The following is a 50,360-nucleotide window of genomic DNA, read 5'->3' as shown; positions in this document are numbered from 1 at the left end:
AGATCCCGCGATCAAAGCCCCGACCCGATGAAATAGGACCCCATATGGGACAAATGGCGCTCCTGGAATAGAAAAACGCCATGGGCGGAAAAACAGAGGTCCAAAACACGCAATCAAATGCGTTTCCACACAGCCTCGGCCGTTTGACGCCAAAGACATTGCCGCCCTTGTCGGCACAGCCTTCATCGGCGCGGAGGCGTATCTATTGCTGGGTTACGAGACCGAAGACATACCGGTTCGCCGCGCCCTGCGACGTATCGGGAAGATAATTGAGCACTACGAACAATCATTGGATATAAAGGATTGAGTCATGCGCGCCGCCATTCCCCGTATCGAAGGTTTCGTTGAGCGGAATGGCGTAAAAATTCAGTACGCTGTTTACGGCAGCGGGTCAAAGACACTGTTATTTCTTCCGGCATGGCCGATCGTTCACTCGCGCGTTTACAAGGCGCAAATCCCCTACTTCGCCGATCATTTTCGCGTCATCTCGTTCGACCCGCGAGGCAACGGTCTGTCAGACCGCCCGAACAATCCAGACGCTTACGCTCCGTTCGAATTTGTCTGCGATGCTCTGGCCGTTCTTGATGCGACCGGAACGCACAGGGCGATCATGATCGGCTTGTCGCTGGGCGGGCTTTATGCTGCCCTTCTCGCCGCGTATTGTCAGGACAGGGTTGAAGCTCTGATCGGCTGCGGCAGCGTGGTACCCTTTGTGGCCACGCACGCGCACAAAAATGGTGATGTCCTGAAAGCCAAGATCAGCGCACCGAAGGGATGGGACAAGTTCAACGCCGCCTACTGGAAGACAGACTACGCTGACTTTTGCGCCTTTTTCTTCAGCCGGGCCTTCTGCGAGCCGCATTCCACGAAACAAATCGAGGATGCGCTGGAGTATGCCGCGAGCGGCAGCGGCGAAACCCTTGCGATGATGGCCAGGGCACGCGAGAATGGACCTTACCCAGTAACAGAAGAAGCCTACACCGCTATTCACTGCCCATCCCTTTGGATTCACGGCGACGCAGATGAGGTGACGCCGCCTGCGATGTCGCACGCCGCAGCACGATTGACAGGGGGCGAACTGCAGATCTGGGCCAACGTCGGCCATCTGGCCAATGCACGTTATCCGGCACGCCTCGACGTGCAAGTTAAAGATTTTCTGGACCGCAAGTTAGATGTCGAAAAACCACGGCTCAAGACGCGCCGCAGGACCACCGCCAAACGCGCCCTCTACCTGTCCTCGCCTATCGGGCTCGGGCACGCTCGACGCGATCTTGCGGTGACCCGCGCATTGCGCGATCTTCAGCCGGACCTTGAGGTAAGCTGGCTGGCACAGGATCCAGTCACCCGATTTTTGGCGGCGAACAAGGAGATACTGCACCCGGCAAGCGCCAAGCTTGCCAATGAATCTGCACATATCGAAGCGGAATCCGGAGAGCATGACCTCAACGCCTTTCAAGCGATCCGCAATATGGACGAGATACTTATCAAAAACTTCATGGTTTTTCAGGAAGTCGTGGAGCAGACCAGCTATGATCTGGTGATCGCTGACGAGGCGTGGGATGTCGATCGCTTCTGGCATGAACATCCCGAACTGAAGAAAGCCCCGATCGCGTGGTTCACCGATTTCGTCGGCTGGGTGCCGATGCCCGAAAACGGGAAGCGAGAGGCCTATCTGACCACCGACTACAATGCAGAAATGATCAGCCATGTAGAAGACCATCCGCATGTCCGCGATAGGGCAATTTTCGTCGGAAACCCTGAAGATATCATTCCCCACAGCTTCGGCGAAGGCCTGCCGCTGATGCGCGACTGGGTACCGCAGCATTACGAATTCTCGGGCTATATCATCGGGGAGCATCCGTCGAATTTCGGCAGTCGCGCGGACCTGCGGGAACGGTTCGGTTATCACGAAGAAGAGAAAACTTGTATTGTTACCGTCGGCGGCTCTGGCGTCGGTGCCAGCCTGATTCGGCGGATACTTGCTGCCTACCCGCTTGCTAAAGAGGTCATACCCGAGCTGCGCATGATCCTCGTAACCGGCCCGCGGCTTGACCCTTCGGCGTTCAACCTGCCCCATGGGGTCGAGGCCCGCGCCTTTGTCCCCGATCTCGACCGCCACTTGGCTGCCTGCGATCTGGCGCTGGTACAGGGCGGGCTGACGACGACGATGGAGCTTGCAGCGGCGGGCACGCCGTGTCTCTATTTCCCGCTAAAGAACCATTTTGAACAAAACTTCCACGTGGCCCAACGGCTTGACCGCTACAACGCAGGTCGCCGAATGTTCTATGACCAATCAAGCCCCGAGCGCATAGCTCAGGCGATGGTCGAGGAATTGACCCACAAGAAAACAGTGTGGCCCGTGGAGGCACATGGTGCCCAGGCCGCCGCGCGGATGCTCGCCGAATTGATCTGAACCGAACGACCAAGAAGAGGACAATTTTTACTGCAATTTGAATGGGAGAAGACCAATGACACCCTGGGAGATACGCGGCGTTGAATTAACCAATTGTAACTGCGCCTACGGTTGCCCCTGTCAATTTAATGCCCCCACCAACATATGGGACATGCGAGGCAGCACTCAGCTTTCACGTCGACAACGGACACTACGGCGATATTACGCTCGACGGCCTGAACGCGGCTTTTGTAGTCAAATGGCCGGGCCCGATCCACAAAGGTGATGGGCACATGCAGATCGTGATCGACGAACGCGCCAGTCCCGAGCAGCGCAAGGCACTGGAAAAGATCGTACGTGGCGAAGACACCGACGACATGGCGACGATGTGGTGGGTCTTCTCAATGATGTCACCGAACAAAGAGCCGACGCTTTACAAGAAGTTTTCGTTCAAGGCCGACATCGAGGCCCGGACTGGCAAGGTTCATGTCGCGGACGTCTTTGACCTTGAAGCGGAGCCGATCCTCAACCCGGTTACCGGCAATCCGCATCGCGTACGGATCGATATGGTCGGCGGGTTCGGCTATAAGGTCGCAGAGATCGGCAGTGGTACGACAGAAACCCACGGAAGGATCGATCTGCCGAACAATTCGGGTACGCGTGGCGTCTGAGTTGGGCAGCCTTGCGGGCCGCGAAGGGACAGCCTTCGCCGTCAAGTGGGTCGCCTCCGTCACCGAGATTCTTGGCTATGCCGGCACTGCCTTCGGCTGGACGCCGTGGCACCTCTACCTCTTCGTGGTCGGGGTTCTCGGCTGGTTGATCGTCGGGGTGCTCTGGAACGACCGGGCGATCATGTTGATCCATTTTGTCGCTCTCGGCGCGATGTTTGCAGGAATGGCGCGAACCTGACGGAAGGCGAAGTCATGCCGCGCTGTTCATCCTCAGTCCGTGCCCCAGCCGCTTCGCGCTGGTCACAGCAGTATCGCGATGCAGCGACCAAGCCTGCGTGAGACCCTCCAGGATCAACAATAGGTCGATTTCGCGGCCGTCGAGCCCGGTGGCTGCGGCGGCGCGGCGGGCCACTTCTGCCTTGTGCCGCGCCAGCAGCGCGCGCAGCCCTTCGCTGCCAGGGTCTGCGGCGACTGCTCCGTGGAACAGGCAGCCGTGCGAGGTCTCGATCGCCATCCAAGCCCCGACTCGCTCGAATAACACGTCGAGCACCGCCTCCTGCGCCTTGGGAAGATCATTGAAGAGGTGCGAAAGATAGCGCCCATGGCGATGCTCCAGCGCTGCTAACACCATGTCCGCGCGCGAAGGCGTGTATTTGTATAGCGTGCGCAGGCTGACACCCGCTGCATCGCGCAGATCCTCAACACTGGGTTCTGCAAAGCCCCGGGCAGCAAAGGCCTGTTCCAACCCGGCAGCGATCTTGGTTTTGGTATCGGTCATGGTTGACGATGTAGAGTGATCCCTCTACCTACGCAAGTAGAGCAATCATTCTACCAGATGGAGAGACATAATGACCCTTCCCGATACGATGAAGGCGATGATTCTGACAGGCCATGGCGGTCTCGACAAACTGGAGTGGCGAGAGGACGTGCGCGTGCCGCGCCCCGCAGCGGGGGAGGTCCTGATCCGCGTGGGCGCCTCGGCGGTCAACAACACCGACGTGAACACCCGCACCGGCTGGTATTCGAAAGCGGTGCGCGGGGATACGAACTCCGCGGCGGCCACAAGTTATGAGGGTGCCTCGGACGCCGACGGCGCATGGTCTGGCGCGCTGAGTTTCCCGCGCATTCAGGGCGCTGATTGCTGCGGCGAGATTGCCGCGGTCGGCGACGGGGTCGATATTACGCGCATCGGCGAGCGGGTGCTGGTGCGCCCCATGCATCGCCCCGCCGGAGGGGACGCGGAGGCGCTCGTCACATTCGGCTCGGAACGCGATGGCGGCTTTGCCGAGTTCACCACTGTCGAGGCGGAACACGCACTCCGCATCGACAGCCCGCTTTCTGACGTGGAGCTGGCCTCCTTCCCCTGCGCCTTCTCGACTGCCGAAGGCATGATCCAGCGCGCGGAATTGGGTGCCGAGCGGGTGTTGATCACCGGTGCCTCGGGCGGCGTCGGCTCTGCGGCCGTGCAGCTCGCCAAGCGACGCGGCGCGCATGTCACCGCGATGACCAGCCCGGCCAAGGTCGCCGACCTGAAAGCGCTCGGTGCCAACGCCATTAACGGACGCGAGGACGCCGTGCCGAAAGACGCTTTCGACGTCGTTCTCGACCTCGTCGGCGGGCCACGCTGGCTAGCGCTGCTCGAGGCGCTGGCGGAGCGTGGTCGCTATGTCACGTCACGGGCCATTGCCGGTCCAATCGTGGAGCTGGACCTGCGCACGCTCTACCTCAAGGACCTGACACTGATCGGCAGCACTCGGCAGCACCCGGCAGGACCCGGAGGTCTTCACCGACCTTATGGGCTATATCGAACAGGGTGAGGTCCGACCGATTCTCCCAGAGACCTACGCGCTGCGCGACCTGCGCGCGGCGCAGGAAGCGTTTCTCAAGAAGTCCCACATGGGCAAGATCGGGATCGAAATTGCAGGCTAACGCCTCACGTAGTGAAGTTCCCAAGGCGGGGTGATGTCCGACCATGACATCGCCCTGCTTCGCCGGATTGACCCGGTGCCTCTCAGGCTTCCTCGCCGTAATACGCGAGGAACATGTCCACGCAATCGGCGATGACAGCCTCCGCGTCCAGATCGGCCTTTTTGCCCAGAAGGAACTCGGGCCACATCAGGAAATGCTTGATCATCGACAGCAGCTGGCCCGCTGCAAAGCCCGGCTCAGCCTGGCGCAGCGCGCCGGCCTGCATCGCCTCGCCGATCAGCGCCTGGATCGGGCCATCCTGCATCGCGGCCTTGGCGAAGAAGGCCTGCGCGAGCTCCTGGTCGCGCAGCAGCTCTGACATCACCAGCCGGTTGAGCCCCATATACTCTTCGCCCGAGAGGTGGTCGATGTAGTGCCGCGCAGCCGCGATTAGCTGTTCTCGCAGTGGGGCCTCGGCGTCGTAACGCAGCTTCGGCGTGGCGGCGATCTGCTCGAGCAGGATGTCGGTGATGGCCTGGAACAGCACTTCCTTGCTCTCGAAATGCTTGTAGAGCGTGCGCTTCGAGACCTCGGCCAATTCGGCGATTCTGTTGACCCGCGCCGCCGGAAACCCCTGTTCGCGGAACTCCTGGATTGCGGCGTCCAGAATATCTTTTCTTTTCTTTTCAGACAGTTTCATCGTTTATACCCCGTTCGGTCGGAAAAGTGTAAACACCGGGGTTTACCAAGTGTGCCCTCCCCTCTATGTAAACACCAGAGTTTACAAACGCAAGCGCCGCGGCGCAGAGGACATCACGATGAAATACAAGCAACTTGGACATTCCGGTCTCCATGTTTCCGAACTGACGCTGGCCACCATGACCTTCGACAATGAAGGCGGCAGCTATGCCGATCTGGTGGGGGCCACCGGTCAGGAACTGGCCACCCGCATGGTCGATCTGGCCATCGAGGCGGGCGTCAACATCTTCGACACCGCCAATGTCTACAGCTCGGGCGTCTCGGAAGAGATGCTGGGCGTGGCGCTGGGGTCGCGTCGTCAGGACAACCTTATCGCCACCAAGCTCTACAACACCATGACCACCGGCGCGAACGATCTGGGCACCAGCCGGCTGGCCATCATGCGCGAGGTCGAGGGCAGCCTGAAGCGGCTGGGCACCGATTACATCGACCTCTATCAGGTGCATAATTTCGACATCACCACGCCGCTGGAGGAGACGCTGCGCGCGCTCGACGACCTCGTGCGGCAGGGCAAGGTGCGCTACATCGGCCTGTCGAACTTTGCCGGCTGGCAGATTGCCAAGGCGGACGGCATGGCGCGGCTTCTGGGCACCGAGCGCTTTGTCTCGGCGCAGTCCTACTACAGCCTCGTCGGCCGCGAGCTTGAGCGCGAGATCATCCCCGCCGTCCGCGACCTCGGTCTCGGCACCTTTATCTGGAGCCCGCTGGCCAGCGGTTTCCTGAGCGGCAAATACACCCGCGAGGCCGAAGGCTCCGGCCGCCGCGCCGCCTTTGATTTCCCGCCAGTCGCCAAGGAGCAGGGGGGCGATATCATCGAGACGCTGGCGCAGATCGCCGAGGAAAAGGATGCCTCGGTCGCGCAGATCGCCCTGGCCTGGCTGCTGCACAGGCCCGGCGTCACCAGCGTGATCGTCGGTGCCCGCAAGGAAGCGCAGCTGGTCGACAACTTGAAAGCCGCAGACATCAGCTTGAACGACACAGAGATGGCGCGGCTCGACGAGGTCAGCGCGCTCAAGCCCGAATACCCCGGCTACCTGCCGGTCTGGCGGCGCGGTGACACGCTGTTCAGCCAGCTTCACGACTGACACAAAGACACGGTGCCCGGAACAGACCCGGGAGCCCCCTCCATAGACGCATACCAAGGATCAGACAGATGGCTGACACGACTTTCGGACACAAGGGCTGGACGCCCGAACGCCTCGGCACCCTCGCCGGCAAGACCTATGTGATCACCGGTGCCAATGCCGGCGCGGGCTTTCAGGCCGCGCGCATCCTGCTCGGCAAGGGCGCGGAAGTGTTGATGCTAAACCGCAGCGCCGAGAAATCCACCGCCGCCGTTAGCGAACTGAAGCAGGAATTCGGCGACGCCGCGCCCGTGCGCTTCATCCGCATGGACCTGGCCGAGCAGGCCTCGGTCCGCGCCGCCGCCGAGGAGGTGCTGAAAACCACACCGCGCATCGACGCACTGATCTGCAACGCCGCCATCGCCCAGGTGCCGACGCGCCAGCTCACCCCTGACGGGTTCGAGAGTCAGCTGGGCACCATCCACTACGGCCACTTCACGCTCTGCGGCATGCTCTTCGACCGGATCGCCGAGACCAAGGGCCGGATCGTCGTCGTCGCCAGCCTCGGCTACAACATGGGGCTGAAGACCATCCGCTTCGAGGACATGAACTGGCAGCAGGGCTATGGTGCCAACACCGCCTATTCGCAGAGCAAGCTGGCGCAGATGATGTTCGCCTACGAGCTTCAGGACAGGCTGGCGGCGGCTGGGCGGACCGATGTCGAGGTCTTCGTCTGCCACCCGGGCTCCTCCGCGACCTCGCTGATCTCGACCAGCGGCAGCCGGACCATGCGCGCCATCTGGTGGCTGATGACCAAGACGCCGATGGTCCAGACCGCCGAACAGGGCGCCTATCCCGAGGTGATGTGCGCCACCGAAGAGGCCCTGACCGAGCAGCGCGCGCTCTATGGCCCGACCGGAACCCGCGAGTTCGTCGGCCCTGTGGGCCGCGGCACGCTGAACGCGCATGCCTACGACAAACCGATCATGGCCCGGCTCTGGGAGCGATCGGAGGCGGACACTGGTTTCACTTGGCAACTGTAACTTGATGCCCGGGTCTGGGCCGAGACATCGAACCCACCCTGGCGTCATCCATTCAATCGAAAGGTAACCCCATGGACATCGTGAAAGCCGCTTCCGACTGGGCACGGTTCGAAATGCTCTCCACCGTTGCGTTCATGACCTTCGGACTGGCCTTCGGGCTGGCAGGTCTGGCCTTCCGGCAGCTTGCCACGACCGACCTGGCAAGGGCCTTCACGGTGCCGATGCTGGTGGCGGGCGGGCTGTTGCTGATCTTCGGCGTGGGCCTGTTCTTCCCAGCGCAGGCCCGGCTCGCCGCTGTCCCGGCGGCCTTCGGCGGGGACGCCGCCGGCTTTATCGCTTCCGAGATCATCCGCGCCGACAAGGTTCTGAACGACTACCGCATCGCGGTCTTCTGGGTCTTCCCGGCGCTCATCGCGCTCTGCGCACTGGCGGTCCCCTTCCTCGACGGGCCTTATTGGCGCGCGAGCCTGATCACCGCCATCGCCTTGTTCACGGTTCTTATCCTCATCGACAGCAACGCCAACGCCCGACTTCAGGATTACAGGCAGCAGCTGTCGATGGCAGAGGGATCGCTGCGAACGCCATGCCGCTTGAGCGTATGTTGCCCGAAACCGACGGACCATTCGGATCGGTTGGCGGCACGTCGATTTCTCTTGGCGGGGGTGGAGCAGTCTATCGCGAGATCGCAGGTTTGAAGAATTGTTCCGCGGTCAAAATTGAACTCGTGATAACCGAGAATTTTCGACGATTGAGCCGTCTTTCTTCCAAGAGACATCTACTTGTAGGTCGACGCGGACCCTGGACCCTCTAATCAGATTCAACGACGAGATAACCGAGCCTGAGGATATGTGAATAGCAGAAAGACATGAGGGAGTTACCTCCGGCGTCGATAGTCAATGCCTGAGGTCACGTGAGCGATGCGGGCATGAGAACGATAAAGCTGCCTTCAGCTTAGATGGCATCACAGGGCAAAATATCGCACGATACCGGCGAGTGGACACGATTTGCTTGCCGAATAGACATCTGAACGGTTCGACTGGTCAAGTTTTGATGGTCGCTTCAAATGTGCCACCAAGCAAAGTTTCCACGTCGGCCCCCTTTTGATCCGTTGAAAATAAGGGGTTTTGGGCACTTACCGAAAGCCTCGGCGGCCGACTTCCACATCTTACGACTTATTGAATGCAGTGTGGCTAACGCTAAAAAAAATGGCCGCCCCAAGGGACGGTCATTTCAGGTATTTGTCTAGACGAAGGTCCTTGTTAAGCGACCTCACTCATTCGGACGGCACGAAGCTACGCCGGAAGATCCTCCAGCCGATAAAGGTCCACGCCAAACTCTTTGGCCGACATGCAGAGGGAACTCGATATCGCCTCAGAACGCGTTCGACAAATTTGCGGGGAACCTCGAGGTAGTTGGCAATGTCACTTGATTTGACATACCGCTCCCTGGACCGCTTAAAGTCGTCAAGATTTACGCGATGGATGACATGCCGACCTATTTGAGGTTGGATTGTGACAGAAGGCAGATCCGCGTATCCTTCCTCCCCCTCGCTGATCAGAGCCCAGACTGTTTCCGTACCCACACGGAGGAACGCACCCTTATTGTGCCGCAAGAGGCCTTTCTGGACCAAATGGGCGAGCTTGCCGTCATCAAAGCTCTCGGCAACGCCGGTGTGGTCTGTGCGCGCAAGGATGTATCCCCAGTCGTGGCGCGCCTGAGGTCGATAGGAGACACCCTGCACAACGACTTCATCATGCATTTCAAACACGTATTTAGGAATCTGCGGGTAGGCTGGATATCGAGCAGCAGTTCTCCTCCGAAATTTTCACTAACAGTTCGACGAAGGCTGCGCTCGCTCATTTTCCTCAAAGGCTTGGTCGAGTTTCCCGCCTTTGACACTGAGACGTCGAATTTCGCGAACAATGACCCAGCGCGGAGGCATCACCAAATATTTCATGTTATATTCGTCGCGGAAGTCGTTTGCCTCAGCAAATGCAACTATGATGATATCACATAGATCTTGCTGCGAAGGCTCTGCGAAACGCTGGATTGCGGATACCATTCTTTCGATCAGATCGCGTTCATCTCGGCCAATCTTGCGCCTCCTCGGCTCTGGGCGACATTCTAGGCACGCCAGCTCCGATAGATTTGGATATTCTGAATTGGCCCATTCCCTTTCGTTTTTTGTATCGCTTGCATCAGGCAAGCGGGTGCATTCGCCGAAAGCGGCGTTAAAAGCATGGTTCAACATGGTTTTCCCTTGTCGTTGGTGTGTCTAATCGAGCAACATGCTGCGACAGGGCGTCTATTTAGACGTCAAGAAGGGTTCTGCCGAATCAGGGATTCCCGCAAAACTGAATTTTTCCTATAACTCCCTGAACTGTATTATTTTTTCCGGGAAACCGAACGGAAAACCAGGCGATTCACTTTCGTTGTGGGGCCATCTGGCTCAGCGCTATGCGGCTACTCGACGAACAAAGGATTGAGCTGTGATTCTTTCCAGCTTCGTGAGTTTCAGCTCCCCCCGCCGCAGAAGACGTCCGACCGCACGGAATCGACGCGCCGCCATGCCGACGTCCTTCACGATCTCACCAACCACACGGCCCCCTTGAACCCCTCGCATGGCGCGCCGCGCGGCAGCGTCTGCCTCAAGATCAAGTTCCTTAATGCTGTCGAGAAACGATGTGTTGTGGAGCTCGACAGGGTTGATGTTGCGCTCAGTCAATACGATGACGCGGTCAGCGAACTCAGGCTTCATTGCCGCTTCCACAGAATCTCTGAGCGCGCAAAACTTCGGGCATGTCAGTTTTTTGCTTGGCTTCACCATCACGGCTACTCGCGACCCATCGACGAGGGTGACCCGGAAATCGAAGAAATGCTTCTTCCACTTGCCGCTCTCGGAAGGCCGCCAATCGAAGCGGACCTGGCACTCCAAGTCTGCCACTTAGGGCCGCATCGATAAGATCAACGCGAGGTTCATCTCGAGGTGGCTTTCAACTTCCAATATCTGGCCCGGTGACACCCCGGGTTGATCACTGCACTTTGCGGCGAGTGAATGGCCCTGGAACCGATGACAACGAGGCTCTCAAGTTCTTGACTTGGCAGTTCCGACAATGCCCTCGCATCGTCGGAAACTGGCTCATTGATTGCATCGAAGAGCTTGGGCGACGGCATCCATTCATCGAGCATCAGGCCAGCTGGGTTTTGGTCTATCAGGGTCTTGGGCGCATCGTTGGTGATGAAGAGGACGAAGAAAGAGCCATGCAATTGCTTTTGTCTTCTTCTGTCGAGGACTGGACATGAAACCGACAAAGCGCTGCCATGGCTTTCATGCTCTCACGCTCGGACACTGCCCCGTCGTATTTGAACAGAACGGACGTCGAAAGGTTGGCACGAAGAGCAATCGCCGACTTTGGACGAAATATTGGTGGGGAATACACCATGTTCCACTACGCACCATTCTTGCTCGCCGGACTTATTAGATGGCACCGTGTGAACCCCATGGCCTTGGTGATTGGCGCTGATGCTTTGGCGGACGACCTATTGAACATAATTGAACGGACCGAGAAGGACCTGAATGAACGTCGAAGAGCGAGCGCGAATTTTCAAAGACGACGCTCCAAATTTTTGCCTATCCTTCAAGACCTGAAATCCGAGTTGGCAGGAGAGGGCTCGAATCCGGATGTGCTGTTGGACATCTACGGTGCGAGCGGAGGATGAGCTAAGCGAAAGGTGAAAATTTTGAAATGGCTGGCCCAGCGATATTACCGGCTCTGCATGCGATAGATCCCAAAGCTGGGCACCCATTAAATCAATATTCTTTTCGCGCGTTCTCCCGCAAAGAAGGGCGGTAAGCCGCTTTCGCTGCGATCTGAACAGAGGTCCATTACGCGGATTTTTTTGGTCCACTCAACCTACGACCCATTTCTCCGCCTGAATAAGTTGAAGCAAATTCATTGTATTGGGCATGCCCATTCCGGCACACACGTCCGGAATGTTTGGTCGCTTCGGATTGCTCGTGGGCCTCTCGTCGGTGACGATCTGTAATCTGTCTACACGCGCCAATGCGATAACGAAAGGGTCGGCGGAAGTGCGTAGCTTCCGCTCGCCGACGAGTCTTGGGTAGGCTGCGAGCACGTTTGCTGCCTCAACCTGAATATCATTCTCCAGCTCTCGAAACATCGTGTCGCGTTGCTTGAGCCAGCCATGCAGCTCGTCAGATCGTTTAGAGGTTTCGTGCAGCACCTCAGAGGGGGCGACAAGCCGGTCGCCGGCAATGAGACTGTCAAACCTTTCCCAGATGCGTGGCAAGTTTTCCGGGGGGTAGCGTTCTTGCCACGCAGCGATGAGCGCGCTGGGGTCAATACAGTATATGAGCATCAATTATCATTTCCCGGCTGGAAAGCAGCCTGTTCCAGCGGAGGAATGTGTTTGAGCTTTGCGCCGAGGTAGCCCGCAACATCGTTTAATGTAATGCGCTGACCATATTAACTTCGCAGCACGAGCCGGGTGCAACCACGCCCGTTCCAGTTCATCAGCATCACAGGCCGCTTGATTGGAACCCGCTTCTTGTCTTTTTTCCGCTCCAAGGCCGCTTGCCGGTATTCTTCTTGATACCTCGCGCGTTCGCCCATGTAGAACGCCCAAGTCGCGCGCTTAATGCCGACGAACCGCAGAAGCAAAGCTTCCCGGCTCACGCCGAGTTGCCGAGCAATAGGATACAGCTCCTCATCGCTCCACTGACGAGGCCCGACGTAGGCAATGTCGCTGAAGTTCATTAGTAGGTCGCGCTGCATGAGAGTCGCTGCAGCAACTGCATCACAGAACCGCTCTATTCGTTGCTCATCGGCCGTGAGGGAAAGATCTTCGCCTGCTCCGTTTGAGATGGCGCTTTCGCCAAGTAAAATGTGGCAGAACTCGTGGAGTAGCGTAAAGGCTTTACCACCTTGGCTGTAGTCCTTGCCATTGATAACGATGGTGGGAAGCTCGGGCTTTGCAATAGCAAAACCCCGCATCTCGCTCAGAGCTACGCTTCGATGCGGACCGCTGACGACGAACACCAGAACGCCATGCTCTTCAAGCCGTTTGCGCCAGAAATCAAACGCCTGCTTCGCCGATTTCTGTTGCGAGTCTTGGTCTACATTGAGCAAGGAGCGGATTGCTTGACCTACTGCCTCTGGGTCATCTTCGACCGCTACGTTAAGAGGGAGGTCGTGGCGCGGCTCACCCAGGTCTTGGATCAACTCAAATGCCAATTCACGGCGCTCGTAAGCGGCGCGGATATGAGAGGCGAGATGGGGCGAGAGGGTCTTTTCAGGCTCGTCAGGCAGACGTCGGAAATCACGTAGCGGGGCAAAATCCAGCGGTGGCTCGGGCAGATAGAACACCGCCAGCGGAAACTTGTATTTTTCTGCGAGGCTCCTGAGCTGGCCAATCGTCGGCTTGTCATCCCCGGATTCCCAGCCTTGAAGCCGCTCGACTGTCACCGCGGCGGCCTTCGCAGCCTCCTCAGGCGAAACCTTGGCGCGGTCGCGCGCCCACAACAGCAAGTCGTGCTTCACTTGGGCCGTTATGATGGCCATGCCCTTGCTCTCGCCTCCGTTAGACCCTGACCTAATGACAATTCCAAAGACTTAGCACAATTGTTGTCATGCTCTGGGACGGTAACGTTCAGCCTTGTTATGTAATGTTTTGGATTTTGCGCAGGTGCCGCGAGGGTTCGCGGGGGTCTACGCTCAAGCCTACTCAGGGAACTCAACAATCCTGTGGTTCGGTAGCTGAGGCGCATTTCTGGCTAAATACAGAAAATCTGTTCCAAATATTTCGCCTTAGGCAAAACGGCCAATCTTCTTATTGTAGCGCCGATGTAAGGCGCGGGGAACTTGACGCTGACCGTTTTGGGTCGGCACCCGCAAGGAGACTTCTTATGCCCCGTGAATTCTGTTTCACGCCTCCCCACACCGCCTTCATCCTCGCCAACGCTGCGGAGATTTGCTCGTCGGCTTCGCTCTTGGGCGGACCAGTCGCCGAAGCGCGCGTCCATCGTCTCATCGACGATGTGAGCCTTGCATCACCGCTCAGCAGCCGGATGGAACGAGAGCTTGATGCTCTGGAAGACCTGCTTGGCCTGGAGAACGTCCATGATATGGACAGCGTAGAAGCGGAGCACTTCGCACGCATCGATCCTTGCGATCCTGTCGTCGAGGAAATCTGTCTGCTTCTCGACGGCTTGCGGCAAGCCCGAGCGCAATCGGCGGATATGGCCACCTGAGCCAATCTGGCGCATGCACGCGCCAGATTGAGGTGTCGGCTTGTTGTCGGCACCAGACAAGGCAAGGAATATGTAGCTCATTTCCACGGCAAACGTAACGAGGATGGTGAACCAAGGGGGCAGACCCGATTGGATGGCAGCGTCGGCTTCGAGACGCGGTTTTCGATGTCCGCGATGATCTGCTCCGCTCGAAGCGCTTCGCCCTGGCTCATTCTTCCGATGCGTCTCCGGAAAAGCCCCTGACACCATCAGGCTTGGAGGAGACCAGAGTGGGATCGTCGCGACCTCGATCCTTGGTTCGAGGGTTGGTAAGGGCCCCATGCTTTGCCATGCGGAAAAAGGTGACCCTATACCATAGGCGGCACCGAACCCGGACGACGGGTCGAAATTTGGCTTTAATGCCTCGACGAGTTCCGCTGCCGGGCGTGGCGCTCCATCGATCTGCTTACGGCGCAAGCGGTGCTCGCAACTCGTCATGTGGTTGCCGCCGCGGAACCATCGGCGTCGTCATCACCTCACTGCGAGACTTAGACGCCGTTTTTTCGAGATAGCCCATGGGCCTGCTAAAGCTGGCACCGAAACCGGAAAGGGCCGCGGATAATCCGCGGCCCTTTTTCGTGTTACTCGGGCTCGGAAGAGGTGACTTGTTCTGATCATGGTCCCGGCCTACATCTGTAAGGTGATGCGGTGCCAGCTCTCCCGGTTTACGCCCTGATCGCCAATGTGCGCCGATAACTTGTACAATGTGCGCGAAATTTCCCGAAAAGTGCAAACTTTGCTTGGCGGCACACAAATATCAAAACCCACGTTAGCCACTGCACTTGCTGTATCCGCAACTGCCGCACGTCATGCATCCTTCGATCATGCGCAAATCGAATTGCCCACAACTGCTGCACGCCTTGCCGCGCGGTGCGTCAATGCCCACGACCTTGGCCTGAGGGTCTGATTTCAACCCCATTCCTTCACCCGCGATGAATCCTGTGGCAATCATGTGTTGTTCGATGACACCTCCAATTGCCGCCAGCATCGATGGAATATATTTGCCTCCCATCCATGCCCCGCCCCGGGGATCAAAGACGGCCTTCAACTCTTCCACAACAAAGGACACGTCGCCGCCGCGCCGGAATACGGCTGAAATCATCCGGGTCAACGCTACCGTCCAGGCGAAGTGTTCCATGTTCTTGGAGTTAATAAACACTTCGAACGGGCGGCGATGGCCACTTATGACCACGTCATTGACGGTAATGTACAGCGCGTGTTCACTGTCAGGCCACTTGATCTTGTAGGTTGATCCCTCCAGCTCTTGCGGGCGATCAAGCGGGTCCGACATATAGACCACTTCCCCGCCCTCCTGAACAAGCGGTTGAGCCGCTGTTTCACCCGGAGCGCTGTCCGTCGCCTCGGATACCGACAGAACCGAACCGGTGACATCGTTGGGTCGGTACGTTGTACAGCCTTTGCACCCTTGATCCCAAGCGGCCATGTATACATCCTTGAACGAGTCAAAACTGATGTCTTCCGGACAGTTGATGGTTTTGGAAATGCTGGAATCCACCCATTTTTGTGCAGCCGCCTGCATCTTCACATGGTCAAGCGGGGCTAGGGTCTGGGCATTCACGAAATAATCCGGCAACGGAGCATCGCCTTTCAGGTCACGCCACAGTTGCACCGCATAGTCCACGACCTCCTCTTCGGTCCTGCTTCCATCCTTCTGCAGCACCTTTCGCGTATAGGCATAGGCAAAGACCGGTTCGATCCCGGAGCTCACGTTACCTGCATAAAGACTTATCGTGCCAGTAGGCGCGATCGAGGTCAGCAAGGCATTGCGGATACCATTGTCCGCGATCGCAGCGCGTACATCCTCATCCATCTGTTGCATCGTACCGGACGCCAGATAGCCATCAGCGTCAAAAAGCGGAAAAGCGCCCTTCTCCTTGGCCAGTTCCACCGAAGCCAGATATGCCGCGCGTGCAATAGCCTTGAGCCAACTTTCGGTCTGCGCCGCAGCTTCGTCTGATCCGTATTTCAACCCAACCATTAACAACGCATCAGCAAGACCGGTGACGCCCAGGCCAATGCGACGTTTCGCCTTGGCCTCAGCCTGTTGCGCTTCCAGCGGGAATTTCGACACGTCTACGACGTTATCCATCATGCGCACCGCAGTGGCGACCAGATGGTTCAACGCGTCGACGTCCAGATGGGCAGCTGCATCGAACGGATCGGCGACCAGACGGGCCATGTTGATTGATCCCAGCAAACAGGCCCCATAGGGTGGCAGGGGCTGCTCTCCGCACGGGTTGGTCGCGGCAATGGTCTCGCAATAGCTCAGGTTGTTGGCAGCATTGATACGATCAATGAAAATAACACCGGGTTCCGCAAATTCATAGGTCGCCTTCATGATGCGGTTCCATAGATCGCGCGCCTGCACCGTACGGTACACCTTACCGCCGAACTGCAAATCCCAAGCACTGTCAGATTTCACGGCATCCATGAAAGGGTCAGTGATCAGGACGGACATATTGAACATGCGCAACCGAGCCGGATCAGACTTCGCGGCAATAAAGTCTTCAACGTCAGGATGGTCACAGCGCATCGTCGCCATCATCGCACCGCGTCGAGATCCCGCAGACATAATCGTGCGACACATGGCGTCCCATACGTCCATGAAGCTCAGCGGCCCGGACGCATCTGCGGATACCCCCAGCACGTCCGCTCCTCGGGGCCGGATTGTCGAGAAATCATACCCGATCCCGCCGCCCTGCTGCATGGTCAACGCGGCCTCTTTGAGCATATCAAAGATCCCGCCCATACTGTCAGGTACCGTGCCCATGACAAAACAGTTGAACAAAGTCACGCGACGAGCCGTACCCGCCCCGGCAGTGATACGACCCGCGGGCAGAAACTTGAAATCTTCCAAGGCTTCGAAAAAGGTTTGCTCCCAAGCCTCGGGGGCTTTTTCCACCTGCGCAAGATCGCGCGCGATCCGCCGCCAACTATCCTCGACAGTCATATCGCGCGGCGTGCCGTCCGCATCTTTAAAGCGATACTTCATATCCCATATCTGTTCGGCAATGGGGGCAGCAAATCGTGACATATTCGATTCCTTGGAGGCTTTGCGGGAAGGTCTCAACCTTAACTCAAAATCAAAGACAAGCACAACAGCTTGAAGCAACTCAGAGATCGACTACCTTATATCGTGCCGAACCGGAGGGATTCTGTGGATAAGTTTATAAATATCATAAAGTTGTCAGTGGGTACTGAAACTGTGGATGATCTGGCCGAATGGCAGAAGAACAAACGGAGCCAAACCTCAGACGGCCTGCCGCGCCACATCACGCGAATGTGGCCCAAGCGCACGGCGGAAATCCTTAATGGCGGGTCGATCTATTGGGTAATCAAAGGCGTAATCCAGTGCCGCCAAAGAATAGTCCGCCTCGATGAAACTTCGGGTCAGGACGGTATTCGCCGCTGTGCCATTGTTCTTGACCCCGGGATGATCCGCGTCCAAGGCAGCTTGAAACGTGCCTTCCAAGGCTGGCGCTACCTCGCTCCCGTGGATGCCCCACGAGATCTGCCGGAAAATCGTGACCACGAAGACCCCTTGCCCGTTGACCTGACCAGAGCCCTTGCGGAAATCGGCGTGCTATAGCCACTGGTTTGACATCCGAGGGTTCGGGATTTGAGTTTATTTTGCAAAATGAAATTGACGACGGGCAGAACCCTCTTTTCATTTTGCCTTTAAACTCCCGCCGGAGGCACCCTTGGAGAAAGATCGCGCGTCAGCGCGGCCTTTTGGTCATGTCAGCCGCTCCAGAAGTGACGTCAGGGTCTCGCGTTGTTTATCATCCAGCTCAGCGGTGCGGCTACGCCACAAGGTAGCCTGGGATTTCAGGATCAACCCGTCTGACAAAATCTTGAGGTGATTGGCGCGCAGGGTTTCTCCGCTCGACGTGATATCGGCAATAGCTTCCGCTGTCTCGTTTTTAACCGTGCCTTCAGTCGCACCCTGGCTGTCGATCAGCGCGTAATCGGCGACACCGGCCACCCGGAGATAGTCTCGTACTAGGCGGTGATACTTGGTGGCAATCCGCAGACGAAAGCCATGGTGCGCCCGAAATGCTGCGGCGGCTGCGTCCAGATCGCCCAGTGTATCTACGTCCACCCAAGCCTGAGGGACCGCGATGATAAGATCGGCTTGCCCGAAGGCCAGTTCCTCGACGGGCGCGACCAACTGGTCCCACCTTGCGAGCTTTTCCTGGATGAGGTCCGTGCCGGTGACGCCAAGATGGATACGGCCGGAGGCCAGTTCGCGCGGGATCTCGCCCGCAGACAACAATATGAGCGAAACGCCGTCGATGCCATCGACGGTGCCGGCATATTCACGCTCGGATCCGGTGCGCTGCAAAGAAACACCGCGCGCACCGAACCAATCAAACGTCTTCTCCATTAGCCTGCCTTTGGATGGCACCCCTAATTTAATGGTCATTCGCACCCTCCAGTTCCAGCATGAGACCAGGGCGCATCACACCGCCCACTGCGGGAATCTCGCCCCCCTCGCCCAGCCTTTTGGTCAAGGCGTCATATCGACCGCCACTGGCTATCATTGGCCAATCGGGACGCGCATCCGCGCGGAACCCGAAAACGAAACCATCGTAATATTCCATGGATACCCGACCAAAGCTTGCTTCGAACATCAGATTTTCGGTATCGACACCGCGTTCGGTCAACGCTTTTTCCCGCAATGCCAGCCGATCGACAGCGTCGGAAATCGCCGGAAGGTCCACCGCGATGTCACGCAGTTGACTTATCGCGTTGTGCATGGTTTCGCGAATATCCAGCAAAGCCTGGATCAATTCGACCTGCCCCGCCCCAAGCGGCGCACAAGCGGCATCTTCGCGGAGCGCCTGGATACGTGATTGAATTTCGGCGGCGCTGCGTAAGCCGATCAGCGGCGCATCAATCTTCCCGTCACCCGCCAGCAGCGCAGAACGAGCGGCAGGGACAGGCGTTTTGCCGCTATACCGGTCCAGCAACGCCCGAAATCGGCGGGGTCGCCAGATATGCCGCATCAGAGCGGACTTGCGAGGCACAGAGGTATCCAGCCCTTTGACCGCAGCCATCAAGATGCCTATGTCGCCTGTAACAGCTGCCACTGGCAGCCCGCTCAGTCCTTGCGAAATTGACGCGAACACCTCTGCATCCGCCGCGGCAGGGTCGGCGTCGTCAAACACTTCGTATCCGACCTGTATGTATTCATTTGCGCGGGTCGGGTCTTTTTCCTGACGGCGGAACACCTCTCCGGCATAGGTATATCGCGCAGGTTTTGCACCATGCGTCATGTGCATTTGTACGACTGGAACCGTATAGTCTGGGCGCAGCATCTGTTCGCCACGCAGCGCATCCGACGTCACATACGCCCGGGCACGAATATCTTCGCCATACAAATCCAGCAGGGTTTCTGCGGGCTGCAAGATCGGCGGGTCGACGACCATCGCGCCTCGCGCCTCAAACAGCGCGCGCAGGGCGCTGGCCTTGGCAAGTATTTCCGAACGTGTGGCCATCAGCGGTTCAACTCCAGTATCTCGCGCACTTTAGAGACAAGATCCCCACGCGCCACTTCGTACTGGCTGGGGCGGTCTTTCCATTCCTCCAGCGTGGCGCTTTCAGCGATTTTCGCGCCAAGGATCAGGTCCTTGATCTGGATCATATCCTTGTCGAATTCATCCCCGCCCGCGATCACCGCCACCGGGCTGGCGCGACGGTCTGCGTATTTCAGCTGGTTGCCAAAGTTCTTGGGGTTGCCCAGATAAACCTCGGCCCGGATGCCTGCCTGACGCAGTTCGGCAACCATCGCCTGATAGTCGGACATGCGCGCCTTATCCATGACGGTCACCACAACGGGCCCTTCGGCCTGCGCCGACATCCGGCCCTTGGCCTGTAGCGCGGCAAGCAGCCGGTCGACGCCGATAGAGACACCCGTTGCAGGGACTTCCTGACCGGTGAAGCGCTTGACCAGATCGTCGTAACGCCCACCCCCTGCGACAGAGCCAAAGTTGCGTGGCCGGCCTTTTTCGTCCTGGATCTCGAAGGTCAGTTCCGCCTCGAACACCGGACCGGTGTAATAGCCAAGACCCCGCACGACAGAGGGGTCGATCTCCACGCGGTCAGCGCCGTAGCCGCCGACCGCCATTAGATCGGCGATGGTTTCCAACTCGTCCACGCCCTGCGCGCCTGTCTCGGAACCGGCGACCAGTTCACGCAGCCGCGCGACGGTTTCCGCACCGCTGTCGCGTTTGGCTTGCATAAAGCCCATGACCACATCGGCCTGAGCATCGCTGAGCCCTGCCCCATCGGTAAAGTCGCCGCTGTCATCCTTGCGGCCCGCGCCCAGCAATGCGCGTACGCCGTCCAGCCCCAGCCGGTCGAGCTTGTCAATCGCACGCAGCACGATGCCGCGCTCGTGGGCGAAATTTTCGGGGTTGGCGGGGTCGAGCACGCCTGCGACCTCCATCACACCGTTAAGCACCTTGCGGTTGTTCACCCGCACGATGTAGTCGCCGCGGTCGATCCCGACTTCTTCCAGACAATCGGCCAGCATCGCGCAGATCTCTGCATCGGCCGCGACCGACGGTGCGCCGACCGTATCGGCATCGCATTGATAGAACTGGCGGAAGCGGCCTGGCCCCGGCTTTTCGTTGCGCCAGACCGGCCCCATCGCATAGCGCCGATAGGGCGTGGGCAGATCATTGCGGTGTTGAGCATAGACGCGTGCCAGCGGTGCGGTCAGGTCATAGCGCAGGGCCAGCCAGTCGCCGGGCTTGTCCGCCTCTGCATCCTCTTGCCACGCGAATACGCCCTCGTTGGGGCGATCCACATCGGGAAGGAACTTGCCCAAAGCCTGCACCGTCTCGACCCCGGAGCTTTCCAGCGCGTCAAAGCCATAGCGATGATAGACCTGCGCAATCTTATGCAGCATCTCGGCGCGCTGTGTTACTTCTGCACCGAAATAGTCACGAAACCCCTTTGGCGTTTCGGCCTTGGGGCGGGGGGTCTTTTTTGGCTTGGCCATTGGATCACATCCTGTGGGCTGAATATCGCGCTTCGCGTCTAGCCCAACCCCCCGCCAAGGGCAAGCGACGCGGCCCCGCTGCGGGACGCATCCCCCCTTATCGAACGCCATACAACCTGTTAGGAGGACGGCAAACGCGCAAGCTGCAAGGTGCCCTCATGGATAAGCTCGAAGAACAAATGGCCCATCTGATCCGTACGGTGGATGACCTGTCCGATGTCGTCGCCCGTCAGGAGACAGAGATCGCGACCCTGACACGGCGGGTTCATATGCTGATGCAGCGCGAGGGCGAACGCGAGGCAGCGGGCGCCGACGGGGTTGTCATCGGTAACGAACGCCCGCCGCACTATTGATCGGATGCCTGGTCCAGGAAGCTGCCGCCGCCCCATTGGGACGCGTCAGATTTCCTCTACCTCCATCACGCCGGTCAGGGACCGGATCGCGCCCTTGATCTTGGGGGTGACAGGGTATTCGACGCAGAGATCGACCTCCACCTCGCCGGGCAGGGTCGGGTCCATCAGGCACAGTTGCACCGGCCCCTTGCCCGCGCTGCGTGCAGCGGATCGGGCACCGGCCAGCACATCGGCGACCGCCTGAATAGCCCCCGCATCATCCACAAAGATCCGCAGCCCCATATTGCCCGCATCCTCGACCACCGTGTCGATCGGCACCACCGACCGGCCCAGCAGTTTCAACTGATCGCTTTCCATCGTCGCCTCGACCATGACCACGACCTTAGACCCTGTTTCAAGGTGGTCGCGCGCCAGTTCCAGCGTGTCCGAAAACAGCGTCACCTCGTAAGCGCCCGTCGGGTCCGACAACTGCGCAAAAGCAAAGCGGTTGCCGCGCGCCGATTTACGTTCCTGCCGACCGGCGACGATCCCTGCCAAACGGGCGTTCATCGCCCCTTTGACCGAGACTTTCTCGGTCAGCTCGCCCAGCGTCAGGAACGGCACACCGCCCGTAGCGGATTTGCGTTTCATCGGCCCCATGTAATCGTCCAGCGGGTGGCCCGACAGATAGAAGCCTACGGCCTTGAACTCTTCGGTCAGGCGCTCGGCGGCCTCCCAATCGTCGCAAGGCACAATGCGCGGCTCTGGCAAGTCATCCCCCGCCTCGCCAAACAGCGACACCTGATTAGAGGCTTTCTGTTCGTGGATCGCGGCGGAATAGCTGACCAACCCGTCCAGCGATTGCCAGACGCGGCGGCGGTTGTTGTCCAGCTGGTCGAACGCACCGGACCGGGCCAGCATTTCCAGCGGACGTTTTCCCACCCGTTTCAGATCAACCCGCCGCGCCAGATCAAAAAGCGTGGCAAAGGGCTTGTCCACACCGTCAACCTTGCGGCCTTCGGTGATCAGCTTCATCGCCTCCACCCCGACGTTTTTCAGCGCGCCCAAGGCATAGACCAACGCGCCCTCGACCACCTTGAACGTCGCATCACTGCGGTTCACGCAAGGCGGCACCCAGGGCAGTTCCAGCCGTTTGCGGACCTCTTCGAAATAGACCGCCAGCTTGTCGGTCAGATGGATATCGCAGTTCATCACGCCGGCCATGAATTCGACCGGATGGTTCGCCTTGAGCCATGCGGTCTGATAGCTGACCACCGCATAGGCGGCGGCGTGGGATTTGTTGAAACCATAGTTGGCGAATTTTTCCAGAAGGTCGAAAACCTCAGACGCCTTTTTCTTGTCGACCCCGTTGGCCATCGCGCCTTTTTCGAACTTGGGGCGTTCCTTGGCCATTTCCTCGGCGATCTTTTTACCCATCGCACGGCGCAGCAGGTCAGCGCCGCCGAGGCTGTAGCCCGCCATGACCTGCGCGATCTGCATAACCTGTTCCTGGTAGACGATGATGCCCTGTGTTTCCTCCAGGATATGGTCAATCGACGGATGCACGGATTCCCGTTCGCGCTGGCCGTTCTTGACCTCGCAATAGACCGGAATATTCTCCATCGGGCCGGGCCGGTACAGCGCGACCAAGGCGACGATGTCTTCGATACAGGTCGGCTTCATCCGCTTGAGCGCATCCATCATGCCGCTGGATTCCACCTGGAACACCGCCACCGTCTTGGCGCTGGCATAAAGTTTGTAAGATGCCTCGTCGTCCAGCGGGATGGTGGCGATATCGTCGATCAGCCCCTCGGGCGGCTCGAACAGCTCTGTCCCGTCGGCGGCCACATGCAGGTGACGGCCCGAGGATTTGATCTGGTCTACCGCGTTCTGGATGACGGTCAGGGTCTTGAGCCCCAGAAAGTCGAACTTGACCAGGCCGGCCTGTTCGACCCATTTCATGTTGAACTGGGTCGCGGGCATATCGGACCGCGGGTCTTGATAAAGCGGCACCAGCGCGTCCAGCGGCCTATCGCCGATCACCACCCCCGCCGCGTGGGTCGATGCGTTGCGCAACAGCCCCTCGACCTGCTGGCCATAGTTCAATAACCGCGCGACGACTTCCTCGTTCTTGGCCTCCTCGCGCAGGCGCGGCTCATCAGCCAGCGCTTTTTCGATGCTAACAGGTTTCACGCCCTCGACAGGGATCATCTTGGATAGACGATCCACCTGCCCGTAGGGCATCTGCAATACCCGTCCGATGTCACGCACCGCCGCCTTGGACAAAAGCGCCCCAAAGGTGATGATCTGCCCCACCTTGTCGCGCCCGTATTTGCGCTGCACATATTGGATCACCTCTTCCCTGCGATCCATGCAAAAGTCGATGTCAAAGTCGGGCATCGATACCCGTTCGGGGTTCAGGAACCGTTCAAACAGCAGTTGATAGCGCAGCGGGTCCAGATCGGTAATCGTCAGCGCATAGGCCACCAGCGATCCCGCTCCCGACCCGCGCCCCGGCCCGACGGGTATGTTCTGATCCTTTGCCCATTTGATGAAATCCGCAACGATCAAGAAATAGCCGGGAAACCCCATGCCTTCGATGATACCCAGTTCGAAATCCAGGCGCTTTTCATATTCGTCTACAGAGGTCGCGTGGGGGATCACCTTGAGCCGGTTTTTCAGCCCCTCATGCGCCTGCCGCTTCAGCTCTTCAATCTCGTCATCCGCGAACTTCGGCAGAATAGGGGCACGGCGATAGGCCATGAATGCGCAGCGCCTTGCAATCTCGACGGTGTTGTCGATCGCTTCGGGAAGGTCGGCGAACAGCGCCAGCATTTCGGTTTGAGACTTGAAATAATGCTGATCCGTCAAGCGGCGACGATCCTGCTGCTGGTCCACATAGGCCCCTTCGGAAATGCATATCAAAGCGTCATGCGCCTCGTACATCGTCGATTTGGGGAAATAGACGTCGTTGGTTGCCACCAGCGGCAACGCCATATCATACGCCATTTCAACAAACCCGCGTTCGGTCAAACGTTCCGCCTCGGGCAGGCCACTCTCGCCGGGATGGCGTTGCAGCTCGATATACAGACGGTCGCCAAAGGCGCTGTGCAGACGTTTCACCAACTCTTCCGCGGCAGTCCTTTGACCAGCCTGCAACAAATGCCCCACCGGGCCATTGGCCCCTCCTGACAGGCAAATCAAGCCACCACTCAATGTCTCGAGCTCGGCCAACGTGACCTGAGGCAGCTCCCCGCCCTTGTCGATATAAAGGCAGGAATTCAGTTTCATCAGGTTTTCATACCCGGCCTCTGATTGAGCCAGCAAAACCACCGGTGCGGGCGCGCGGGGCTTTTCCCCGGGCTGAAGCTCCACATAGGCCAGATCCACCTGACACCCGATGATCGGCTGCACGCCAGCATCAGACATCGCAACAGAAAATTCCAGTGCTGCAAACATGTTGTTGGTATCGGTCAGCGCCAGTGCCGGCATATCCGCGGCCTTGCACAGGTCGGGCAGCTTTTTCAGCCGCAACGCGCCTTCCAACAACGAATATTCCGAATGCGAGCGCAGGTGAATGAATCGGGGTGCTTGTGCCATTGGTCAAGCTTACCCAAGCGCGCTCCCCGCCACCAGACCCGACGTTGCAGCCGATCAGGTTTTCCGCCAAACGGCCGGCTGCTGGTGCTGAGCCCCCATAAAACCCCTTGCCAAGCCCCCCCGCACCCGCCTAGCCTCTTTCGACATCTGCCCGCACCGCGTTCTACGTCGCATCGAACGCAGCGCAGCTCAGGGGCCCTGGTACCGCGGCGGAACGAACCCTATGGACATCACTTTTCTTCTCAACGGAGAAGTCGTGTCGCTGACCGACATCTCTCCTTCCACCACTTTGCTGAACTGGTTGCGCGATACCCAAAGCCTGACTGGCACCAAGGAAGGCTGTAACGAAGGCGACTGCGGGGCGTGCTCCGTGATGGTCAGTGATGCGCAGGGGCACCGCGCCGTTAACGGTTGCATCCTGTTCCTGCCCCAGATCCATGGCAAATCCGTCACCACCGTCGAAGGCGTCAGCGCCCCCGATGGGGCCCTGCACCCCGTGCAACAAACCATGATCGACCATCACGGCAGCCAATGCGGCTTCTGCACACCTGGGTTTGTCGTGACCATGACCGCCGATCACCTGAACGGAAAAACCGATCACGCCACGCAATTGGCCGGCAACCTGTGCCGCTGCACCGGCTACGCCCCTATCATACGCGCCGCCCGGGCCGCCGAGACCGCAACGGTACCGCCCCATCTCAGGGACCTGAAAATTCCAGATGGCAAAATATCCTCGGGGGGGCCGGCGCAGCCGGACGGGGGCAGACAGCCCCCTCGCCCCTGCCAACCCGAAACCACCGACGATCTGGCCCATTGGTACGCTGACAATCCCGATGCGACGTTGGTTGCCGGAGCTACCGACGTGGGCCTCTGGGTGACCAAACAATTCCGGGATCTTGGACCGATGGTTTTTCTGAACCGACTCCAGGACCTGGGCGGTATCAGTGACGAAGGCAGCGCCTGGCGCATCGGCGCAACCACCACCATTGCCGACCTCGAAGCCCACTTTGCCCCCCTCCACCCGAGCCTCGGTGCGATGCTGCGGCGCTACGGCTCGGCGCAGGTGCGCAATGCCGCGACCATCGGTGGCAATATCGCCAATGGCTCTCCTATCGGCGACGGCCCCCCTGCATTGATCGCGATGGGGGCAACCTTACACCTGCGGTACCGTGACACGCGCCGCGCGCTCCCGCTCGAGGATTTCTTTCTCGACTACGGCAAGCAGGACCGGAAGCCGGGCGAATTCGTCGAAGCGATCACGGTACCCAAGCAGCCCGACACCCTGCGGTGTTACAAGCTAAGCAAACGGTTTGATCAAGACATCTCGGCAGTATGCGGCTGCATCAACCTCACGCTCGAAGGCAGCGTCATCACCGATGCCCGTATCGCATACGGAGGCATGGCGGGCATCCCCAAACGTGCGGCGGAGACCGAAGCGGCGCTGATCAATCAATCCTTTGACGAGACCAGCATACGCCGCGCGATGATCGCCCTGCCGATGGACTTCCAACCGCTGACCGACATGCGCGCCTCGGCGCAATACCGGTTGCTGACAGCACAAAACCTGCTGCTGCGCTATCTGTACGAAATGAACGGCGTGCCAACCAACCTACACGAGGTGACCGCATGAGCGTCGCCAAACCCCTGCCCCATGATGCCGCCAGATTGCATGTGACGGGGGCAGCCCGCTATGTCGATGACATCCCGACGCCCGCCAGCGCGCTGCATATTGCCTTTGGCCTCAGCCCGGTCGCCGCGGGTACGATCAACGCGGTAGACCTGCGCGACGTCGCCGCCGCCCCGGGCGTCGTCGCGGTACTTACCGCCGCGGACCTGCCATTTGAAAACGATGTGTCGCCTTCCAACCACGACGAACCGTTGCTGGCCACAGAGGCGGTGCATTATGCGGGCCAACCCATCTTCATGGTGGTGGCCACCAGCCACCTCGCGGCCCGGTATGCTGCACGGCTCGGGCATGTTGAGATTACCGAAACGACCCCTATCCTGACCATCGAAGATGCGCTTGCCGCCAATTCCCGGTTTGAAGATGGGCCGCGCATCTACCGGAAAGGCGACGCCGATGCCGCGCTGAAAACCGCCCCACATATCTTGACCGGAACCATTCATATCGGCGGACAGGAGCACTTTTACCTCGAAGGGCAAGCGGCATTGGCCCAACCCCAGGATAATGGTGACATGGTCGTGCAATCCTCAACCCAGCACCCCACCGAGATCCAGCATAAAGTGGCCGAAGCCTTGGGCAAACCCATGCATGCCGTGCGCGTCGAGACCCGCCGGATGGGGGGCGGCTTCGGTGGCAAGGAAAGTCAGGGCAACGCGCTTGCCGTTGCCTGCGCCGTCGCCGCCGCGCGGACGGGGCGCACCTGCAAAATGCGGTATGACCGCGACGATGACATGATCGTCACGGGCAAACGCCACGACTTTCGCATCGACTACAGCGTCGGCTTCGGCGCAGACGGGGTCATTACGGCGCTGGATGTCACCCACTATACCCGTTGTGGCTGGGCGATGGATCTGTCGCTGCCCGTGGCCGACCGCGCGATGCTGCACGCGGACAACGCCTATCATCTGGACAACATACGTATTACGTCGCACCGTTTGCGCACCAATATGCAAAGCGCGACGGCATTTCGTGGGTTCGGCGGCCCCCAGGGGATCGTCGGGATCGAACGGGTCATGGACCACATCGCGCAGCATTTGGCCATTGATCCGCTGGCGGTGCGCCGGGCTAATTACTACGCCGACGTGATGCAACCTGACAACAGCGGTATCGCGCATGACAATCGCGGCGTGCCTGACCCCTCGGCCGATCTTGCCTCTCGGGGTGCGCCCGCGGTGTCACAGACCGGACCGGTGCAAACCCGAAGCGACGTACAGACCACGCCCTATCACCAACCCGTCCAGGATTGCATTATCAACGCGCTGACGGATCGCCTGGCCGAAACGTCGAATTACACCGCCCGCCGCGCCGCCGTTGCCGAATGGAACGCGGCGCAGCCGATCTTGAAACGCGGTATCGCGCTCACCCCGGTGAAGTTCGGCATCTCCTTCACTCTGACCCATCTTAACCAGGCAGGCGCGTTGGTGCACGTCTATCAGGACGGCTCGATTCACCTGAATCACGGCGGTACCGAAATGGGCCAGGGGCTGTTTCAGAAAGTCGCCCAAATCGCAGCCAGCCGATTTGGCGTCGATATCTCGGCTGTCAGGATTACCGCGACCGACACCGGCAAAGTGCCCAATACGTCGGCGACGGCAGCGTCCTCCGGTACCGATCTGAACGGCATGGCCGTACAGGCTGCCTGTGACACGATCCGTGACCGCATCGCCGCACATCTCGCCGAGCGGCACCAGACCCGGCCCGATGCCGTGCATTTCGCAGATGGCAAGGTCAATGTCGGTGGCGAACAGCTGAGCTTTGCGCAGGCTGCCGCGTCGGCCTATGAAAACCGCGTATCGCTGTCATCGACCGGGTATTACAAGACGCCGGAAATCGAATGGGACCGGATTGCTGGCCGCGGGCGTCCGTTTTTCTACTTTGCCTATGGTGCCGCTGTCACCGAAGTGGTGATCGACACCTTGACCGGAGAAAACCGCATTTTACGCGCTGACATTCTGCATGACGCCGGCACGTCGCTGAACCCGGCGCTCGATATCGGCCAGATCGAAGGTGGCTATGTCCAGGGCGCGGGGTGGCTGACCACCGAAGAGCTGGTCTGGGATGCCAAGGGCGCGCTGCGGACCCATGCGCCATCGACCTACAAGATACCGGCCATCTCGGACACGCCGGATGTGTTCAACGTGGCCCTGTGGGATCAACCCAACCCTGCGCAGACGGTATATCGGTCCAAAGCGGTTGGTGAACCGCCGTTGATGCTGGGGATATCCGCTTTCATGGCGTTATCGGATGCCGTCAGCGCCTGCGGTGACGGGTTCGGAGATCTCCAAGCACCTGCAACCGCCGAGGCCGTGTTGACTGCCATCGGGAAGGTCCGCAATGCCCTTTGACCGCGAAGCCCTTGCGGATGCTGTCGCCGTCCACGGCGTTGTGGCCCGGATTGTGCTGGTCCAGGTGAAAGGGTCGGCCCCCCGCCCCGCCGGTACGTCGATGCTGGTTTGGCGGGACGGCAGCAGTGGCACGATCGGCGGCGGGCAGCTGGAACTACAATCCATGAAGGCCGCAGCCGAGATGCTCATGGGTGGACCAGCGGCCAAGGTATCGCGTCGGGCCTTGGGCCCATCGTTGAACCAATGCTGCGGCGGGGCCGTCACAGTGGTGACCGAGGTTTTCGACCGGCAAACGCTGGAGCAACTGCGCAGCGATTTCACGCGCATCTATCTGCGACAGGTCGACCCCGACGCCCCGGCCCTGCCCGCCGCGCTTGTTGCAAAGCTGCGGCGGGCCGACATCGCCGACACGCCGCTTTCCATCACCCTTCAGAACGGGTGGCTGGCAGAAGCGATGTGGCGTCCGAGCAGACAGGTAGTGATCTATGGTGCGGGTCACGTCGGCAGCGCCTTGGCGCGCGTCCTTGCCCCGCTTCCGCAGTTTCGCACGGTGCTTGCTGACCCGCGTCCCGGGTACCTGGACAGTTGCCCGGTCGGAATCGCCGCCGCCGCTGGCCCCTGGTCCACCGCCATGTCCCAGGCCGAACCTGATGCCGCCCATTTTATCATGACCCCCGCACATGACCAGGACCTCGAGCTTTGCCACCTGTTGCTAAGCCGCGACTTCGCCTTCGGCGGGTTGATCGGGTCTGGTACCAAATGGGCCCGGTTCCGCAGCCGTCTGGCCGCACTGGGCCACCCGACGGAGCGGATAGACAAGATCCTCTGTCCGATCGGCGACCGGACCCTGGGGAAACATCCGCAGGCGATTGCCCTTGGCGTGGCCACGCAACTGTTGCACTTTAGGCCCGTACATAGGAATAACACCGCAGGCATGGACGAAAAGGAACGCAGCGCATGACCGATACGCCCCTTTTGGCGCTTTCCGGCTTGACCAAGGCCTATCCCGGTGTCGTTGCCAATGATGATGTATCGCTGCGCATCGCCCCCGGCGAAGTCCACGCCCTGTTGGGTGAAAATGGTGCCGGAAAATCCACGCTGGTCAAGATGATTTATGGGCTGGTCAAGCCCGATAGCGGCAAGATGGAGATGAACGGCAGCGCCTATACCCCGCAAGAGCCACGCGATGCCCGCGCCGCCGGTGTCGGCATGGTGTTCCAGCACTTTTCGCTTTTCGATGCGCTTAGCGTCGCCGAGAACATCGCGCTTGGTATGGAACATGCCCCGAAGTTGCGTCGGTTGAGCCACCAGATCCGCGAGGTATCAGAGGCGTATGGCCTGCCGCTTTCCCCGGATCGCATCGTCGGAGACCTATCCGCGGGGGAACGCCAGCGGGTCGAAATCATCAGATGTCTGCTGCAAGACCCCAAGCTGTTGATCATGGACGAACCGACGTCGGTCCTGACGCCGCAAGAGGTTGAGATTCTTTTCAAGACACTGCGCAAACTCAGCGCCGAGGGCACGGCGATACTATATATTTCGCATAAGCTTGAGGAAATTCGTAGCCTTTGTGACAGTGCGACGATCCTGCGATTGGGTCGGGTGGTCGGTCATTGCACGCCCGCACACACCACCGCGCGCGAGATGGCCGAGATGATGGTGGGCAGCACGCTGAAAACCCCGACACGGGCCGGCAAGACGCCGGGGAAGGTGGTTCTGGATATCCAGCGGCTGAGTGCGAAGTCTCCGAGCGCGTTTGGCATGCCGCTGCGCGAAATCACCGTGCAGGTACGCGCGGGAGAGGTTCTGGGGATTGGTGGGGTTGCCGGCAACGGCCAGGACGAATTGCTGGCCGCCCTGTCGGGCGAGGCACCATGCGCCCCCGGGATGATCGTCTTTGACGGTCAGGATGTCGGCCCGCTGGGGCCAACCGCGCGGCGCAGGTTGGGCATTCTTACAGCGCCTGAGGAACGCCTGGGGCACGCTGCGGTGCCCGATATGACGCTGGTGGAGAATGCGATGCTTACCGGTGCAGCGCGCGAAAAGCTGGAACGCAGGGGGATGCTTGATTGGCAGGCCGCCAAACGGTTTGCCGAAAACATCGTCGCGAAATTCGATGTGCGCACCCCTGGAGCTGCAAACGTCGCACGGTCGTTGTCGGGGGGCAACTTGCAGAAATTCGTGATCGGCCGCGAAGTCTTGCAACGCCCCCGCGTGTTGGTGGTCAACCAGCCCACATGGGGGGTTGACGCGTCGGCGGCTGCTGCCATTCGGCAGGCGCTGCTGGATCTCGCCGAAAATGGTGCCGCGGTGATAGTGGTCAGCCAGGATCTGGACGAGTTGATGGAAATTTCGGATCTGTTCGCCGCATTGAACGAGGGCCGCTTGTCAGTGCCGCGTCCCGCGCAGGGGCTTACGGTAGAGGAGATCGGGTTGATGATGGGCGGTGCCCACGGCATGGAGGTCGCACATGTATAAACCAGTGCCGCGCGGGGGTTTCACACCCCCGCACCCCCGTGGAGTTTACCGGCAAAATGAAAACGGCGGTGCGGCATGGTAAGGCTGGAAAAACGGCCTCAGCCGAGCCGGGCGTTTTCCTGGGCCGCGCCGGTCCTGGCGGTGGTGGCGACCATGATCTTTGGCGGATTGTTGTTTGCGGCCTTGGGTAAAGACCCGGTTGCGTCGATCGAGACGATTTTTTGGGAGCCTTTGTTCGGCGATTTCGCCTTTTACTATCGCCCGCAGCTGTTGATCAAGGGAGCGCCGCTGGTGTTGATCGCCATCGGCCTGTCATTGGGTTTCAAGGCGGGAATCTGGAATATCGGTGCCGAAGGCCAGTATATCATGGGGGCGATATTCGGGGCAGCGGCGGGATTGGCTTTCTATCCTGAGCAAAGCGTTTTTATCTTTCCGCTGATGGTGGTGGCGGGCGCGTTTGGCGGTTGGTTATGGGCGATGATCCCTGCGGTGCTGCGGGTCAAGTTCGGTACGAACGAGATTTTGGTGTCTTTGATGCTTGTCTATGTCGCGGAACAGTTTCTTGCCTCTGTCAGTCTGGGCCTGCTGAAAAACCCCGAAGGCTTTGGCTTTCCCGGTAGTCGCAACCTGCAGCAGTATGCGTCGGCTCACAATGGCGAGCTGATTGCCGGTTCGGGCATGCATTGGGGGGTGGTCGCCGCCCTGATCGCGGTGATATTCGCCTATGTTCTGTTGACCCGTCATCGTCTGGGCTTTGCCATCCGCGTCACCGGCCAAGCGCCCAAGGCGGCACGTTTTTCAGGGGTGAACCCGACGCGGCTGGTTTTGTTTTGCATGGGAGTTTCGGGGCTGCTGGCCGGCTTGGCTGGGCTGTTCGAAGTTGCAGGTCCTGCCGGGCAGATCACCATTGATTTCAATGTAGGCTATGGATTTACCGCGATCATCGTCGCATTTTTGGGCCGGTTGCATCCGGTTGGCATACTTCTTGCCGGCGGATTGCTGGCGTTGACCTATATTGGCGGGGATATTGCGCAAAGCCAACTGGGCCTGCCCGCCGCGGCGATACAGGTATTTCAGGGGATGTTGCTGTTTTTTCTCTTGGCCTTTGATCTTTTCACGCAGTTTCGTCTGCGCTTCGGCCAAGCGGAGGTCATATAATGGATCTGTCGGCAATCAACCCGGTTCTGTTTGTCGCGGGTTTTCTTGTGGCGGCGACCCCGTTGATTTTTGCCGCGCTCGGAGAGTTGGTGGTCGAACGATCCGGTGTGTTGAACCTGGGTGTCGAGGGGATGATGATCATCGGCGCGATTTGCGGCTTTGCCGCCGCGGTCGAGACCGGGTCGCCGCTTCTTGGCTTTTTCGCCGCGGCGGTTGGGGGGGCGGTCCTGAGCCTGTTGTTCGCGTTTCTGACCCAGATCACGTTGGCAAACCAGGTCGCATCGGGATTGGCACTGACATTGTTCGGCCTTGGGTTTTCCGCCCTGTTGGGACAGCGTTACGTCGGCATAAAACCACCGCGTCTGCCGGAAGTGAACTTTGGCCCGCTGCATGATATTCCGGTGTTGGGGCCGGTCCTGTTTTCCCATGACATCATGTTATATCTTGGTTTGGCATTGGTTGTCGCTGTCTGGGCTGGTCTGAAATTCACCCGGGCCGGTTTGGTCCTGCGCGCAGTCGGGGAAAGCCACGATGCCGCCCACGCGCTTGGTTACAAAGTTGTGCGTATCCGCACCCTTGCCATCATGTTTGGTGGGGCATGTGCAGGGCTGGGCGGGGCTTACATCAGTCTGATCCGCGTGCCGCAATGGACCGAAGGCATGACCGCAGGCGTGGGGTGGATCGCATTGGCCCTGGTGGTTTTCGCCAGCTGGAAACCCTGGCGGCTCTTGCTGGGTGCCTATCTTTTTGGCGGTATCACCCAGCTTCAGCTGAATCTGCAGGGTGCGGGCGTTGCCATTCCGGTAGAATATCTGGCAATGTCACCCTATGTTATCACCATACTTGTACTGGTGGTTCTTTCAGCCGATAAAAACGCTGCTCCGGCGTCGCTTGGTCGCACCTTCCATGCGTCAAACTAGGGGTTCTATTTTTCAAGCGCCTGCGAAAAGGCGCGTTATTCAGGGGACTATGTTATGAAACTATCCACACTTCTGACCAGTGCAGCCCTTGCACTTGGTGTTGCGAGCGGGGCCTATGCCGACGCTCACGAAAAAACCAAAGTCGGATTTGTCTTTGTCGGCCCGGTCGGCGACGGAGGCTGGACCTATGAACACAATCAGGGACGTCTGGCCGTCGAAAAGGAATTCGGCGATGCTGTGGAAACCGTCTTTGTCGAAAACGTGGCCGAGGGCCCGGATTCCGAACGCGTCATGACCCAGATGGCGCTGGATGGGGCCGACCTGATCTTTACCACATCGTTTGGCTATATGGACCCGACGATCAATATCGCCGCCAAATTTCCGGATGTGAAATTCGAACATGCCACCGGCTATAAACGCGCCGATAACGTGTCGACATATTCGGCGCGCTTCTATGAAGGTCGCGCTATTCAGGGCCATATCGCTGGCAAGATGACCAAATCGAACATCATTGGCTATATCGGTTCTTTCCCGATCCCCGAGGTGATCCGTGGTATCAATTCGGCCTACATCCACGCCAAGAAGGTGAACCCCGATGTCGAGTTCAAGATTGTCTGGGCCTACACATGGTTTGACCCGGCCAAGGAAGCCGACGCGGCGAAAGTGCTGATCGAACAAGGGGCAGACGTGATCCTTCAGCATACCGACTCAACCGCGCCGCAGGCGGCTGCTCAGGAAGCCGGTAATGTGATCACCTTTGGTCAGGCATCCGACATGGCACAGTATGCACCATCTCCCCGTGTGTCATCGATCATCGACAACTGGGCTCCCTACTACATCGCCCGGACCAAGGCCGTCATGGACGGCACATGGGAAAGCAAAGATACATGGGACGGTATCGGTGCCGGCATGGTCGGTATCGGAGAGATTTCCGATGCGGTACCCGCCGATGCCAAAGAAGAAGCGCTGGCGTTGAAAGCCTCTATCGCTGATGGGTCGTACCACCCCTTTACAGGTCCTCTGAAAAAGCAGGATGGGTCGGACTTTCTGGCAGAAGGTGAAACAGCGGATGACGGTACGTTGGCCGGTATGAATTTCTATGTTGAGGGTATCAAAGGCGACATCCCAAAATAAATCGCGCACCGCGCGACGTGATCCAAGGCCCCGCCGCAGCGGGGCCTTTTTTTTGGGGGGGGTATGCCCTTTGAGCGAACGGAACATAGCCACCGTTCCTAACGGCCAGTCAGCGGGATTTCGCAGCACGCAGCGTAATCTGGTCAGCGCTTCGCAATCGCTGTATCCATTACCCCGACGGCCCGTTATCATCGTGTCATGATCAAAGTTCATCACCTCAACCGGTCCCGCTCCCATCGGATTTTATGGCTTCTCGAAGAGATTGAGCAGCCCTATGAGATCATTCATTACACACGCGACGAAAAGACCAACCTCGCCCCGCCCGAGCTGAAGCTCGTGCACCCTTTGGGGAAGTCACCGATGCTTGAGATTGACGGGACGTTGATCGCTGAAAGCGCCGCGATCACCGAAGTGTTGTGTAACCGCTTTGCCCCGGAAATGATTCCTGACCGCGATAGTGCCGCCTATTTTCAGCATCTTGAGCTGATGCATTTTGCCGAAGGGTCCGCGATGACGCCGATTCTGCTTAACCTATATGTCAGCCGATTGGGGGACGCGGGCGCACCCTTGCACCCGCGCATCAAGTCGGAACTGGACAACCACTATAGCTACATGAACAGCCTGGTGCGCCCCTCGGGCCATTTCGTGCAAGATCGTTTATCCGCAGCGGATATCATGCTTAGTTTTCCTGCGGAAATCGCGATCCACCAAGGGCGCGCAAATGACTACCCCGCCTTGAAGGGGTTCGTCGAAATGATCCATGCCCGTCCTGCCTATATCCGGGCCACCGAAAAAGGTGGGGCCAAATGAGCACCGATATCATCGTTATAGGCGGTGGTATTGCAGGTATTTCCGCGGCAGCGCGCCTGTCCGAGCACGCCCACGTCACCTTGATCGAAGCCGAAAGGCAACTTGGATATCACGCGTCTGGCCGGTCCGCGGCGCTGATCGAGGTTAACTACGGTGCCGCTTCGGTGCAGGCTTTGAATCGCGCCAGTATCGCGCATCTTGAGGAGGGCGGATATCTGTCGCCGCGCGGTCTGATGATCGTCGCGAGCCAGAACGAAAAGGCTGCATTTGATTCTGACCTGGCCGCAATGGGTGTCGTGCAAATCACCGTGCAGGAAGCGCTGGATTTTGTACCGGTGCTGGATCCCGACACGCTGGCATATGCAGGATATCACGCGGACGCGCATGACATCGACACGGACCGCCTGATGCAGGATTTCGCCAGACAGTTGCGGGGCAATGGTGGCACTGTCTTGACCGGGCAGCGTGTGCAGACAATTCGACGGGTGAACGATAAGTGGCAGATTGAAACCGACAGCCAGACCCTTGAAGCCAAAACCTTGGTAAACGCAGCCGGAGCATGGGCCGACACAATCGCCGATCTTGCCGGAATTGCGCCGCTTGGTATCGTGCCGCACCGCCGGTCAATGGCACGGATCGCGGCACCGGGCGGGCAAGACCCTGCCCGCTGGCCGATGTTCTTTGGCGTAGGCGAAGCATGGTACGCCAAACCGGACGCGGGTGCGCTGTTGGTTTCCCCCGCCGACGAGGACCCCGTTGAACCGCATGACGCCTGGCCCGACGACATGGTGCTTGCCGAAGGGCTTGACCGCTATCAGACGATGGTGGCGACACCTTTAACCAAGCCCATCGCAACCTGGGCGGGGCTGCGCAGTTTCGCCCCTGATCGCACATTGGTTCTGGGGCCTGATCCCTCCATGCCGGATTTTGTCTGGTGTGCGGGCCAAGGCGGGTATGGTTTCCAAACCTGCGTCGCGGCGTCGCGTCTGGTGGCCAACCTGACCTTTGGTCGCCCTTCTGAGCTACCGTCAGGCGTGGTTTCAGCGCTACGCCCGGACCGGCTGCGCCAATGACAGCAAAACTGCCCCCCAATGCCAGCGTCGCCCGACCAGCTGGCCACAAGAAGCTTTATGCACCTGCCGCGGATCGCAACAAGGACGCGCTTTGTGATCTGTTGCTTGCCCACGCCCCACGCCAAGGCACGGCTCTCGAGATTGCGAGCGGAACGGGCCAGCATGTCATCGCCTTTGCCCACGCCCTGCCCGGCTTGTCGTGGCACCCAACTGACCCTGACCCCGCCCGCCGCGCCAGTATCGATGCCTATGTAGCTGAAACCGGTATGACCAATATCGCCCCTGCCCAAGCTCTGGATGCGACGGTCGAAGGCTGGCATGAAACCATGCCCGGCCAAGACCTTATCTTTTTGGCTAACCTACTGCACCTGGTCTCTGCGCCCGCAGTTGAATGTTTGATCACGCAAGCTGCATCCGCCCTGGTGCCCGGCGGGACCTTGATCCTGTATGGCCCGTTCATCCGTGACGGACAGCTTACGTCGGAGGGCGACGTCAAGTTCGACGCTGACCTTCGGGCGGCCGACCCCGACATTGGATACAAAGACACAGCCGACATGACCCGGTGGCTTAGCGATGCAACGCTGAGCCCGATTGATCTTGTCCCGATGCCAGCAAACAATCTGGCATTCATTTCGCGAAAGCCATAATCATGTCGCCATATCCCACCCTTGCCCTGCTCTTTGCGCTGACATTATCGGCGTGCGGATCAACCACAACCACCGTGCCGCCCGGGACCGTCACCACAGCCAATTTCGGAGACCGAAAACCTTTCGAGTGGACTGACCGGGCCCCAAAGCACTATGCGGTGCACGGTATTGACGTCGCGCGATTTCAACAGCCGCTGAACTGGACCACCGCACGCGCATCCGGCGTTAACTTTGCGTTCATCAAGGCGACCGAGGGCGGCGACTTCTTCGACCCGATGTTTTCGGATCATTGGAATGGTGCGGGAAAGGCGGGTGTCGCCCGTGGCGCATATCACTTCTATTACTTCTGCTCGTCGCCTCAAAAGCAGGCCCGCTGGTTCATCGACAACGTACCCAGAACCGCCGGCATGTTGCCCCCGGTTCTCGATATGGAGTGGAACCCGTATTCCCCCACCTGTACCGTGCGCCCGCCCGCCGAAATCGTGCGCGAGCACGCCGCGAGCTTCTTGAGCATCCTCAAGGCGCACTACGGTCAACAACCCATAGTCTATACGACGCCGGAGTTTTATGCCCACAACGATATGGGCCGGCTGCGCGGTGTGGAATTCTGGCTTCGATCCACCGCGGCCCACCCAGCCGATAAATACCCCAATGAGCGTTGGACCTTTTGGCAATATACCAGCACCGGCCAGGTCCCCGGTGCCACCGGTGATATCGACATCAATGTGTACGAAGGAACGGCTGCAAGCTGGAGCACATGGCTGGCCCGGCGTCGGGTACGCTAGACCGGCAACAATCTATCGGTGCGCGATATTTTACATTGCCATTGGGGGTTGAACCTGGCACGGTTTTCCACGCGGAAACGGCAGGTACATGGCAGAACGTCGAAACTGGACCGAAGACGAAGTGACAGAAGCTTTGTCGCTCTATTTGCGGCTGCCTTTTGGCAAGTTCCATTCCCGCACCCCGCAGATCATCCGCATGGCAGAGCGGATCAAACGCACCCCATCCTCAGTGGCGATGAAGCTGTCCAACCTCGCCGCACTGGATGAAACCTTGCCGCAAAAAGGACTTGCCAAAGCTTCTGCGATGGACCGGCAGGTGTGGGCGAGGTTTCGTCGCGACCCGTCCTTCGTGCTCGTCGCCTTTGAAGCGCAACTTCAGCCTTCACGGCCCCAGATGCCCGGTTTTTCGGAACAACGCCAAGCGGACTGGATCGCAAAGCAGTCCGAGGTCACCCGACGCGCTGTGGTGCAGCGTCGCGGACAAAGCTTCTTTCGCGAGATGATCCTCAACAACTACCGGTCGCGCTGCGCGCTGACCGGTCTTGACGACGCGCGCCTGCTGACCGCAAGCCACATCATCGGGTGGCAAGAAGATGACACCCACAGGCTCTACCCCGAAAACGGCATCTGTCTGAACGCATTGCATGATCGTGCCTTCGACCGCCATTTGATCAGTTTTGACAATGACTACCGCATGATCCTTGCCGATGACCTGCCTGCTGAAACCAAACGCAAGCTGACAGCCGGTGCCTCGGAACGCCTGCAACTGCCCGAGCGGTTCCTGCCCGGCCCTGCTTTTCTAATGCACCACCGGCAGCGCATGGTCGAGCGGCAGAACACGCCACCGCTCGGCTAATTTCTCGCTCTATCCATCGACTCGGATCGTCGCGTTCTTCGGGTCATAGGGGCTATCCTCAACCACCTCGGCGTCCCATAGCTGATCGAACATCTTGACCTTCAGCTTGGTACCCACCTCGGCACTTTCGGGCTTCACATAGCCCATGCCAATGGATTTGCCAAAAGCCACCGAATACCCGCCCGAGGTCAACCGCCCCACGCGTTTGTCACCGTGATACAACACTTCGCGGCCCCACGGATCGGCATCCTCAGGACCATCTATCAACAGCGTCACACATTTGCTGCGGATACCATGGGCCTGCATTGCCTCTTTACCGTGAAACTCTTTTGACAGATCGACAAATCGTGGCAGGTCAGCTTCAAGCGGCGTGGCATCCCGCCCCAACTCGTTACCAAAGGCGCGATAGGATTTTTCCTGACGCAGCCAGTTCTGCGCCCGAGCGCCGACCAGTTTCATCCCGTGCTTTTCACCTGCCTTTTCCAGCAGATCGAACAGATGGTTCTGCATCTCGATCGGATGGTGCAGCTCCCAGCCCAACTCTCCGGTGTACGCCACGCGGATCGCGCGCACGGGTACCATGCCCAGTTCGATATTGCGCATGTTCAGCCACGGAAAACGCTTGTTGCTCAATACGGTATCGGGATCGGCATCCTTGACGATCTCATTCAATACGTCGCGTGATTTCGGCCCTGCAATGGCAAAAACGCCCCATTGCGTAGTGACATCATGGCATTCGATATAGCCAAACTCCGGTGCCTTATCGGCAATCGCCTTGCGCAGGAAATCACTGTCATAGGCTGTCCACGCCCCTGCAGATACAAGGTAGTATTCATCTTCGGCCAGCCGCACGATGGTGTATTCGGTCCGCGTGGTGCCGTTGACCGTCAACGCATAAGTCAGGTTGATCCGCCCGACGGATGGCAATTTGTTACAGGTAAACCAACTCAGGAATGCGGTTGCACCCGGACCCTTGACCAAATGCTTGGTAAAGGCAGTCGCGTCGATCAGACCGACACCCTCACGGATCGCCTTGGCTTCCTCTACGGCATATTGCCACCAGCCGCCGCGCCGGAATGACCGGCTGTCGTGATCGCTGAAACCCATTGGCGCAAAATAGTTCGGGCGTTCCCAGCCGTTTACCTGGCCAAACTGCGCCCCACGCGCGGCCTGACGATCATAGGCCGGCGATGTGCGCAGGGGCCGGCAGGCCGGGCGTTCCTCGTCTGGGTGATGCAGAATATAGACGTGCTCATACGCTTCTTCGTTCTTGCGCGCGGCATATTCGGTGGTCATCCAGTCGCCGAAACGTTTGGGGTCAAGCGACGCCATGTCGATGTCAGCCTCGCCATTGACCATCAATTGTGCCAGATAAAATCCCGTCCCGCCGGCTGCGGTGATCCCAAAGGAAAAACCTTCAGCCAGCCACATGTTGCGCAAACCGGGTGCCGGGCCCACCAACGGGTTACCGTCGGGCGTGTAACAAATCGGCCCGTTGAAATCATCCTTCAGCCCACAGTTTTCAGCCGACGGTATCCGGTGGTTCATCGCCATGTACTGGTCTTCAATCCGGTCCAGATCAAGCTGGAACAGATCGGCACGGAAACTATCGGGAACGCCATATTCAAACCGCGCCGGCGCATCCTTCTCATACACCCCCAATATCCAGCCGCCGCGCTCTTCGCGGACATAGGATTGCGCATCGGCATCACGGATGACAGGGTGCTCGGCATTACCCTCTCCCTTGCGAAACGCAACCAGCTCTGGGTCCTGATCCATCACGATGAACTGATGCTCGACCGGAATGGCAGGCATCTTGATGCCCAGCATCTTCGCTGTGCGCTGCGCGTGGTTGCCACTGGCGGTGACGACATGTTCCGCAGTAATCACAACCTGCTCATCCGACGGTACAAGGTTGCCGCCCTTCTCTACCATCTTGGTAACGGTGACTTCCCACGCCTCACCGTTCCAATGAAACGCGTCTGCCTGCCACTTGCGTTCAATAGCGACGCCGCGCTGCCGCGCCCCCTTTGCCATCGCCATCGTCACATCGGCAGGGTTTATATACCCATCGGTCTGATGATATATCGCGCCCTTCAGATCGTCGGTTCGGATCAACGGCCACTTCGCCTTGATCTGATCAGGCGTCAGCCATTGATAAGGCACACCGCAGGTCTCCGCGGTCGACGCATAAAGCATATACTCGTCCATCCGCGCATCGGTCTGCGCCATCCGCAGGTTGCCGACGACCGCAAAACCCGCGTTGAGCCCGGTCTCTTCCTCCAGCGTCTTGTAAAAACGGATTGAATAATCGTGGATATGCGTCGTCGCAAAGGACATGTTGAAATACGGCAGCAACCCCGCCGCATGCCAGGTCGACCCCGAGGTCAACTCGTCGCGCTCCAAAAGCATCACGTCGTCCCACCCGGCGCGGGCAAGATGATACGCTATCGACGTGCCTACGGCGCCGCCACCAACAACCAGTGCTTTGACTTGAGTTTTCATGAATCCAATGCTCCGCCGGAATGAGTTTCAGCGACATTTAACAGCCCCAGCATAAAACGCACGGCTCAGCCGACCCATGACGGCACAAATGCGACCAACCTTCAAAAACCTGAAGCCGTGCTCTTCCAAATGGAAACAAATCCCCGCCGGAGGCACCTGCGCCCCTGCCACAGGCAGGGGCTGACATCATGCCGCGCGCCAGCGCGTCACTATTGGTCGGCGGGGAATATCTTACCAGGGTTCATGATGTTGTTCGGGTCCAAGGCGCGTTTGATCACAGCCATAATACCCACAGCAGCCCCTAATTCCTTCACGATATAGGGGCGCTTGCCTTGCCCGATCCCGTGCTCCCCGGTGCATGTGCCCTCCATCGAGATCGCGAGATCGTTCAGCCAGCTCACGTATCGCTCGGCCCGCGCCACTTCCCCTGTATCGTCCATGTCCAGCAACAGCGAGGCGTGAAAATTTCCATCACCCGCGTGGCCGACAATCGGTGCGATCAGGCCCAGCTCCGCCGCTTTGGCATTCGCAGCCCCCACCGCCTCGGCCAAGCGCGATATCGGCACGCACACGTCAGTCGCGACCGCTTTGCAGCCCGGTCGAAGCGCCAGCATCGCCCAATATGCATCATGCCGCGCCTGCCATAATTTGTTGCGCTCTTCCATCGTCGTGGTGGCCTGATAGTCGGTGCCGCCGTTTTCCTCTGCCAGTGTCGCGAAGGTCCCGGTCTGTTCGACGACCCCCGCATCCGAGCCGTGAAACTCCAGCAGCAGCATCGGGGTCTCGGGCAATGACAGCTTCGCATACCCGTTGACCGCCCGCACCACCATTGCATCCAACAGTTCAATCCGCGCGACGGGCAGACCGTATTGAATGACGTTCTGCACGGTCTCGCAGGCCGCTTCCACCGACGGGAACGAACAGCGGGCAGAGCTGATCGCTTCGGGAATACCTTGTAATTTCAGCGTGATCTCAGTGATGATTCCCAGAGTTCCTTCCGAACCGACCAGCAGCCGGCTCAGGTCGTAGCCCGCCGACGATTTGCGCGCCCGTGCTCCGGTTCGGATGACGGTGCCATCCGCCATTACCGCTTCGACCGCCAGCACATTGTCCTTCATCGTGCCGTAGCGCACGGCGTTGGTCCCCGATGCACGCGTTGCCGTCATACCGCCGAGCGAGGCATTGGCCCCGGGGTCAATCGGGAAAAACAATCCCTGGTCGCGAAGGTGGCTGTTCAGCGCCTCACGGGTCACCCCCGGCTGCACACGGCAATCCAGATCGCCCGGGTTGACCTCCACGACCTTGTCCATTTGCGACAGATCAACCGAAATGCCACCCGCCGGCGCGTTGACGTGCCCTTCAAGCGAGGTGCCCGTGCCAAATGCGATTACAGGCACCTTGTGTGTCGCGCAGACCCCGACGATATCGGACACGTCCTGCGTCGACTTCGCAAACACCACGGCGTCAGGGGCCTGGTTCTTGATCCATGTCGTCGTATGCCCATGCTGTTCACGCAGGGCCTGACCGGTTTGAAACTGTTCGCCAAACTGTTGCTTGAGAATACCCAGTACAGCAGCGATACCCGCTTCATTGCGGGGAAGATCGGTGGCTTGAGCCATAACGTTATCCTTTACTCACCTAGAGCGATGCCTTCGCGCCGTGGGTCAGCACCGCCGCGCAGGTCTGGGCCGATTGCAATCATGTGCAGCCCCGAGGTAAGCGCCCGGGTGCCGGTCTCGTATCCAAGCGCAGTCAGCGCCGCGGCCATATCAGCGGCGGATGTACCTTCCTCAAGGTCATAGGGTCCGAAACGGTTAACGGCATGGGGCAGAGCAACCGCTTGTTGCACGTTCATTCCCCAGTCGAGATAGGCGATGACCGCGCCCGCCACATAGCCGATGATCCGGCTGCCCCCGGGACTGCCCACCGCCAGCACCGGCGCGCCGTCCTTCATCACGATGGTCGGTGCCATCGAAGACCGGGGGCGCTTGCCCGGTTCGACCCGATTGGCAATCGGCACACCGTCGGCATGACTGCTGAAAGAGAAATCTGTCAGCTCATTGTTGAGCAGGAACCCGTTGACCATCAGGCGGCTGCCGAACCCGTTTTCGATGGTCGTGGTCATGCTGGCAACATTGCCCGTACTGTCCACGATCGAAATATGCGAGGTCGACGGCAGCTCTATCGCCATGTCATCCGCCCAGTTCAAGGCGTGATCGAACGCCGGGGCCCCCGGGGCGACTTCGGGCAATGCGTCGTCACCGGCCAGCAGCTTGGCCCGCTCGGACAGATAGGCCGGGTCAAGCAGCCCCTTGACCGGCACAGGTACGTAATCGCTATCCGCGACATATCGCCCTCGATCCGCAAAGGCGAGACGCGAGGCATCGCCAATCAGCCGCAAGACGTTTTCATCCGTGGGGCCTGCGCTCAGGTCAGAGCCGTTCAGCATCCCGAGAATCTGTCCCACCGCCAGCGCCCCCGATGATGGCGGGCCCATTCCGCATACATCGTATTCGCGATAAGCAGCACAAACCGCAGGGCGTTCCTTGACCCTATAGATCGACAGATCAACTTCGGACAGCACACCGGGGTTGCCCTTGGCCCCCTGAACCGTCGCAACAATGTCTTGAGCAATCTTGCCTGTATAGAAAGCGTCGGTGCCCTTTTGTGCCAGCGTCGAAAGGGTACGTGCGTAGTCCGGGTTCTTCAGGGTGTCCCCTGCCTGCACCGGGGTGCCATTCGGCATGAAATAGGCCGCGGCAGTGGCAGAGCTGGCCAGACGATCTGCGTCCTCGGCCACCAGCCCCGCCAAACGCGGCGATACAACAAAGCCCTTTTCCGCCATGGCGACCGCAGGTGCCAGCAAATCGGCCCAATCCTGATTTCCCCACCTTGCATGGGCAGCAGACATCAATGCCGGCGTGCCGGGTGTCCCGACAGATCGCCCCCCAACGACCGCGTCAAAGAACCCTAGCGGTTCGCCCTGCTCGTTCTGGAACAGTTGCGGGGTCACATCCAGTGGCGCGGTCTCGCGCCCGTCCAGCGTCGTCACCGCACCGCTCGCCGCGTCGTACCAAACCAGAAACGCCCCACCGCCGAGACCCGAGCTTTGCGGCTCCACCAACCCCAACATGGCTTGCACCGCAACCAACGCATCCGCCGCCGTGCCGCCCTTGGCCAGCACGTCGGCCCCGACCTCGACCGCATAGGGGTTGGCAGCGGCGACCATCCAGTTTTGCGCGATCACCGGTTTGCCTGCCGCTTTGGCGTCAAACGCAGCCACAACCCGGGGGGACATGCCGGTGAAGGTACCATTCCCCGCGGCTTCCGGTGCGACGCTGTCTGCGGCCTGTTGGGCACCGGCACCGCTCGCCAGGAACAGGGTAAACACTGAAAGTAGAATGCGCATGGGACTTCTCCGGCAGAGGGTTACAACATCGACGGAACGACCTGATCCGGCGGTCGGTGTCCGTCTTCGAAGGTCTTGATGTTGATGATCACCTTTTCACCCATTTCAATGCGCCCTTCCAAGGTGGCCGACCCCATATGCGGCAGCAGCACAACATTGTTCAGTTCGCGCAGCCGAGGGTTGATATCTGTCCCGTGCTCGTAAACATCCAACCCGGCCCCCTGCAATTCGCCGGCGCGCAACATCCGCGTCAGGGCATTTTCGTCAATCACCTCGCCGCGCGACGTGTTCACGATAACCGCTTCAGGCTTCATCAGTTTCAACCGACGGGCGTTCATCAGGTGAAATGTACTGGGCGTATGCGGGCAATTGATGCTCAGCACGTCCATCCGCGCGACCATCTGATCAAGACTTTCCCAATAGGTGGCACCCAACGCGTCCTCGATCTCGGGGCGCAGACGGCGGCGATTGTGATAGTGCACCTGCATGCCAAAGGCCGCCGCGCGGCGCGCCACTGCCTGACCGATCCGCCCCATCCCAAGGATACCGAGGCGCCGGCCGCTGACCCGCCCGCCCAATAACGCGGTTGGGGCCCAGCCCTTCCAATCACCAGATTGCATCTTGGCCATACCCTCGGACATCCGCCGCGTCACCGCCAAAATCAACGCCATCGTCATGTCGGCGGTGTCGTCGGTCAGCACACCGGGGGTGTTCGACACCAAGATCCCACGCTGTCGGGCTGTCATCACGTCAATATGATCGACGCCTGCGCCATAGTTCGCGATGAGTTTCAGCCGGTCGCCAGCCTGGCCGATCAAGGCGGCGTCAATCTCGTCTGTTACGGTAGGAACCAGGATATCCGTGGTTTTCATGGCCTCGCTCAGCTCGGCGCGGGTCATAGGCGTATCGTCATTACGCAAAGTGACATTGAACAATTCCGTCAATCGCTTTTCCACGACCTCCGGCAACCGTCGCGTGACTACAACACTTAGCGGTTGCTTTGACATTGTGAATCTCCCAAATCTGGCATTGCGCTTTGCTTGGTGGCATGGTGTCCCAAGCAACGACGAGGCACAAGAACCTCGCGAGGCAAAAGAGCATTAAATCAACGGCAACACGCCAGACAGGCAGTCATGATACCGATGTTACGATCCTTCCTTTTGGTTTTTTTCGCAGCCGCTTACCTGAACAGCACCGCCGCCGTCGCTGCCGAACTGGGTCAAGTCACCAACCTTCCGGTTCCGCGGTTCGTGTCGCTGAAAGCCGCCAACGGAAACGTACGCCGCGGCCCGTCGCTGACCCACCGTATCGACTGGGTGTTCAGCCAACGCGACATGCCGCTGCGGATCACCGCGGAATATGATAACTGGCGCAGGGTCGAAGACCGCGATGGCATGGGGGGATGGATGCATTATTCGCTCTTGTCGGGGACGCGCACCGTTCTGATCGAACAAGACCGACTGCCGCTGCTTGCCCGACCCGAACCAAACGCCCCTGTCGTCGCGTTGTTTGAATTGGGTGCCATTGCCCGCCTGGGAGAATGCAACCTCGAATGGTGCTATCTGCGGGCAGACGGTTACAAAGGCTGGGCCCCGAAAGCGCGGCTTTGGGGCGTAGGGGCGCAAGAGCTGCGCGACTGATCGACCCTTCGCATTGACGTGGTAGGTGTCCCGCCCCTGCTATTCGCGGACCGTGAATCGCCGCCAGGCCGTGCGGTGCTTCCTTGCATTCCGGTGACCCATCGCAGGTCGATGCACTGACACCTGAGCGCCGGGAATTGCATCGATACCGGGATTGCGTTTAGGTGTCGCGGCAAACGCCCCAAATTCAAGGAATACCCCATGCGCGCGATTACCTATTCAAGCCTCGGCGAAGCCAAAGACGTGCTGAGCATGGCGGAAATGCCGACCCCCAGCCCGGCAAAAGGCGAGGTTCTGGTACGTCTGGCATATTCGGGGGTAAATCCGTCTGATGTGAAATCCCGGCGAGGTCGCCCCGGTATGACCCGGCCACCCTATGACCGGGTGATTCCGCACAGCGACGGTGCCGGCATCATCGAATCGGTCGGTGACGGCGTCGACGCCAATCGTGTCGGCCAACGCGTCTGGATCTGGAACGGTCAGTGGCAGCGGCCCTTCGGCACCGCCGCAACCCATATCGTGTTGCCGCAGGATCAAGCTGTTGCACTGGCCGATGATGTCACCTTTGAAACCGCGGCCAGCTTTGGCATTCCGGGGCTTACCGCAGCGCATGCTGTTTTCAACGGAGCGGACATAAAAGGGCAAACTCTGCTGGTTCAGGGTGGTGCAGGCACCGTGGGCTATATTGCTGTGCAACTGGCAAAGTGGGGCGGTGCCCGCGTGATCGCCACCACCGGTGCCGCCGGGGCGGAGCGCGCAAAATCCGCGGGGGCCGATGTTGTGCTGGACTACGCAGCCCCGGATCTGGCCGCGCAAATACTGGCAGCGAACGATGGCCGTCCCGTCGATCAGATCATCGAGGTCGAATTTGGTGTGAACATCGCGCTCGACGCCGAGGTCATCAAGCCCAACGGACGGATCGCGGCCTATGGGTCAGCCAAGGTGATGGACCCCACCCTGCCGTTTCTACCTCTCCTGTTCAAAGCCGTCACCATCGACATCATCCTGGTGTACCTGCTGACCGATGCACAACGCAGCTTGGCCATCGAAAAGCTGCACGACGCCCTGCGGCAAAACGCTCTTGATTGTCCTGTCGAGACTATCTTTGCGTTGTCCGAGACCGTCCAGGCCCACGAAGCCGTGGAGGCCGGTGCGCGTAAAGGTGCCATCTTGATCGACTGTCAGACGTAACACTGACCTGCCGCGACTTTCCATTGGCCTCGGTACAGCTAAGTAGATGAACAGTACGCAGTGCGGTACCGCACTGCGTCCGTTTGGTCAGCTCTGTACAAGGTGTTAAAATGCGATTTCTTGCCGTTGTTCTCTGCCTGTTGTTGCCGCTCACCGTCTGCGCGCAGACCCAACCCCAAGCGAACGCGGGTCAACCGACAGGCACCATAAACGTGGACGAACCCATCGGGGAAGATCAGGCGATCACCCGACGAATTCGCGAGATCCTCGCGGAACTGGATGGCTATGACAAAGTGAACGTCGCCGTATCGTCAGGCATCGTCACGCTGACCGGTACAACGTTGGATAGTAAAAAGACCCAGCAGTTGACCGAACTTGCAGGACGCATCCAAGGGGTCGTCGCCGTAGAAAACAACGTGACCGAGACCACGGATGTCGGTGAACGGCTCAATCCCGTCGTGGACAGGTTCAAGTCGCGTGTCATGCAGGCATTGTCATTCCTTCCGCTATTGTTGATCGCGCTGGCAGTGTTTGCTCTGATTATCGCGCTCGGGTTCTTTGTCGCGCGGTGGCGTCGCCCGTGGAACCGGCTGGCCCCGAACGGCTTTATCGCCGACATCTACCGCCAGATTATCAGGGTGGTGTTTGTCATCGCGGCACTGGTCGTGGCGCTCGATATCCTTGGTGCCACGGCTTTGCTGTCTGGCATTCTCGGGGCGGCGGGGATCGTCGGGCTGGCCATCGGTTTTGCCGTGCGCGACACGGTCGAGAACTTTATCGCCTCGATCATGCTCTCGGTGCGCCAGCCCTTCAGGCCCAATGACACGGTCGAGATCGAAGGCGATACCGGCAAGGTCATCCGGCTAACCAGCCGCGCCACGATATTACTTAGCTTCGACGGAAATCATATCCGTATCCCCAATGCCACCGTCTTCAAAAGCCGTATCGTGAACTTCTCACGTAATCCAGAGCGTCGTTTCACGTTTGAACTCGGGATGGCACCCGACACCGCTTTCGATGCCGCCGCCGCGCTTGCGCTTCAGATCTTGCGTGATCTGCCGTTTACATTGGAGACACCTGAACCGGGCGTCTGGATCGAAACCATCGGCGACAGTACGGTATCATTGCAGATGGCCGCATGGATCAACCAGGAAGCCACCAGCATCGGCCTTGCACGCAGCGAGGCAATACGCCTGGTCATGTCAGCGTTCGACAAGGCAGGCCACCGCATGCCTGAACCGACCTATCGGATAATCTACCCACCCCAAACCACCCCGCAGGACACCCGCCCCGATGCCGAACCGCAACCGCACAAAGCGTCTCTCAGCACCCGTGCTGCCAAGCCCGTTCAAGACGTGAAGGCGACCGCCGACAAGGCGCTGGAAGAGTTTGTCGATCAGGAACGTGCAGAAACCGAAAGAGACCTTTTAAGCCGGAATGGTACAGTGGAGTAATTTTCCACCTCTTCCGCCACTTTTTCTTGATAAAGGTATTGCACCGCGCCTCAACCCGGACTAATTAGCGCGACACGTTGGGATGTAGCCAAGTGGTAAGGCAACTGTTTTTGGTACAGTGTACCGTAGGTTCGAATCCTACCATCCCAGCCAACTCACATTAAAAAATACATACTTCCCAATGGGATAGCCGTTGATCAAGCGGCCATCCTCCCGTCTCCACTTCGCGGTGGTTCACAAACTGGTTCACATGGACCGGGATGCAGGTCACGTGACTCAGGTAGAAGGTGGGGTTTGCACCTTGTTCGCAGAAATGCTGTTTTTTACTTTCGACGGCGCTGGCCCGAAAAAATAAGATGTTTCGGTGCCCCTGAATTTCTTTCTGTTTCCCTTCGTACCCAAATTCTCTCCGAAGCAGTAAAGCAGTCAGCCGCTCTGCTTTCCGCATTGGAAGCAGGAGAGAAAAACATGCTGATGGAACTTCAGGACACGCCAGTAAACTCGGGACGCATCCAGGAGATGCTGAAGGAGCTCGTGCGTCAGGCCTTTGTCCGAATGATTGCCAGACAGGAAAACGATCTCTCAATCGACGATCCGGCCCCCCACCTCAACCAACTCAGTGCCGAGAGCGATCGTATACGTGCTGCCCAGAAAGCAAGAGACTGGTCTGTCGCATTGCCCTTTGCCGGTGAAATTGCACGTAAAAACGGTATGGATCCTGATGACGTTGCCGCACCGGCGGTGGCCCGGCAAGTGTTGGCACTCATCCGCCAGCTCAACGATCTAAGCCTGAGTGTAGAACAAAACTTTGATGACCCGCTTAATGCCGGACGGGAGTGTCCGTCGTCAGGGTTTTTGGGACCAATGGCGCCCTAAACTAAGAGAGAGTTCGGCTCATCTGGTTGGTTTGATTATGCGGCGTGCTGTGGGTGATGCAAGCGACGCGTTTCGAGCGTCTTACGTTTGATCCTTTCCCTTTGTTTTAGAATGGCTTTGTCGCGCCCGAAGTAGAGGTCGGCGGGTGTGACGTTGCTTAGGCTCTCGTGGTAACCCTGATGATTGTAGTGATCGACGAAGGGCGCAATCTGGGCTTCAAGATCCCCCGGCATGAAGTAGTTTTCCAGCAAGATGCCGGTCTTTAGGGTTTGGTGCCAGCGTTCGA

45 protein-coding genes, 1 tRNA gene and 1 pseudogene are annotated in these 50,360 nt (G+C 59.2%); 31 read left to right on the top strand and 16 right to left on the bottom strand.

Going from position 1 to position 50,360, the window contains the following annotated elements; translation table 11 throughout:
• Positions 1–310: 310 nt before the first annotated feature.
• From AC13DE_RS01825 to AC13DE_RS01815, 3 genes are all read left to right on the top strand, one after another.
• Positions 311–2,413 carry an alpha/beta fold hydrolase gene (locus tag AC13DE_RS01825; RefSeq protein WP_483046847.1) on the top strand — a complete coding sequence of 701 codons (2,103 nt, stop codon included), beginning with the start codon at positions 311–313 and terminating at the stop codon, positions 2,411–2,413.
• 128 nt (positions 2,414–2,541) lie between these two features.
• Positions 2,542–3,063 (top strand): DUF1326 domain-containing protein, encoded by a 522-nt coding sequence (locus tag AC13DE_RS01820; protein ID WP_483046846.1) that lies wholly within the window; start codon positions 2,542–2,544, stop codon positions 3,061–3,063.
• A complete protein-coding gene (locus tag AC13DE_RS01815; protein ID WP_483046845.1) occupies positions 3,053–3,301 on the top strand; it encodes a DUF6552 family protein in 249 nt (82 codons plus the stop codon). The genes AC13DE_RS01820 and AC13DE_RS01815 overlap by 11 nt, the downstream gene beginning before the upstream one ends.
• Positions 3,302–3,313: 12 nt before the next feature.
• On the opposite strand, the gene AC13DE_RS01810 is transcribed toward AC13DE_RS01815, so the two are convergent.
• Positions 3,314–3,841: a TetR/AcrR family transcriptional regulator gene (locus tag AC13DE_RS01810; protein WP_483046844.1), complete on the bottom strand. Its 528-nt coding sequence runs from the start codon at positions 3,839–3,841 to the stop codon at positions 3,314–3,316.
• A gap of 70 nt (positions 3,842–3,911) precedes the next feature.
• Here AC13DE_RS01810 and AC13DE_RS01805 point away from each other — a divergent pair, with 70 nt between their 5' ends.
• Positions 3,912–4,880, top strand: a complete 969-nt coding sequence (locus AC13DE_RS01805) for an alcohol dehydrogenase catalytic domain-containing protein (protein WP_483046843.1) — start codon at positions 3,912–3,914, stop codon at positions 4,878–4,880.
• The gene (locus AC13DE_RS01800; RefSeq protein ID WP_483046842.1) at positions 4,858–4,992 is read left to right on the top strand and encodes a hypothetical protein; all 135 of its coding nucleotides are present in this window, start codon (positions 4,858–4,860) and stop codon (positions 4,990–4,992) included. Before AC13DE_RS01805 ends, AC13DE_RS01800 begins: the two co-directional genes overlap by 23 nt.
• Positions 4,993–5,074: 82 nt before the next feature.
• Here the strand turns inward: AC13DE_RS01800 and AC13DE_RS01795 are convergent, their stop codons facing one another.
• Complete coding sequence (locus AC13DE_RS01795) at positions 5,075–5,671, bottom strand: TetR/AcrR family transcriptional regulator (RefSeq protein WP_483046841.1); 597 nt, start codon at positions 5,669–5,671, stop codon at positions 5,075–5,077.
• Between the two features lie 118 nt (positions 5,672–5,789).
• Between AC13DE_RS01795 and AC13DE_RS01790 the strand changes: the two genes are divergently transcribed.
• The 3 genes from AC13DE_RS01790 to AC13DE_RS01780 all read left to right on the top strand — a co-directional run bounded on the left by AC13DE_RS01790 (position 5,790) and on the right by AC13DE_RS01780 (position 8,532).
• Positions 5,790–6,815, top strand: a complete 1,026-nt coding sequence (locus AC13DE_RS01790; RefSeq protein ID WP_483046840.1) for an aldo/keto reductase — start codon at positions 5,790–5,792, stop codon at positions 6,813–6,815.
• A 68-nt stretch (positions 6,816–6,883) separates the two neighbouring features.
• Positions 6,884–7,837 (top strand): SDR family NAD(P)-dependent oxidoreductase, encoded by a 954-nt coding sequence (locus AC13DE_RS01785; RefSeq protein ID WP_483046839.1) that lies wholly within the window; start codon positions 6,884–6,886, stop codon positions 7,835–7,837.
• 71 nt (positions 7,838–7,908) lie between these two features.
• On the top strand, positions 7,909–8,532 hold the full coding sequence (locus tag AC13DE_RS01780) for a hypothetical protein (protein WP_483046838.1): 624 nt from the start codon (positions 7,909–7,911) through the stop codon (positions 8,530–8,532).
• Between the two features lie 1,133 nt (positions 8,533–9,665).
• Here AC13DE_RS01780 and AC13DE_RS01775 read toward each other — a convergent pair.
• Together AC13DE_RS01775 and AC13DE_RS01770 are read right to left on the bottom strand one after the other, a co-directional pair.
• Entirely contained in the window at positions 9,666–10,088 is a 423-nt protein-coding gene (locus tag AC13DE_RS01775; RefSeq protein ID WP_483046837.1) for a hypothetical protein, read from the bottom strand.
• 204 nt (positions 10,089–10,292) lie between these two features.
• Entirely contained in the window at positions 10,293–10,781 is a 489-nt protein-coding gene (locus AC13DE_RS01770) for a hypothetical protein (protein ID WP_483046836.1), read from the bottom strand.
• Between the two features lie 149 nt (positions 10,782–10,930).
• On the opposite strand from AC13DE_RS01770, the gene AC13DE_RS01765 reads away from it, so the two are divergent.
• Together AC13DE_RS01765 and AC13DE_RS01760 are read left to right on the top strand one after the other, a co-directional pair.
• Positions 10,931–11,140, top strand: coding sequence for a hypothetical protein (locus tag AC13DE_RS01765; protein ID WP_483046835.1), 210 nt, complete (start codon positions 10,931–10,933; stop codon positions 11,138–11,140).
• Between the two features lie 18 nt (positions 11,141–11,158).
• Positions 11,159–11,557, top strand: coding sequence for a hypothetical protein (locus AC13DE_RS01760; RefSeq protein WP_483046834.1), 399 nt, complete (start codon positions 11,159–11,161; stop codon positions 11,555–11,557).
• Positions 11,558–11,746: 189 nt separating this feature from the next.
• Here AC13DE_RS01760 and AC13DE_RS01755 read toward each other — a convergent pair whose 3' ends face one another.
• Together AC13DE_RS01755 and AC13DE_RS01750 are read right to left on the bottom strand one after the other, a co-directional pair.
• Complete coding sequence (locus tag AC13DE_RS01755; RefSeq protein ID WP_483046833.1) at positions 11,747–12,217, bottom strand: DUF4411 family protein; 471 nt, start codon at positions 12,215–12,217, stop codon at positions 11,747–11,749.
• Between the two features lie 107 nt (positions 12,218–12,324).
• On the bottom strand, positions 12,325–13,419 hold the full coding sequence (locus tag AC13DE_RS01750) for an XRE family transcriptional regulator (RefSeq protein ID WP_483046832.1): 1,095 nt from the start codon (positions 13,417–13,419) through the stop codon (positions 12,325–12,327).
• Between the two features lie 344 nt (positions 13,420–13,763).
• Between AC13DE_RS01750 and AC13DE_RS01745 the strand changes: the two genes are divergently transcribed.
• Positions 13,764–14,108, top strand: a complete 345-nt coding sequence (locus tag AC13DE_RS01745; RefSeq protein ID WP_483046831.1) for a hypothetical protein — start codon at positions 13,764–13,766, stop codon at positions 14,106–14,108.
• A gap of 808 nt (positions 14,109–14,916) precedes the next feature.
• Here the strand turns inward: AC13DE_RS01745 and AC13DE_RS01740 are convergent.
• Positions 14,917–17,202 carry an adenosylcobalamin-dependent ribonucleoside-diphosphate reductase gene (locus AC13DE_RS01740; protein WP_483046830.1) on the bottom strand — a complete coding sequence of 762 codons (2,286 nt, stop codon included), beginning with the start codon at positions 17,200–17,202 and terminating at the stop codon, positions 14,917–14,919.
• 123 nt (positions 17,203–17,325) lie between these two features.
• Between AC13DE_RS01740 and AC13DE_RS01735 the strand changes: the two genes are divergently transcribed.
• Positions 17,326–17,757 (top strand): DUF1489 family protein, encoded by a 432-nt coding sequence (locus tag AC13DE_RS01735; RefSeq protein WP_446297460.1) that lies wholly within the window; start codon positions 17,326–17,328, stop codon positions 17,755–17,757.
• A gap of 147 nt (positions 17,758–17,904) precedes the next feature.
• Here the strand turns inward: AC13DE_RS01735 and hisG are convergent, their stop codons facing one another.
• From hisG to hisS, 3 genes are read right to left on the bottom strand one after another with little or no spacing between them, the layout of a single operon-like run.
• On the bottom strand, positions 17,905–18,594 hold the full coding sequence (gene hisG, locus AC13DE_RS01730) for an ATP phosphoribosyltransferase (RefSeq protein ID WP_413842319.1): 690 nt from the start codon (positions 18,592–18,594) through the stop codon (positions 17,905–17,907).
• On the bottom strand, positions 18,584–19,669 hold the full coding sequence (locus AC13DE_RS01725) for an ATP phosphoribosyltransferase regulatory subunit (protein ID WP_483046829.1): 1,086 nt from the start codon (positions 19,667–19,669) through the stop codon (positions 18,584–18,586). Before AC13DE_RS01725 ends, hisG begins: the two co-directional genes overlap by 11 nt.
• Positions 19,669–21,177: a histidine--tRNA ligase gene (hisS, locus tag AC13DE_RS01720; protein WP_483046828.1), complete on the bottom strand. Its 1,509-nt coding sequence runs from the start codon at positions 21,175–21,177 to the stop codon at positions 19,669–19,671. Before hisS ends, AC13DE_RS01725 begins: the two co-directional genes overlap by 1 nt.
• Before the next feature lie 158 nt (positions 21,178–21,335).
• Between hisS and AC13DE_RS01715 the strand changes: the two genes are divergently transcribed.
• The gene (locus tag AC13DE_RS01715; RefSeq protein ID WP_483046827.1) at positions 21,336–21,530 is read left to right on the top strand and encodes a SlyX family protein; all 195 of its coding nucleotides are present in this window, start codon (positions 21,336–21,338) and stop codon (positions 21,528–21,530) included.
• A gap of 45 nt (positions 21,531–21,575) precedes the next feature.
• Here AC13DE_RS01715 and dnaE read toward each other — a convergent pair whose 3' ends face one another.
• Positions 21,576–25,109, bottom strand: coding sequence for a DNA polymerase III subunit alpha (gene dnaE / locus AC13DE_RS01710; protein WP_483046826.1), 3,534 nt, complete (start codon positions 25,107–25,109; stop codon positions 21,576–21,578).
• A gap of 223 nt (positions 25,110–25,332) precedes the next feature.
• Between dnaE and xdhA the strand changes: the two genes are divergently transcribed.
• The 12 genes from xdhA to AC13DE_RS01650 all read left to right on the top strand — a co-directional run bounded on the left by xdhA (position 25,333) and on the right by AC13DE_RS01650 (position 38,999).
• A complete protein-coding gene (xdhA, locus tag AC13DE_RS01705) occupies positions 25,333–26,739 on the top strand; it encodes a xanthine dehydrogenase small subunit (protein ID WP_483046825.1) in 1,407 nt (468 codons plus the stop codon).
• Positions 26,736–29,138: a xanthine dehydrogenase molybdopterin binding subunit gene (gene xdhB / locus AC13DE_RS01700; RefSeq protein WP_483046824.1), complete on the top strand. Its 2,403-nt coding sequence runs from the start codon at positions 26,736–26,738 to the stop codon at positions 29,136–29,138. Before xdhA ends, xdhB begins: the two co-directional genes overlap by 4 nt.
• Entirely contained in the window at positions 29,128–30,099 is a 972-nt protein-coding gene (gene xdhC, locus AC13DE_RS01695; protein ID WP_446314422.1) for a xanthine dehydrogenase accessory protein XdhC, read from the top strand. The genes xdhB and xdhC overlap by 11 nt, the downstream gene beginning before the upstream one ends.
• A complete protein-coding gene (locus AC13DE_RS01690) occupies positions 30,096–31,616 on the top strand; it encodes an ABC transporter ATP-binding protein (protein ID WP_483046823.1) in 1,521 nt (506 codons plus the stop codon). The genes xdhC and AC13DE_RS01690 overlap by 4 nt, the downstream gene beginning before the upstream one ends.
• A 75-nt stretch (positions 31,617–31,691) precedes the next feature.
• The gene (locus AC13DE_RS01685) at positions 31,692–32,774 is read left to right on the top strand and encodes an ABC transporter permease (RefSeq protein WP_446314424.1); all 1,083 of its coding nucleotides are present in this window, start codon (positions 31,692–31,694) and stop codon (positions 32,772–32,774) included.
• The gene (locus AC13DE_RS01680) at positions 32,774–33,694 is read left to right on the top strand and encodes an ABC transporter permease (protein WP_483046822.1); all 921 of its coding nucleotides are present in this window, start codon (positions 32,774–32,776) and stop codon (positions 33,692–33,694) included. Before AC13DE_RS01685 ends, AC13DE_RS01680 begins: the two co-directional genes overlap by 1 nt.
• A 54-nt stretch (positions 33,695–33,748) precedes the next feature.
• On the top strand, positions 33,749–34,828 hold the full coding sequence (locus AC13DE_RS01675; protein ID WP_483046821.1) for a BMP family ABC transporter substrate-binding protein: 1,080 nt from the start codon (positions 33,749–33,751) through the stop codon (positions 34,826–34,828).
• 198 nt (positions 34,829–35,026) lie between these two features.
• Positions 35,027–35,638 (top strand): glutathione S-transferase family protein, encoded by a 612-nt coding sequence (locus tag AC13DE_RS01670; RefSeq protein WP_483046820.1) that lies wholly within the window; start codon positions 35,027–35,029, stop codon positions 35,636–35,638.
• A complete protein-coding gene (locus tag AC13DE_RS01665; protein WP_483046819.1) occupies positions 35,635–36,711 on the top strand; it encodes an NAD(P)/FAD-dependent oxidoreductase in 1,077 nt (358 codons plus the stop codon). Before AC13DE_RS01670 ends, AC13DE_RS01665 begins: the two co-directional genes overlap by 4 nt.
• The gene (locus tag AC13DE_RS01660) at positions 36,708–37,358 is read left to right on the top strand and encodes a DUF938 domain-containing protein (RefSeq protein ID WP_483046818.1); all 651 of its coding nucleotides are present in this window, start codon (positions 36,708–36,710) and stop codon (positions 37,356–37,358) included. Before AC13DE_RS01665 ends, AC13DE_RS01660 begins: the two co-directional genes overlap by 4 nt.
• A 2-nt stretch (positions 37,359–37,360) precedes the next feature.
• A complete protein-coding gene (locus AC13DE_RS01655) occupies positions 37,361–38,143 on the top strand; it encodes a glycoside hydrolase family 25 protein (protein ID WP_483046817.1) in 783 nt (260 codons plus the stop codon).
• Between the two features lie 88 nt (positions 38,144–38,231).
• Positions 38,232–38,999: an HNH endonuclease gene (locus AC13DE_RS01650; protein ID WP_483046816.1), complete on the top strand. Its 768-nt coding sequence runs from the start codon at positions 38,232–38,234 to the stop codon at positions 38,997–38,999.
• Positions 39,000–39,008: 9 nt separating this feature from the next.
• Here AC13DE_RS01650 and AC13DE_RS01645 read toward each other — a convergent pair whose 3' ends face one another.
• The 4 genes from AC13DE_RS01645 to AC13DE_RS01630 all read right to left on the bottom strand — a co-directional run bounded on the left by AC13DE_RS01645 (position 39,009) and on the right by AC13DE_RS01630 (position 45,920).
• Positions 39,009–41,504 (bottom strand): GcvT family protein, encoded by a 2,496-nt coding sequence (locus AC13DE_RS01645; RefSeq protein ID WP_483046815.1) that lies wholly within the window; start codon positions 41,502–41,504, stop codon positions 39,009–39,011.
• Positions 41,505–41,713: 209 nt separating this feature from the next.
• Positions 41,714–43,123 (bottom strand): FAD-binding oxidoreductase, encoded by a 1,410-nt coding sequence (locus AC13DE_RS01640; RefSeq protein ID WP_483046814.1) that lies wholly within the window; start codon positions 43,121–43,123, stop codon positions 41,714–41,716.
• A gap of 11 nt (positions 43,124–43,134) precedes the next feature.
• The gene (gene ggt, locus AC13DE_RS01635) at positions 43,135–44,913 is read right to left on the bottom strand and encodes a gamma-glutamyltransferase (protein WP_483046813.1); all 1,779 of its coding nucleotides are present in this window, start codon (positions 44,911–44,913) and stop codon (positions 43,135–43,137) included.
• A 20-nt stretch (positions 44,914–44,933) separates the two neighbouring features.
• On the bottom strand, positions 44,934–45,920 hold the full coding sequence (locus tag AC13DE_RS01630; protein ID WP_483046812.1) for a 2-hydroxyacid dehydrogenase: 987 nt from the start codon (positions 45,918–45,920) through the stop codon (positions 44,934–44,936).
• A gap of 126 nt (positions 45,921–46,046) precedes the next feature.
• On the opposite strand from AC13DE_RS01630, the gene AC13DE_RS01625 reads away from it, so the two are divergent.
• From AC13DE_RS01625 to AC13DE_RS01600, 6 genes and pseudogenes are all read left to right on the top strand, one after another.
• A complete protein-coding gene (locus tag AC13DE_RS01625; protein WP_446296490.1) occupies positions 46,047–46,553 on the top strand; it encodes an SH3 domain-containing protein in 507 nt (168 codons plus the stop codon).
• Positions 46,554–46,754: 201 nt separating this feature from the next.
• Complete coding sequence (locus tag AC13DE_RS01620) at positions 46,755–47,744, top strand: NADPH:quinone reductase (protein WP_483046811.1); 990 nt, start codon at positions 46,755–46,757, stop codon at positions 47,742–47,744.
• Between the two features lie 110 nt (positions 47,745–47,854).
• A complete protein-coding gene (locus tag AC13DE_RS01615; protein WP_483046810.1) occupies positions 47,855–49,198 on the top strand; it encodes a mechanosensitive ion channel domain-containing protein in 1,344 nt (447 codons plus the stop codon).
• Positions 49,199–49,276: 78 nt separating this feature from the next.
• Positions 49,277–49,351: transfer RNA gene (locus AC13DE_RS01610), tRNA-Gln, on the top strand.
• Between the two features lie 141 nt (positions 49,352–49,492).
• Positions 49,493–49,639, top strand: a pseudogene (locus AC13DE_RS01605) (DUF6538 domain-containing protein); the annotation flags it as partial.
• A gap of 27 nt (positions 49,640–49,666) precedes the next feature.
• A complete protein-coding gene (locus AC13DE_RS01600; RefSeq protein WP_483046848.1) occupies positions 49,667–50,074 on the top strand; it encodes a hypothetical protein in 408 nt (135 codons plus the stop codon).
• A 35-nt stretch (positions 50,075–50,109) separates the two neighbouring features.
• Here AC13DE_RS01600 and AC13DE_RS01595 read toward each other — a convergent pair.
• A partial coding sequence (locus AC13DE_RS01595; protein ID WP_483046809.1) for an integrase core domain-containing protein occupies positions 50,110–50,360 on the bottom strand: 251 nt, incomplete at its 5' end.

Source organism: Sulfitobacter sp. L-8 (genome assembly GCF_056859255.1).
Note: the sequence above shows the minus strand (reverse complement) of the source record. Positions and strands in the feature narration are given on the sequence as shown.

Excerpts from the sequence above, each read along its gene's own strand:
- AC13DE_RS01805 (WP_483046843.1), top strand. The coding sequence starts at position 3,912 with ATGACCCTTCCCGATACGATGAAGGCGATGATTCTGACAGGCCATGGC.
- AC13DE_RS01795 (WP_483046841.1), bottom strand. The coding sequence starts at position 5,671 with ATGAAACTGTCTGAAAAGAAAAGAAAAGATATTCTGGACGCCGCAATC.
- AC13DE_RS01670 (WP_483046820.1), top strand. The coding sequence starts at position 35,027 with ATGATCAAAGTTCATCACCTCAACCGGTCCCGCTCCCATCGGATTTTA.
- AC13DE_RS01715 (WP_483046827.1), top strand. The coding sequence starts at position 21,336 with ATGGATAAGCTCGAAGAACAAATGGCCCATCTGATCCGTACGGTGGAT.
- AC13DE_RS01725 (WP_483046829.1), bottom strand. The coding sequence starts at position 19,669 with ATGGCCACACGTTCGGAAATACTTGCCAAGGCCAGCGCCCTGCGCGCG.
- AC13DE_RS01750 (WP_483046832.1), bottom strand. The coding sequence starts at position 13,419 with ATGGCCATCATAACGGCCCAAGTGAAGCACGACTTGCTGTTGTGGGCG.
- AC13DE_RS01630 (WP_483046812.1), bottom strand. The coding sequence starts at position 45,920 with ATGTCAAAGCAACCGCTAAGTGTTGTAGTCACGCGACGGTTGCCGGAG.
- AC13DE_RS01800 (WP_483046842.1), top strand. The coding sequence starts at position 4,858 with ATGGGCTATATCGAACAGGGTGAGGTCCGACCGATTCTCCCAGAGACC.
- AC13DE_RS01660 (WP_483046818.1), top strand. The coding sequence starts at position 36,708 with ATGACAGCAAAACTGCCCCCCAATGCCAGCGTCGCCCGACCAGCTGGC.
- AC13DE_RS01655 (WP_483046817.1), top strand. The coding sequence starts at position 37,361 with ATGTCGCCATATCCCACCCTTGCCCTGCTCTTTGCGCTGACATTATCG.
- AC13DE_RS01680 (WP_483046822.1), top strand. The coding sequence starts at position 32,774 with ATGGATCTGTCGGCAATCAACCCGGTTCTGTTTGTCGCGGGTTTTCTT.
- AC13DE_RS01685 (WP_446314424.1), top strand. The coding sequence starts at position 31,692 with ATGGTAAGGCTGGAAAAACGGCCTCAGCCGAGCCGGGCGTTTTCCTGG.
- AC13DE_RS01620 (WP_483046811.1), top strand. The coding sequence starts at position 46,755 with ATGCGCGCGATTACCTATTCAAGCCTCGGCGAAGCCAAAGACGTGCTG.
- AC13DE_RS01640 (WP_483046814.1), bottom strand. The coding sequence starts at position 43,123 with ATGGCTCAAGCCACCGATCTTCCCCGCAATGAAGCGGGTATCGCTGCT.
- ggt (WP_483046813.1), bottom strand. The coding sequence starts at position 44,913 with ATGCGCATTCTACTTTCAGTGTTTACCCTGTTCCTGGCGAGCGGTGCC.
- AC13DE_RS01755 (WP_483046833.1), bottom strand. The coding sequence starts at position 12,217 with ATGCTCATATACTGTATTGACCCCAGCGCGCTCATCGCTGCGTGGCAA.
- AC13DE_RS01825 (WP_483046847.1), top strand. The coding sequence starts at position 311 with ATGCGCGCCGCCATTCCCCGTATCGAAGGTTTCGTTGAGCGGAATGGC.
- AC13DE_RS01820 (WP_483046846.1), top strand. The coding sequence starts at position 2,542 with ATGCCCCCACCAACATATGGGACATGCGAGGCAGCACTCAGCTTTCAC.
- AC13DE_RS01760 (WP_483046834.1), top strand. The coding sequence starts at position 11,159 with ATGGCTTTCATGCTCTCACGCTCGGACACTGCCCCGTCGTATTTGAAC.
- AC13DE_RS01650 (WP_483046816.1), top strand. The coding sequence starts at position 38,232 with ATGGCAGAACGTCGAAACTGGACCGAAGACGAAGTGACAGAAGCTTTG.
- hisG (WP_413842319.1), bottom strand. The coding sequence starts at position 18,594 with ATGACCATTAAATTAGGGGTGCCATCCAAAGGCAGGCTAATGGAGAAG.
- AC13DE_RS01780 (WP_483046838.1), top strand. The coding sequence starts at position 7,909 with ATGGACATCGTGAAAGCCGCTTCCGACTGGGCACGGTTCGAAATGCTC.
- AC13DE_RS01745 (WP_483046831.1), top strand. The coding sequence starts at position 13,764 with ATGCCCCGTGAATTCTGTTTCACGCCTCCCCACACCGCCTTCATCCTC.
- AC13DE_RS01790 (WP_483046840.1), top strand. The coding sequence starts at position 5,790 with ATGAAATACAAGCAACTTGGACATTCCGGTCTCCATGTTTCCGAACTG.
- xdhA (WP_483046825.1), top strand. The coding sequence starts at position 25,333 with ATGGACATCACTTTTCTTCTCAACGGAGAAGTCGTGTCGCTGACCGAC.
- AC13DE_RS01740 (WP_483046830.1), bottom strand. The coding sequence starts at position 17,202 with ATGTCACGATTTGCTGCCCCCATTGCCGAACAGATATGGGATATGAAG.
- AC13DE_RS01665 (WP_483046819.1), top strand. The coding sequence starts at position 35,635 with ATGAGCACCGATATCATCGTTATAGGCGGTGGTATTGCAGGTATTTCC.
- AC13DE_RS01625 (WP_446296490.1), top strand. The coding sequence starts at position 46,047 with ATGATACCGATGTTACGATCCTTCCTTTTGGTTTTTTTCGCAGCCGCT.
- AC13DE_RS01645 (WP_483046815.1), bottom strand. The coding sequence starts at position 41,504 with ATGAAAACTCAAGTCAAAGCACTGGTTGTTGGTGGCGGCGCCGTAGGC.
- xdhB (WP_483046824.1), top strand. The coding sequence starts at position 26,736 with ATGAGCGTCGCCAAACCCCTGCCCCATGATGCCGCCAGATTGCATGTG.
- xdhC (WP_446314422.1), top strand. The coding sequence starts at position 29,128 with ATGCCCTTTGACCGCGAAGCCCTTGCGGATGCTGTCGCCGTCCACGGC.
- AC13DE_RS01810 (WP_483046844.1), bottom strand. The coding sequence starts at position 3,841 with ATGACCGATACCAAAACCAAGATCGCTGCCGGGTTGGAACAGGCCTTT.
- AC13DE_RS01600 (WP_483046848.1), top strand. The coding sequence starts at position 49,667 with ATGCTGATGGAACTTCAGGACACGCCAGTAAACTCGGGACGCATCCAG.
- AC13DE_RS01785 (WP_483046839.1), top strand. The coding sequence starts at position 6,884 with ATGGCTGACACGACTTTCGGACACAAGGGCTGGACGCCCGAACGCCTC.
- AC13DE_RS01775 (WP_483046837.1), bottom strand. The coding sequence starts at position 10,088 with ATGTTGAACCATGCTTTTAACGCCGCTTTCGGCGAATGCACCCGCTTG.
- dnaE (WP_483046826.1), bottom strand. The coding sequence starts at position 25,109 with ATGGCACAAGCACCCCGATTCATTCACCTGCGCTCGCATTCGGAATAT.
- AC13DE_RS01615 (WP_483046810.1), top strand. The coding sequence starts at position 47,855 with ATGCGATTTCTTGCCGTTGTTCTCTGCCTGTTGTTGCCGCTCACCGTC.
- hisS (WP_483046828.1), bottom strand. The coding sequence starts at position 21,177 with ATGGCCAAGCCAAAAAAGACCCCCCGCCCCAAGGCCGAAACGCCAAAG.
- AC13DE_RS01675 (WP_483046821.1), top strand. The coding sequence starts at position 33,749 with ATGAAACTATCCACACTTCTGACCAGTGCAGCCCTTGCACTTGGTGTT.
- AC13DE_RS01690 (WP_483046823.1), top strand. The coding sequence starts at position 30,096 with ATGACCGATACGCCCCTTTTGGCGCTTTCCGGCTTGACCAAGGCCTAT.